Genomic DNA, 57,671 nt, shown 5'->3' with positions numbered 1-57,671 from the left:
CTCATCCGCACAACACTCCTCGCTGAGAAACCCCATGACCTCATTGAAGGTGGCGAACTGGGGAATGCAATACAGTGTCCTGCCATCCCGCTTCTGCTTAACCAGCCCCACAGAGACCAGGGCTGAAATATGATGGGAAAGGGTTGAACCGGGAATGTCCAGCTCTTTTTGCAGGGCCCCCACCGGCACACCCTGATGGCCAGACCTGACCAGACGTTTGTAGATTCCAAGTCGTGAAGGGTGACCCAACTCTTTCAGAGCCTTGGCGCAGGTATCTAGATCCATGGTAGAAAACTTATGCGGCAAATAGTTCGATGATAGTGGAAATATGTTGAGTTTGTACAGGAACTGCTTCCGGTTTATTGATTGTTTTCAGGAAGCAGTCAGTAAGTGTTTACCAGGAGCCTGTCGGACTTAAGACTGTCCTACTGCGGTTGCGATAAATTGGTCTAAAAATTTCTCGCAATCCTCGCTACGGACGCTTAGGTCCGACAGGCTCCTAAGCTGAATAGTGAGCAATACCATCCATAAACATCTGCACCGAGAGCATCACCAGGATCATCCCCATCAGCCGCTCAATGGCAAATATGCCCCGACTACCCAGTAGTTTCATAATTTTACCCGACATCATCAGAATGGCGGCGCTCAATGCCCAGGAGATAAAAACGGCCATGGCCAGTGGCCACTGATTTCCCGGATGCTGACTGGAGACCAGCATCAGCGTTGCCAGAATGGATGGGCCAGCAATCAGGGGAATCGCCAGGGGAACAATAAATGGTTCACCGTCTGGCGTACTGCCCATGATGCCGCCACCCCGGCTGGATGGGAAAATCATGCGAATGGCAATGATAAACAGGATAATCGCACCGGCAATACTCACCGATTCCTGCTTCAAATGCAGTGATAGCAGCAGGTATTTTCCAGCAAAAAGGAAGATCAGAAGAATAACCAGGGCAATCAGCAGCTCTCTGATAAGCACCTTGCTACGCCTTTGTTCAGGAACTCCTTTCAGAACTGAGATAAAGACAGGCATATTGCCCAAAGGATCCATGATCAGGAAAAGCAGTATAACGGTTGAATAAATGTCCATGTTTAAAAAGCCAGCTGTGTTTATCAGGGCGCGCTTATAACATATTCACCAGAGGCATAGAAAGGCCTCCGGTGGGATATTCAGTGCATCAAATCAGCCTAAGACTCTTTGGCGGGCAAGGATAGACAGCAAGCGGGAATCGTTGCTCCTGCCATCACCATTGCCGTCAAGGTCAATGGTATCTTTCAATTGGAGCATGGTGTGGTACTCCAGGGCTGCTTCCCTGGATTTTTCTATATCAGCTCTGTCTTTGGCCGCATCGGCTAACTCGGCTTGTCTATAGATAGGGTTGTTTTCCTGATTCACATTGTAAAGTTGACTCATATTAAATTCCTTGTCTCAATGCTTGAAAACAGTCATAGCTTGTATTGATAAATTCAGATTAGTTATGACCAGTCTGAGCGTCATTACTACTTTAGTCATAAGGAAGAGAAAATAGCGGAGTGGCAATCTGGCTGACGTTTTTCTTTGTAGAGGGGGGCTGGACGGCGACGCTGCTGAACCAGGTAATGGTCTCGGAGTAGCTTCACTCTTCCCCGGGACACCTCTGATTCACCCTGCCTGAGTTATTTTACGCAGCGCGGTGCCATCAGTTCATTGCAAGATAGTCTCATTCATTGATTCTTCATAGGGAGGGGGCAGGTTTTTGATCGAGCGGCAATAATGCCTGTCGCCCCACTCCCCAAAATTTATTACGGCCCTGTCGCGGTCGTCGTTTTCCAGCCCCTCCGGATCAGCGCCTTGATACAGCAACAAATTAACTAACTCTAATTTGTTGTTTTCATTTGCAAGCCTGACAGGAGCTATGCAGCCATAACCATCCACCAGCTCTCCTTTTGCAATAAGGAGTTTGATCATTTCCATTGCCAAATATGTGTCCATCTTATTAGATGTAACTGCTGTTGCAATGAGACCATCACAACCATAATAAACCTTATTTTTGTAAAAAGTGTTATCCTCGTCCAAGCCATGATCGGTCAGGTAATCGACAATCTCCAGGTGTCCGGAGTTAACAGCCTCCCAAATGGGTGCATGGTAAGAATCTTTATAAACCTTTGCGTCCAGATGTTCGACCAGATACTGAATGATATCGATAAAACCGTGTCTGGCAGCCAAACGCATGTATCCATAACAATCTTCAGGGTTCAGTGGTAAAGCTTCGGATCTGGAAATGGCGTTACTTAACGTTCTCAACTGAGTAAGTTCCTCAGCTAACTCCTGGCGTTCGCGATCTTCCGGAGACTGCTCTGTTATGGTTGATAACATCGATACGGTTGGACGTTGAACATCAATGTTCCGCTCATTAACGGTTTGTCCAGTCCTGCAAGGTTTTATATTTCTTAGTATACGTGCCAGAAAACCTGGCTTTTGTTCCGTTTCATCTGAGTCAGACACTGCGTTGCCCGGTTGATCAGCTTGATATTGGCGTGATGGCCCGGGCTGAGGTTGCGAAGAAGAAGGTATCATCGAATCACTCTAAAGCTATTTGTTAAAGCAAGAGAAAAATACAGTACGTTTTGTCTTTGTGACTACTTTTTCTCGTTGCTCTGGTGAAGTCAGGGCTACTTGTCGTTAATGATTGGCAGTGATTTCAATACATTAAACCTATTTTCTACAGCTTTGATATTTAAAATCAGTAACATTAACCAAGAAATAGCCGGATAATAGAGTAGAAAAACAGGTGTAAAGTTCCATATTCATGGTTTATTTGCTTTTATCTGACGCTAAATAAAGGTTTTTCAGTTTTACATAATTACCTGCCGTATATTTAAAGAAACTACGCTCTTGTTCCGAAATTTCCCGTGTTTTTGTGGCTGGGTTTCCCTTGTAGACAAAGCCACTCTCAAGACGCTTGCCAGGCGGTACCAGACAACCGGCTGCGACAATGACTTCCTCTTCCACCACGGCACCATCCAGAATAATGGCACCAATACCAATCAGACACCGGTTATTGATGGTACAACCATGCAAAACCGCTTTATGCCCTACCGTTACATCATCACCAATGGTCAATGGATGGCCATCCGGGTTGTAATCACTGGCATGGGTAATGTGCAGAACGGAACCGTCCTGTATGCTGGTTCTGTCGCCAATACGGATTGAATGCATATCGCCACGAATCACCGCCGTTGGCCATACAGAGCTGTCATTCCCGATCGTGACATCGCCAAGCACAACTGAACTCTCGTCGATATAGACCCTTTCGCCAAGAACTGGCATTTTATGATTGAAGCTTCGGATGGCTTGACTCATTGAGCAGGGCTCCTCTGGTGTTTCTGCCTCAGTGGATGCAAGTAATGGGTAGTGCATTGACCGGATTCTGCTTGAATTCACCGGGTGACGCACCCATCTATTACCAATAATTACCATGAAAAAGTATAGAGAGCTGTCTTATGACTAACCCGCTACTGGAATCCAGTGAACTTCCCCCATTTTCCAAAATTCTGCCTGAACATGTAAAACCCGCCATTGAATCCATTATTGCTGATAATGAAAAGGCACTTGCCGCGCTACTGGCTTCCGGTGCCGGTACTGGATGGCACTCTTTGCAGGAGCCTCTGGATCAGTTAGATGACCGGTTGGGGCAGGCATGGTCACCGGTTGGCCATATGAACGCGGTGGTCAACAGTGAAGCACTGCGGGACGCTTACAATGGCTGTTTGCCATTGCTATCTGAATACTCTACCCGTCTTGGTCAGAATCGTCAGTTGTTTGAGGCTTACCAGTCCCTGGCTGATTCTGAAGAGTTTAACCAGCTGGACAGCGCACAGCAGAAAGTGATTAACGATAACCTCAGGGATTTTCGTTTAGCCGGTGTTGCCCTGGAAGATGAGCAGAAAGCCCGTTACGGCGAGATCAAAAAGCAGCTGTCGGAACTGACCAGCAAATTCTCTGACAATGTTCTGGACGCCACCATGGCCTGGAGCAAGCTGATTACTGATGAATCGGAGCTGGCCGGATTACCCGAGTCTGCCCTGGCCGGGGCAAAGCAGCTGGCCGAGTCAAAAGAGAAAGCAGGCTGGTTGTTAAATCTGGATTTTCCAAGCTACTTTCCGGTGATGACCTATTGCGATAACCGGGAACTCAGGAAAGAGGTTTACACCGCCTTCTCTACCCGCGCCTCTGACCAGGGGCCCAATGCCGGGGAGTTTGATAACACGGACAACATCAGGCAGATCCTGAAACTACGCCATGAACTGGCCCTGTTACTGGGCTTTGAGAACTACGCTGAATACTCCCTGGCCACCAAGATGGCGGAGTCTCCGGATAAAGTCATTGAGTTTCTGCAAGACCTGGCGGCAAAAAGCAAGCCTCAGGCGGAGCAGGAGCTGGCGGAACTGAAAGCGTTTGCCAAAGCAGAGTACGGCGTTGAAGACCTTGAAGCCTGGGATGTTGGCTATTATGGCGAGAAACTCCGGCAGCAGCGCTACGCCATTTCCCAGGAAGAACTGCGTCCATGGTTCCCGGCGGAAAAAGCCATTGCCGGAATGTTTGACGTGGTCAATCGACTCTATGGCGTTGAATTTGCCACTTTGGATAATGTGGATACCTGGCATAAAGATGTTCGCTTTTTCAACATCACCAGAAAAGGCGAGGTGATCGGTCGCTTTTACCTGGACCTTTATGCCAGGGAGCATAAGCGTGGCGGTGCCTGGATGGATGTCTGCCGTTCCCGCTGGAAACAGGATGGCAAGTTACAACTGCCGGTGGCCTACCTGACCTGTAACTTCACACCGCCGGTGGGCGATAAACCAGCACTGTTAACCCACGACGAAGTGGTGACCCTGTTCCATGAGTTTGGTCATGGTTTGCACCACATGCTGACCAAAGTGGATTATGCGGCGATTTCCGGCATCAGTGGCGTTGCCTGGGATGCTGTCGAACTGCCCAGTCAGTTTATGGAGAACTGGTGCTGGGAGAAGGAAGGGCTGGCCATTATCTCCGGTCATTTTGAAACCGGCGAGTCGCTGCCGGAAGCGATGCTGAATAAATTGCTGGCGGCAAAAAACTTCCAGTCTGCCATGATGATGGTCAGACAGCTGGAGTTTTCACTCTTTGACTTCAAACTGCACAAGGAATATCGGGATAACATCGATGTTCAGTCCGTGCTGGATCAGGTGCGCAAGCAGGTCGCAGTGGTGATGCCGCCATCTTTCAACCGTTTTCAGAACAGCTTCAGCCATATCTTTGCCGGTGGTTATGCTGCGGGCTATTACAGCTATAAATGGGCCGAGGTATTATCCGCTGACGCGTTTTCACGCTTTGAGGAAGAAGGAATTTTTAACCGGGAAACCGGTGAGTCCTTCCTCCATGAGGTGCTTGAAAAAGGCGGTTCTGCTGAACCTATGGAGCTGTTTGTCAACTTCCGCGGCCGAGCGCCAGAGATTGATGCGCTGCTGCGACACAGTGGTATTCAAACAGCTTAATGGCTTGGGCTTTGCAGTTATTTTGCCCCAACCATGATAAGTTTTGCCGTTAACTGACGGCTATTTGAAATAAATACGCAGCAGAGAGCTTGAGGTGCTTTCTGTTGCGTATAACTGTCACATCAGTCAGGGATTAAGAGCCATGAAAACCAAGCGCTTTATTGCAGGAGCGGTATGCCCTTCCTGCGGCACAATGGATTCAGTTCGAATGTTCCGCAGTGAGACTGAGCGGGATTACCGGGAATGCGTGGAATGCGGCTTCAGTGATGAGATGGAAGTGAACCCGAGGCTGGAGGGGAATTTGCCAGAGGCCCGTATTGCCCGGGAAGAGAGCATTCTGGAAGATCATACCGACATCATTCGATTTGTTGATGATCCACTTGTAAAAAAGCAGTGAGGGTTCATTGATGATGGTCTACCTTACTGCGAGATAATTGGATTTTGACAACCAATCAGAGCTGCGCGGCAACAACCGGGAGTAAGTTCAGTTTATATGTTACCACCAGCACCGGTATCCGTGAGTCCTGAAGAAGTGCTGTGTTTACAGGCCTCCCGGCAGTGTTTCAATCTTGAGAAGAAATGCTGCACGTTTCGTGGGCTTCAGGTCACAAGGTTAGACGTTTTCAGAAGCCTGATGCTGGTAGTAGAACATACCTCAGTGGGTGCAGCTGTTGGGGCCGTTGCAGGCTGTGTTTCTGGTGGTATTGCCGGGGCTATAGCTGGTGGTATGGCAGGAGCCGTAGTAGGCGGTATGGCTGGTGGTGCAACAAGTTCAGTGGTTGTTCATTCGGGTAATGGAAATACAGCATTAATGCGTGGCATTAACGGTGTTCTGGGAGGAGGCATTGGAGGTGGAGTGGGTTTTTTCCTGGAAGGTGACCTGGGAATAGAAGTAGCTGCAAAAGGTGCGATAGATGGTGCTATTTTTGGAGGCCTTGTTGGTTCAACCTTAGGCTTACTTACAGGCATCAAAATTGTAAAAAACAATTTCTTTATCAGGAACAGAGTTGTAGAAAGATCAGACCCCGTGGTTCGGCTATCCGGTACTGACGAGCTTGATCAAATACAGGTACCTTCCGGAGTTACAACTCCCATTCCCAGTGAATCAGTCCGATCGACAATGATTGATATTGCAAACGAAGAACTCAGTTGTTGTCAGGATACCAGGACCGTAGAGTGATTATCAGTATTGAAGAAACAGATCTTACTGTTTTTGCCTTCAATTTCCATGTGGTTATAAATCTGATTGTCGCTACCACACTGCCCACTGGTCAGATGGCAGGTAAAATTGCCAAGCAATGGGGTAACTGTATAAGCAAAGGCAAAAACAGAAGCATTAAAGATTGTATTGGCCGCGAGGTTCACACAATCACTGGCAGTCAATTGATTTTGCTGGAATTTCCGATAGCTGCTGCAAACATCAAAAAGAGCTTTACCTACTGATAACGCCATCAGGGTATGCCCGGCAAAAGAGGCAGTGTTTGCACTGCGTTGACACATGAGCATCCAGGGATAATGACAAACCGGAGAGACTGTATTCACTGTTTAAAACTCCTGCCTATAAATTTTCTGATTAATACTTCTTTGACAGTGAAATAAAATTAAAGTTCATCAGGCTGACGGATTCAGGCCGAAGCAGTAAATTTAAGCTCAATACCCAGGTTATTGGAAAGGCAGTTCCAGCGTGACCAGATCCTGATCCACTCCTCAGCACTGCGATCATGGATAAACTCCCTGAATTTCTCTTCATGATAAATCGCTTCCGAGCGCATCATCTGATCCACCGTTTTATCCACAATCACATCCAGCGCATTGGCAAACTTTTCCCCCAATATTGAATGAACAATCAGGTTCGCCCAGGTCATATTCATGGGGATGAGCGTTGATCCGGTTTTTACAAGGTATTGGTCGTTTACTTCTTCAATAAGCCGGTGGGCAAAATAGGCTTTATCAAGCAATAAATCGAGCCCGGAAACGGGTTGATCCCGGGTTATGGCCGCCATAAAGTTTTCTTCAGCAATATCCAGAAATGGTGAGATAAACCGATGAATACCCACTTGCCGTGAGGCTTCATTAAGCGCTTCCAGAAAGTCCGGCACATGGTCAATATAATCCATCGTAAAGATCAGCAATGTCTCACAGGCATTATCATCAGGCAGCTCAATCGTGCGATGTAATTGTTCAATCCGATCACTGATAAGCATTTGCAGATGTCTGTTTTGCGCTTCCAGCTCTTTGACCTGAATGATTAATTGTCGGATTGCCTGTACATCCATATTGACCCCCTGTGTTCATCCATTAGTGCCAGCTGGAATAACTGGCAATGGCTGTCTGGTAGATGTTTAAAAAACCATAGTACCAATCATAAAACAAGAGATGTTAAATATTCCTTTTTCATATATTTCAATATTTTTATAAATAAAAAATTACATAAAAAACACTGCAAAATAAGGGTTTTTCTAAATTTTGGAATCTGTTGTGCAGTCAAAAAAATGGCACACAATATATGCCATGCCAGCTTTTCCCAGAGGCATCTCAGGGGTGTCTGGAATCTAATAATTGGGTGCTTTACTACGGAAATTCTCAAAAGATCGGCTGGGTGTAAAAGCTTCACACCAGCCTCGCAGATAAGCGGGGCTGCGCAGTTGCTTTTGTGGTAAGGAGCGTTAGTGCAGAGCTTGCAGTATTTCCTGAAGGCTCAGGATGATCAATAGAAAAATGCTTCAACAAGCGGGAACTATCTGTTGTTAAATTAATCCAATGATCGCGAAACGATAAGCGAGGGAGTTCGTCAATTTTGTCTGACTGTAATCTATGGCCTCAAATTAACTAAAGGGTCTGTAGAGCTATGCCTCCGTTAGCAAATTCCAATGCTCAGCCAATACCTTTACCACCGTCTGAACCAGAGGTCAGTGAAGTTGCTATCGCAACTGCATTCAATAGCAACGTTCAGATAACAGCCTCCTGTTCACGGCAACTGCCTGATTCCGGGGAGCGTCCAGAGCACTCGCTGGATGAACAACAAATTACTGCTGTTAAGCCTGGTGTCGTAAAAACAGAGCTTGGCAAATCACCGACGAAGTTTCAGGAAAATGATATATTGCTGATTTACCCGCAAGATTTTTCTAACCACTCCAGCGTGGATTTGCACGTAAATCCCGGAAAACTGAAAGATTCACTCAGACGGCATATCCATGACATATTGGATTATCGTTGGGTATGTGATCAGATCGAAGATGAACCCACCCGGGAAAAAGAACAGTCATTGGCGGATTCAATATTAACAAGGTTGCCTGCAGCGTTAAATGAGTTCCTGGACAAAGACTGGTCTGGTAGAGACTGGTTTGTCCCCGAGGAGTATCAAGCTCTGGCGAAGTTCCACTTTGCATTTATTTTTTTCAATGAAGACGATCTTATGGAATACGAGATATGTGAAGAACAAGGTTGGGAATACCCAAGTTACGGGTACGACGAGTGCAGTGAATTTAAAAAATTTTTGATAAAGGAGTGCTTACCTCTGCTCAAAGGCTGGAGCGAAGGCGAAGTGCATTATATTAAGGAGTGGCTGAACAGGGAATTGACAGATTATCAGAAATATCCTGACCGAGATCGCCTGAAGCGCTACGTCCATTATTGTCATTATGGCCCATTAAAAGCTGATTGTGTGTCAATCTGCGACCGTAGTTACCGCATGCATGAAAACCAGGCTGCATATAATCGTATTAAAAACCTTGAGAGCCTGGTGGAAAAATTGGGAGCTGCCACGGGTTTGCCGAAACTGGTGTCCTTGAGCCAAACTAAAGGAAAAGAGTAATTATGTAGTGTCTGTCAGAAAACCCATGAATAATCCGACTCAATAGGCACTGACAAAATTTTTTTGAAAACAAAACAGGCAGCTCATGCCAGTCACCTCCTTTTTTGATCAAAACTTAATCATTTCCCCGTTTTTCGGGTGTCCGTAATCTTTGGTCAATATAATCCATCGTGAAGATCAGCAATGTCTCACAGGCATTACCATCAGGCAGTTCAATCGTGCGATGTAATTGTTCAATCCGATCACTGATAAGCGTTTGCAGATGTCTGCTTTGCGCTTCCAGCTCTTTGACCTGAATGATTAACTGTCGGATTGCCTGTACATCCATATTGACCCCCTGTGTTCATCCATTCGTGCCAACTGGAATGACTGGCAATGGGTGTCTGGTAGATGTTTAAAAACCATAGTACCAATCATAAAACAAGAGATGATAAATATTCCTTTTTCATATATTTCAATATTTTTATAAATAAAAAATTATATAAAAAACACTGCAAAATAAGGGTTTTTCTAAATTTTGGAATCTGTTGTGCAGTCAAAAAAATGGCACACAATATATGCCATGCCAGCTTTTCCCAAAGGCATCTCAGGGGTGCCTGGAATGATAGAAATTTTTTTCAACAGACCGGAACTATCTGTTGTTCGATTGGATCCAATGACCGCGAAATGATAAGCGATGGAAGTCGTCAATTTTGTCTGACTGAAATCTATGGCCTCAAATTAACTAAAGGGTCTATAGAGCTATGCCTCCGTTAGCAAGTTCCAATGCTAAGCCAATACCTTTACCACCGTCTGAACCAGAAGTCAGTGAAGTTGCTAACGCAACTGCATTCAATAGCAACGTTCAGATAACACCCTCCTGCTCACGCCAGCTGCCTGATTCCGGGGAGCATCCAGAGCACTCGCTGGATGAACAACAAATTACTGCTGTTAAGCCTGGTGGCGTAAAAACAGAGCTTGGCATATCACCGACGAAGTTTCAGGAAAATGATATATTGCTGGTTTACCCGAAAGGTTTTTCTAACTACCCAAGCTTGGATTTTCACGTAAATCCCGGAAAACTGAAAGATGCTCTTAGACGGCATATCCATGACATATTGGATTATCGTTGGGTCTGTGATCAGATCGAAGATGAACCCACCCGGGAAGAAGAACAGTCATTAGCGGATTCAATATTAACAAGGTTGCCTGCAGCGTTATATGAGTTCCTGAACAAAGACTGGTCTGGTAGAGACTGGTTTGTCCCCGAGGAGTTTCAAGCTCTGGCAAAGTTCCACTTTGCATTTATTTTTTTCGATGAAGACGATCTTATGGATTACGAGGTATGTGAAGAACAAGGTTGGGAATACCCAAGTTACGGGTACGAAAAATGCAGTGAATTTAAAAAATTTTTGATAAAGGAGTGCTTGCCTCTGCGCAAAGGCTGGAGCGAAGACGAAGTGCAGTATATTGAGGAGTGGCTGAAACGCGAATTGGGAAGTTTTCAGAAGTATCCTGACCGAGATCGCGAGAAGCGCTACTATTGTCATTATGGCCAATTAAAAGCTGGTTGTGTGCCAATCTGCGACAATAGTTACTGCATGCATGAAAAACAGGCTGCATATAATCGCATTAAAAACCTTGAGAGCCAGTTGGAAAAATTGTCATAGACTGCCACTGGTTTGCCGAAAAAGTGGTGTCTTTGAGCCAAACTAGAGGAAATAAGTACTTATGTATTCATCAGTAAATTTTCCTGTTCGGCCACATTTACCTCTGGTCAAATCAGACAGCCCTCAAGCTATTGCATCTGCTGAGTCGAATGGTAATGTTCAGGAGATTCCTGCCTCTTTACACCATCTTCCTGATTCCACAGAGTGCCCAGAGCGCCCACTGGATAAACGTCAAATAACTACTCAAACGTCTTGTGTCGTGAAAGCAGGGCCTGAACAACCACCGACAAAGTTTCAGGAAAATGATTTATTACTCGTTTATCCTTGTAATTCTGTGAGGAGAGTCACAACACCCACTCTTGATTTGAAGATCAATCCAGAAGAACTTAAAAACAGGCTTGATTATCACATAACTGGATTTTTGAGAGAACGTTGGATAAGTGGAAAGAGAAAAGGCCTTGCTACTCAGGAGGAAAAAAAATCACTGGCTGATTCAATATTAGCAAGGTTGCCTGCAGAACTAACTGAGTTCCTGAACAAAGACTGGTCCGATAAAGAGTGGTTTGCTCCCGATGAGTATCAAGCCTTGGCGAGGTTCCACAGCGCAATTATTTTGCTTGAAGATGAAGATTTGGAATACCGGAGTGAAAAAGAGGAAGATGAATTTAACGAATTTTTTAGAAAGGAGTGCTTACCCTTGCGTACTGGCTGGAGCGAGGACGAAGAAGACGAAATAGAACTAGAACTCACTCAGCATTGGTTGAATGAGGAACTGAAGCGGTGTCAGGATTATCCTGAAGCTGAACGGATGAACGAATACATTAAAACGTGCCATTATGGTATATTCAAAGCCGACTGTGTGACAGTCTGCGATGAATGCATTTACCGTATTACTGAAAACTGGAAATCATATGAACGCTTTAAAATGCTGATGAGTCAGGGTGAGGGATTGCTGTGACACAGTAAATATTTCTGGTGGTTTATCGATTGAATTTTTCATAAGACTCCTTGTCTTATCAAGTAAAGAATTGTCCGAGGGCAAAAAGGCCGTCGGTCCTTGTCTCTGGCAATGGTCGGCGATTGCTGGAACTGATGATTAAAGATGGCAAGTCTCTGCTTACTGTTGGATCGACAGAAATAAATTAATTCACCCGTTCGGATAAATCGATAGAATCCGATTATCAAATTAAAGGATATGAATTGCTATGCATCCGTTAGCAAGTTCCACTGTTCAGACCCCTGTACTTATGCTCGAATCAGACAATTGTTCAATTATTGCCACTGGAGGATCCAATGGGTCAGTTTATGAGGCTCCTGTCTGTGCACGCTATATTCCCAGTCAACAGGTCTGCGCGGGGAGTCCAGAGCAGCCGGTGGATGAACATCTGATCACTGCTCTAACGTCTTGTGCCGTAAAAATAAAGCCAGAACAACCTAAGGTAAAGTTTCAGGAAAATGATTTATTACTCGTTTATCCCTGTAACTCTCATCACGGACGCGATCCCGGTCTCGATTTGAAGATCAATCCGGAAAAACTTAAAAACAGTCTTGAATTTAACATATCTGAATTTTTGAGGAAACGATGGATAGACGGAAAGAGAGAAGATAGCCCTACTGAGGATGAAACAAAGTCACTGGCTGATTCAATATTAGCAAAGTTGCCTGCAGAGCTGACTGAGTTCCTGAACAAAGACTGGTCTGGTAAAGAGTTGTTCGCTCCCGAAGAGTATCAGGCACTGGCCCGGTTCCACAGTGCAATGATCCTGGCTAAACATGAGCGTATTAATTATTTGTGGGCATTCGTGAATGACGAAGAGTGTGAAGACGTTAACGACTTTATTGTTAAAAATAATATTCCCCTGAGCATTCTCTGGAGCAAAGACGACGAAGAATTTCACGAATTTTTTAACAAGGAGTGCATGCCCCTGCGTGATGGCTGGAGCCTGGATGAAATAAAAATTATAAGGTATTGGCTGAAAAGGGAGCTGAGTAAACCCGTTAAAACGTGCCACTATGGCATATTAAAAGCCGGTTGTGTAACGGTCTGCGACAACTGTCAATACAGTGTTATTGAAAACTGGGAAATGTATGAGCGCTTCAAAATGTTTATGAGGCAGAAGGAGAAAATGTCGTAACACAGTCATTTTTGCAGGTGGCTTAACGTTTGATTCCATAAGATCCCAAAGAGGCAACGTCGAACCCTGTTTATAAAGGGTGATAGAGCCTGGTTAGACTTACTGCTTCTCTGATTTTTGCAGAGGGGATTGCCTTTAGTTACAACAGAATGTCTTGGTCATAAATTTTTGTACCATAGAACCTTAATAAAATATTGTTTAATTACAGCCCTTTACAGGCGTGATATAGGAAGTGTCAGGAATCTATTAAACGACATTTACAGTATTTTAAAATTGGCGATTTCATTTTCTTTCAGCATGTTGTTTAATGGTTTTTTAGAACTATACTCTATAACGATTATTGTCAGACTTAGAGTGTTCTGCTTTGGATGATTTGCCATAGCATTTTTATGGCGTGAGGTGTTGGATTTGCAGTTATGTGTATGTTAAGCAGTTTGTTTTGGTCTCAATACTGATTGCATATCTGCTCTTGAATAGATGTAGTGGGGTTTTTCAGATCAGATAATTATAAGTAATCTCGCTTCCTCTCAATAAACCATCTGTGGGTTACCTGCGTAAATGACACAAATGGGCCTTATCATGGGGTGGAGACGATGAACGTTGGTAACAACACAAGACCATTGGAAAGGTCAGTATCGTGACACAGGCAACCGGACGAAAAACTGCTCCGTTGGCAGTCGCACCTCTGAGAAGTAAAGCAGCGCAACAAATCTGCACAATAATAATAAGAAGTTTCCGCTGCGATCAGCGGATAGTCAGGGGATGTAAGGGAATAATGATGCAGCAGGCGAAATCTCTCTTTCTTCTTCTTGCGGGACTGGCTGTAACGGGTAGTAGCCGTGCTGCATGGGAAGTCAATATGACCGAAGGTGTGACGGCGGTCAGCCGGAATATCTACGGACTCCACATGACCATATTGATGATCTGTGTCGTGATCGGCCTGATTGTCTTTGGCGTCATGTTTTATTCCATTTTCAAGCACCGTAAATCCAAGGGCGCAGTAGCTCACCAGTTTCATGAAAGCACACTGGTTGAGATTGTATGGACATCCATTCCTTTTCTGATACTGGTGCTGATGGCCATTCCGGCGACCAAAACGCTGGTGGAAATTTACAATACTGACGAGGCTGATATTGATATCAAAATTACCGGCTATCAATGGAAGTGGCAGTATGAATATGTCGGAGAAGATGTCTCTTTTTTCAGTAACCTCAGTACACCCCGGGAACAGATCCGGAATGTTCGGGACAAAAACCCCAACTATCTTCTGGAAGTGGATGAGCCGCTGGTGATTCCTGTGGATAAAAAGGTTCGCTTTCTGGTGACCGCTGCTGACGTTATTCACTCCTGGTGGGTGCCTGCCCTGGCAGTCAAGCGTGACGCCATTCCCGGATTTATCAACGAAGCCTGGACCAATATTGAAGTACCCGGTACTTACCGTGGGCAGTGTGCCGAATTGTGTGGTAAGGATCATGGCTATATGCCCATTGTGGTTGAGGCCAAGTCTCAGGAAGACTATGACGCCTGGCTGCAGGCGAAAAAAACCGCAGCGGGCAAAGAGCGTGAGTTGACCGATAAAACATGGACCATGGCGGAATTGATGGACAGAGGTGAGCAAGCCTACACCAGGGCTTGCGCTGTATGTCACCAGCCCAACGGTGCCGGCATGCCGCCGATCTTCCCGGCGCTGAAAGGCAGCCCGATGGCCACTGAAGCGGATCAGATCGGAGCACATGTCGATATCGTTATGAATGGTAAAAAGGGGTCGGCAATGCAGGCCTTTGCCGGCCAGTTAAGTGAGGTGGACCTTGCTGCCGTGATCACCTATGAGCGGAATGCCTGGGGCAATGACACCGGTGAAATGGTGACCCCTCAAGAGATTGTGGAGTACAAGAAAACTGGCGAATACGTAGAAGATCCGGCCAAGCAGACCATGCCAGATAACCAGCAGGCGAGCCTGTAAGGAGAGTAGATATGACTTCGGTAACAGATACTGCTTCTTCCCTGGATCAGGAACACCATCACGGGCCTGCCAAAGGGTTGATGCGTTGGGTTCTGACCACCAACCACAAAGACATTGGCTCCATGTACCTGTGGTTCAGCTTCATTATGTTTCTGACCGGTGGGGCCATGGCCATGATCATCCGGGCTGAACTGTTCCAGCCCGGACTGCAGATTGTCGAACCGGCTTTTTTCAACCAGATGACCACGATGCACGGTTTGATCATGGTATTCGGTGCCGTTATGCCGGCTTTTGTCGGGTTGGCTAACTGGATGATTCCCATGATGATCGGAGCACCGGATATGGCCATGCCCCGGATGAACAACTGGAGCTTCTGGATTCTGCCCTTTGCTGCCGTGATGCTGGTGAGCACCTTGTTTATGGAAGGTGGTGGCCCCAACTTCGGCTGGACCTTCTATGCGCCACTATCAACAGACTATGCACCGCCTTCAACAACATTTTTCATCTTTGCCATCCACATGCTCGGGATCTCTTCCATCATGGGTGCGATTAATATCATCGCGACCATCCTGAACCTCAGGGCTCCGGGGATGACCATGATGAAAATGCCCATGTTTGTCTGGACCTGGCTGATCACGGCTTATCTGCTGATTGCGGTAATGCCGGTGCTGGCGGGTGCAGTAACCATGATGTTAATGGATATTCATTTCGGTACCAGTTTCTTCAATGCCGGTGGTGGTGGTGATCCGGTACTGTTCCAGCATATTTTCTGGTTCTTCGGGCATCCGGAAGTTTACATCATGATTCTCCCCTCCTTCGGGATTGTCTCCGCCATTATTCCTGCATTTGCCCGCAAGCCCCTGTTTGGCTATACCTCCATGGTGTACGCCACCGCCAGTATTGCCTTTCTGTCGTTTATTGTCTGGGCGCACCACATGTTTACGGTGGGCATCCCGCTGATTGGCGAGCTGTTTTTTATGTACGCCACCATGCTGATTGCGGTACCCACCGGGGTGAAGATATTCAACTGGGTGACCACCATGTTCCGTGGTTCCATGACCTTTGAAACCCCGATGCTCTTCTCCACGGCGTTTGTGGTGCTCTTTACCATTGGTGGTTTCTCTGGACTGATGCTGTCAATTGCCCCTGCTGATTTCCAATATCACGACACCTATTTCGTGGTGGCTCATTTCCACTATGTACTGGTGCCGGGAGCAATTTTTGCCATCTATGCTGCCTGCTACTACTGGCTGCCAAAATGGACTGGCTATATGTATGACGAGACGCTGGCCAAAGTGCATTTCTGGATGTCCTTTATCGGGATGAACCTGACATTCTTCCCAATGCACTTTGTCGGGCTGGCTGGCATGCCACGCAGGATTCCGGACTACGCACTGCAGTTTGCCAACTTCAATGAAATGGCCAGTATTGGTGGTTTTATGTTTGGAACCACGCAGCTCCTGTTCCTGTTTATCGTGATTAAATGCATCAGGGGGGGAGCAAAAGCTGAGGCCAAGCCCTGGGAAGGTTCTGAAGGGTTAGAGTGGAGTGTGCCATCACCAGCGCCCTATCACACCTTCACCACACCACCGGATGTCAAGTAAACGACAGGAGTCTGTATGAGTGAACAGGATAGAGAGCAGCCTGAGGCCATTGAGCATTCAACTCGCCGTACTGTCATTCGCTCCATACTCGTAGCTTGTGGCATGTTCGGTTTTGGTTTTGCCATGGTGCCACTGTACAACGTGTTCTGTCAGGTGACTGGCCTGAACGGCAAGACGGATCCTGACCCATATATGTACAAGGCGGCAGAAGCCAAAGTGGATACCAGCCGCGATATCAAGGTGCAGTTTGTGGCCACGAAGAATGCGGGCATGAGCTGGGACTTTTACCCCAGCACTCCCCAGGTCACTGTGCATCCCGGCGAACCAGGCCTGCTCAACTTTGTTGCGAAAAACCCCACGGGTAAAACCATAGTGGGCCAGGCCATTCCCAGTGTGACGCCGTTTGAAGCCACCAACTTTCTGCATAAGGTCGAGTGTTTTTGTTTTACCACACAGACGTTGCAGCCATGGGAAGAAAAGGTGATGCCACTGCGAATTATCGTCGATCAGGATCTGCCGAAGCATATAAAAAAGCTAACCTTGTCTTATACGCTGTTTGATGTAACCCATTTGAACTGAATGTTTTGAGCTTTATTTTCTAAAGAAGATTGTTCGGGAGAAAAGGCGTACTCCCTGTCAGATCAGGAGAGGTGAAAGAAAGTATTATGGCTACCGAAGGTACCTACTACGTTCCGGCCCAGAGTAAATGGCCAATCATTGCGTCTATTGGACTTTTTCTGACCCTTCTGGGGGCCGGCATGATGATGAATGACATGAGCGCCGGTGTTAAGGACTCCAGTGCACACTATGTGTTTTATGCCGGTGGCCTGATAATGGCCTGGATGCTGTTTGGCTGGTTCGGCAATGTCATTCAGGAGTCCCGGGCCGGGCTTTACAGTGCGCAGATGGATCGGACATTCCGCTGGGGAATGTTCTGGTTTATTTTTTCCGAAGTGATGTTCTTCGCCGCACTGTTCGGAGCCCTGTTCTATGTTCGTGTTCTGGCCGTTCCCTGGCTCGCCGGTGAGGGTGAAGGGGCGATGACCCACGAAATGCTCTGGCCAGACTTCACTGCGAGCTGGCCGCTGATGGTGAATCCGGACAACGACCTTTTTGTTGGCGCTGCCGATGTTGTGGATCCCTTTCACCTGCCGCTGTTGAACACGCTTCTGCTGGTTGCTTCCAGTATCACACTGACACTGGCCCACCACGCACTGCGCGCTAATGACCGCTACAAGATAAAACTGTGGTTGATCCTGACACTGATACTCGGTGCCGCATTCCTTTTTTTCCAGGTTGAAGAGTACATAGAAGCCTATAACGAACTGGGGTTGACCCTTAGTGCTGGTATTTATGGCTCAACCTTCTTCCTGTTGACCGGTTTTCACGGTGCTCATGTAACCCTGGGAGCCATTATGCTGGCGGTGATGCTGGTGCGGGTTTTTCAGGGGCATTTTGAGGCGGATAACCATTTTGCCTTTGAGGCCGCCAGCTGGTACTGGCACTTTGTAGATGTGGTATGGGTTGGACTGTTTATTTTCGTTTATCTGATTTAACTATTATCGATACAACCAGGGTGCCTGGCTGTGGATATCCCCATGAAGCCAGGCGGCGACAATAATCACCATAATCAAAACAGTGAGACCGATACGAACTTTCAGGGAGTTCAGCAGCTTGGGCGAACTCTTTTTCTCAGTCAGCAAAAAATAAAAGCCGGTACCCAGACTGATAACCACGGCAATAAAAAGAACAATAACGACGAGTTTTATCCACATATTCCTGGCTCAAGAAAGTTATCCACAAGGCAAACTCCTGAGATGAACTCAGTATTTTCCGCACTTTCTGGGACACAATAGCATAGAAAGACCGTTCACTTGATGTTTGGATTCAGATTGAAGTTGACCCTGTTAGTGATTGCCACCCTGCCGGTACTGGTGAGTCTGGGCTTCTGGCAGCTATCACGTTACGAGCAAAAGTTGATGCTGGAGCAGGCTTATGAGTCTCGCCATACTCTTGAGCCGCTGCCACTTTCCCAGGTTCAACGCCACGAAGATCCTTTGTTTCTCCCTTTTACGGTGAGCGGCCGGTTTGACCCGGATCGCTACTTTCTTTTGGATAATCAGGTTTTCCAGGGCGAGGCCGGGTATGAGCTGTTTATGCCGTTTCTGACCGATGACGGAGCATGGTTGCTGATTGACCGGGGGTGGATTGTCGCAGGTGATCGGGAACGGCTGCCGGAGGTGATGACAGATCCGGAGCATCTGATACTGACCGGCTTTGCGTATAAGCCCCTGGGTAAACCTTTTATGCTGGCGGAAGACATCTGGGAAGATGGTTGGCCGAAACGCATCCAGGCGTTTGACTCACTAAAAATATCCGAAGCCATAGAGAGCACGATGCCGGATTTCTACATGGTGCTCAGAGCCGGTCAGCCGGGTGCTGAACAGATGCGCCCAACGGTGATTAATCTGAAATCAGAGAAGCACCTGGGCTACGCCTTTCAATGGTTTGCCATGGCACTGGTCCTGCTCTTGTTGTATGGGTTCCAGATGATTCGCTCAGGTAAGAACCATAAGTAGTTAACCAAATGAAATCATATTTTCTGACTAAGTGGACAGTCACTCTGCGGCGTTACAACTACGGTCACATAGCTACGGCTATGCTCCCTACGTTGTGCCTTGCATAGTAACTGCCCACTTAGCCAGAAAATATGATTCCATTCGGCTAACTACTTAAGAACAAGCATGACGTGTGAGGTGATCATGACCAAGACAACCACGAATAAGAACCGGCTGCAGCTTGCCCTTGTCATTCTGATCCCATCCATGGCCATGGGGTTGGCCTGGATGATGTACTTTACCGGGGCATGGATACCAGAAGGAAGAACCAATAAAGGCGAGCTTTTATTACCACCGGCCCAGTTTGCCGCGCTGCATCTTCAGGACGGTGAAAAGAGTGTAGATGCCTCAGCAACAGAGGGCCTCTGGCGCGTGGTGGTGTTTGGCAGTGCCCGTTGTGAAGAGTCTGATTGTGTCGCAAGCCTGTACAAAACCCGTCAGGTGCATATTGCCCTGGGAAAAGAGTCTGAACGAGTGACCCGGTTTTATATTGCTCCGGAAAAACCGGTGCCCTCCTCAGAACTTGAAACGGAACATCCGGGAATTTACTGGCTGAACGCGGACAAAAACCATGTGCAAACCGCACTTGGCCTGAAGCACTGGCCAGAGAACCGTATTTTTATCATTGATCCACTGGGTAATCTGATTATGGGATATCGGGTTGATCAGCCTGGTGGTGATGTGCTGAAAGATCTGCAAAAGCTGCTGAAAGCATCCAATATCGGTTAATGGGTACTAAATGATTATTTAGTCATTGGTTTTTGTTTAATGTGGTATTTTTTGGTTAAAAAAAGGGTTGGTAATGGGTAGTCAACTCACTGGGGTGGCAATGAAGAAAAAAGGATTTTATCTGGCGCTGATCGCAACGCTGCTGGCAAGCATTGTCGTTGGTGTGGGGGCCTATACCAGGCTGGTACATGCCGGGCTTGGCTGTCCTGACTGGCCCGGCTGTTATGGTTTTCTGACCGTGCCGGATACTCAGCAGGAGATTGCCCATGCCGAGTCACTCTTTCCGGAGGCTCCGGTTGAAGTTGATAAGGGTTGGGCAGAGATGATCCACCGTTATGTGGCTGGCACCCTGATGCTCCTGGTGCTGATGATTGTTATTCAGGCATTCAGAAACCGGCGTGAGCCGGGTCAGCCGTTCAAGCTGCCCATTCTGATCCTTGCACTGATTACTCTGCAGGCCGCTTTTGGTATGTGGACCGTCACGTTAAAACTATGGCCCCAGGTTGTGACTGCTCATTTGCTGGGCGGTTTTGCCACCTTCAGTTTGTTGTTTCTCTTGACGTTGAGGTTGTCCGGCGCGCATCGAGAAAAGGTGCCGGAAAAGCCGTTCCTGTTCCTGAGGTGGCTGGCGGTATTCAGTCTGGTACTGGTGGTTGGTCAGGTCAGTCTGGGTGGTTGGACCAGCTCCAACTATGCAGCCCTTGCCTGCCCTGACCTGCCAATGTGTCAGGGGCAATGGCTGCCACCCATGAATTTTGCAGAAGGGTTCGATGTCGGGCAGGACATCGGTCCGAATTATCTGGGTGGGCAGTTGCATGCTGAGGCCAGAACCGCCATACATTTTGCCCACAGAGCGGGGGCGATACTTATAGTGATATTTCTGACGTTGCAAATGCTTATTGCGCTCAAGGTATCTTTCAGGGTTGGTGGTTCTATAGGTTCAACGGTTCGAAAACTGATGCTGCTGGTTATGGTCATGTTGACGGTCCAGGTGGGTCTTGGCCTGAGCAATATCATCTGGAGCCTGCCGTTGAGTATTGCCGTAGCCCATAATCTCGGTGGTGCCTTGTTGTTATTATCACTGGTGGCCTATAACTACTTCTTATTCGGTGGTGCTCTTAAGAAAAGTGGTTTGAACAACAGTTTGCAGGATTTGCAGGAAATAGAGGGCTGAGCATGAGTCAAAGTAATGTATTACCGGCAGGGAGTGCCCACTGGAAGGATTATCTTGAGCTGACCAAGCCGAAGGTGGTCGCGCTGATGATCTTAACGTCGGTTATTGGTATGTACCTGGCAACACCTGGCTGGGTACCTCTGGATATTCTGTTTTTTGGCAACCTGGGGATTGCTCTCTGTGCCGGTGCCGCAGCGGTGATCAATCATGTGGTTGACCGACAGATCGATACGGTGATGGCGAGAACCCATAATCGTCCGGTGGCCACCGGTCGGGTTGAACCGCTCCAGGCGGTCATTTTTGCCTTTATTATTGGTTCACTGGGAATGGCCATGCTGTTTGTGCTGGTTAACCCTCTGACCGCCTGGTTAACATTTGCATCCCTGATGGGCTATGCGGTGGTGTATACACTGATTCTGAAACGGGCAACGCCACAGAATATTGTTATTGGTGGTTTGGCTGGGGCGGCTCCTCCCCTGCTCGGCTGGACTGCCGTGGCCGGACAGTTTGAAGGCCATGGCCTTTTGCTGGTACTGATTATTTTTGCCTGGACGCCGCCTCACTTCTGGGCCCTGGCGATCCATCGCAAGGAGGAGTATGCCAAAGCGGATGTTCCCATGTTGCCAGTTACCCATGGTGAGGCTTACACCAAACTTCATATTCTGCTCTATACCATCATCATGTTTATGGTCACCTTGCTACCATTCCTGACGGGTATGAGTGGGGTGATCTATCTGGTGGGTGCAACCATTCTGGGAGCACGCTTTTTATACTGGTCCATTGTTCTGCTGCGTGACAGCAGACCTCATGCTGCCATCAAGACCTTCAGGTTTTCAATTACCTATTTGATGCTGCTGTTTGTGGTGTTACTGGTGGACCACTATTCATTTTATCTCTGGGTGTAAGGAGTCCCTGTGGACACAGAAAGGAGTAAAGGGGTGAAAAAGACGGTCACTATTTTACTGGCAGCCGTTGCTGTCGTGCTCGGGGTGACGGCGAATAAATTCATCAACAAGCCAGCGTTATCCAAAGAGCAGCTGCAACAGATGGGGGCGGTGGTATTTGAAACACCCAGGGCTTTCACCATGGATGGGCTGGTTGACCATAACGGCCAGCCATTTGTCGCAGAAAATCTTAAGGGGCGCTGGAGCCTGGTCTATTTTGGCTTCACCTTCTGCCCTGATATCTGCCCGGCAACGCTCAGTCAGTTAAATAAGCTGGACGCACTGCTCAAGGAGAAGTCGCCGGTTCTTGCGAAAGAGATGCAGTACCTGATGGTGACGGTGGACCCACGAAGAGACACCCCTGACAAGCTGAAAGGCTATGTGCCCTACTTTAATAAGGACTTCACAGGAATCACAGGAGAAGTTGCCAGTATTTATAACCTGGCGGTTCAGATGAATGTCCCGTTCACCCCGGTGGTTGACCCTGAGGATGAGTTTTATCTGGTGGATCATGGTGCCAACCTGGCCTTGATTAATCCGCAAGGACACTATCACGGGTTTATACGGCCACCATTGGAACCCGGTAAGCTTAGGGCAGCGTTGTTAAGTATTGACAAGAGTCATTGAGTCTTGATTTTTTACTATCTTTTTGATGTTAAAGCCAGCGGATGCTGGCTTTGCAAATTAATAGAGAGTTCCAGCCAAAAGTTTTTTCAGGGCAGCGGTCAAATCGAAAGTACGATGGGTCAAGAATCGGTCCGAATCACTTCAAGCTCAATAAATCTGCTTATTTCATAAACCAGGTCAATAGATAAATTCGCCAATTTTGTGAAATTTTCAGCTTCCTCAGGCGTTCGTATTTTATGTTTGAAATTATTTCTTTTATTCATATTCATTAAAGGTGTCTTGAAGAAGGCGTGAATATCAAGAAAGGTTTCAATACCGTGTGGCTTTAACAATTCCTCATCAAGCTGAACCAGGTCGAGAACAGAATTGCTGGTTGTTCTTTGATAATAATCAATCGCTTCCTGGATATCTTCCTCTGGTGTGTGCGCTTCAATAAAACGCAGATGATAATGCTCCATAAGCAAATTTATTAATGGTTGTTTGATTTTTTCTATATAATTGATAATTGCTCTTTTTTGTTGATTGGTTTTACTGTTTGCTTCATCCTTCAAAGGTTTATAATCAGGAATTTTAGTGGTTAAAGCTACCAACTGCTCCATGTAGGCTACTAATGGGTGGTTTGGCAACCATCGGGATAGTTCCTTTTTGTATGCAACAGCGTCATGATATTTTGTGATGATGACGTCGATAGCAGTGTCCGCTAATGTTCGCTTAAGAGGAGTATTCAAAGTAATTATTTTATCTGTTGTCGTACTGCTCTTTAAAATTGTTACCTCAGAATACCGATTATAAGGTTGATCAGTAATCACTTCAGCAGCCATTGCAAGTGATCCATCCGATGTTTCTGTCAGCACTTTTGTATTTTTAGCAAATGGTGGTAATTCTTTTTCATCACTGATCATTCCTGAATATATTGCCAATTCCCCTACTGTAGGTTTAAGTTGAAATGGTTCTTCGATGACCAAAATTTTTCTTGTTAAAAGTTTCCCTGCCATTCCTTTAATAAACCATGGAGGTAACTTCTCATTTTCTGCTGGTGAAGGTGTTTTTACAGGACTTTGTTCCCCGGAAACGCTGGGCTGCTGCGAGGGTAACTGCTCAAAAACTGTTGGCTGATTCTTCTGAAACTGCTCTACAGCCTGGTATTTCCGTTGAGAGTTCGAATGAGGTTGTGCCGACAGTTTCAGAGCAGTCCTGCTCAAATCAAAAAGCTGATAATCCAACTGACACTGGGGATCTTCCAGAAGTTTTTGAGCAGTTGACTGTAAGGCTGGTTCTGCTTTTTCCAGTACTTTTTGAGAAGCTATCCATGGAGTACTGGTATCAAGATCTCTTTTTAGTAATATTTGGGTATCCGCAGGCAGTATGCCAATTTTTCTAATGCCGTGCTCAACGCAGACCAGATAATGTTCTCCTTCATCAATATCAACTGATTTAACTGGATCGTGTTCAGTTGAGACAAGATTTTTGGGTGAAATATGTAACCCGGCAAACAATTCATCATATTTGCTGTTCTCAGAAATATTCGGAAAATTTATTTTCATAACTTCTCTCGTTACCTCCTGGCTGAGAGTTTGGTCAGGTCGGAATTCTCATAAAGCTTTAAGCCAATTTACCAGTGCGTAATGTAATTGACCTGGGGCTTTCACGGTCTTTATTTCTCCAATACAACATAGAGTTTTCAACAGTCTGGATGGCAATGGAACCTGTGCCAAATTTACCAATGCAGAAACCGGAGCCTATGTAGGTCATGGAATGGATCCATTCTTGTGTGCATGTATCCGACAAATTCAGATAGCTAAATGGCTCAACTATTTTTATATCAGTGACTACAGTTGAGGGATAATAGTTCATAGGGATTTTGATATTGTATTTTTCTGATCCACAGTGTAAAAAACGTTCAAACTGATGACATGTTGGAATCAAATACTCGCTATCTTCAGAAGTCGTACAGTAACGAGCCCCTTGTGAAATCCACTTTACAAATCTTTTTCCCCAGGTGACTGGAGGCTGATATTCACACTCTGTTTCATCCTGACCTTTGACAACAAAAGAAATCTTGTCGTCTTTATCTTGAAAAAGTGTCATTAAGTATTCATCAGCGCCGTCACCACAAATTGAGACATCAGTTTTATCCCCAATTTGAAAGATTTGGAGTGTTATTTTGTTGGAAATTGCCGGATTTATTAATGACTGACGTGTCAGAGTAAACGGTTCCTTTATATAAACCTTGACCGTCTTTGCATGACTTGTTTCCCTGCCTGCAAATGAGCCGCTGCTGTTTTTCTCCATACTGTTGTTCGCTGTTCGTGCGGGGAGAGACATAGTGTTAGCTGTAGAGGATATATTCATCAGTTTTTCCTGACTTTGCCGTGAATTTACACGAAAAGCCTTAAGCAGCAGGCTTTTCGAGCAGATTTCTGTATTGTGAACTCGCGGACTCAGGTTTTATTTATTACTTTCTTTTTATCAACCGGGTGATTAAAAAAAGTAAAAAGCTGGCCACAACCACTGAAGGGGCCGCAGGCGTGTCCAGATACCATGAAGCCGCCAAGCCTCCGGAAACACCAAGGATGCCAAGCAGTGCTGAAACAATCACCATCTGCTCTGGTGTGCGCGCCAGCCGCTGGGCGGTCGCTGCCGGAATAATCATCAGGGAGGTAATCAGCAGGACACCGACTATCTTCATGGCTACGGCGATCACCAGGGCCATCAGCAGGGTTAGCGTCATTCTGAGCTTCCTGACCGGAATGCCCTCCACCTGGGCCAGCTCGGCATGAACTGACATGGATAACAACGGTTTCCAGAGCCATGCCAGTGTTGCCAGAACCAGGGCTCCTCCTCCGTAAATCCAGTAAAGATCAGAGGGACCGGTTGCCAGCAGGTCACCGAACAGATAGGACATCATATCTACCCGAACATTATCCGCAAAGCTGACGGTGACCAGACCAATGGACAAAGAGCTGTGGGCAAGGATTCCCAGAAGGGTGTCGGAAGCCATTCGTTGTTTTTCCTGGAAGCTGACCAGGATGGCGGCAATCATCAGTGAACTGGCGATAACGGCCAGGTTGATATTGATATCCAGCATCAGCCCCAGTGACACCCCCAGTAGAGCAGAGTGAGAGAGGGTATCGCCGAAATAAGCCATACGCCGCCAGACCACAAAGCAGCCCAGGGGGGCTGCCAGCAGAGCCACGCCATAGCCTGCCAGTAAGGCAGATAAGAGAATATCCGGCATCATTGTTTTCCTTCAGATACAGGGCTTTGTGGCTCAAGAATATGCCCGTCAACGCCATGATGGTGGTCGTGATGGTGAGTATATACCGCCAGTTCGTCCGACTCTCCACCAAACAGGCGAAGATACGCCGGGTGTTGCTTAACCTGGTGAGGGTGGCCGGAGCAGCAGACGTGTTGATTGATGCAAATGACCTTGTCGGTGGATGCCATCACCAGATGGAGGTCGTGGGACACCATCAGAACGGCACAGTGCTCCCGGTCCCTGGACGCGTTACGAATCTCCGTGATCAGCTGGTAAAGCTCCTTCTGTCCGGTGACATCAACCCCCTGCACCGGTTCATCCAGCACCAGAAGGTGTGGTTTATGCAGCAGTGCCCGGGCCAGCAGAACCCTTTGCAGCTCACCACCAGACAGGGATTGCAGCGGTGACTGGAGTACATGGCTAACGCCGGTTCGCCCAAGGGCGTCGTGAACGGCTGTTAAACGACAGCCGGTCAGTCTCAGGAACCGGTTGACCGTCAGTGGCATGGAGTCATCAATATGAAGTTTTTGCGGCATGTAGCCAATGCGCAGCCCCTTTCTGACGGAGCGTTGGCCGGATGTGGGTTCCTGCAATCCAAGGGCTACCCGTACAAGGGTGGTTTTTCCTGCACCGTTCGGGCCTATCAGGGTAACGATTTCACCGGGATTCACCTGCAGATTGATCCCGGTCAGTACCTCTCTGTTCTGGAACTTCATCCAGATATTGCTCAACTCTATTAATGGTTGATTCATAATATGTGATTATTCACTTCGTTTTGCAGTTGGTGCATAAACCAGCCAGCTCTATTGAGGTATCCGCAATGATAAAGCCGTGTTCACTGGCACAGTCTTCCAGGGAATGTTCAATGGCCGGGTGTTCAATTTCAATGGTGGTCCGGCATTGGGTACAGATCAGAAAACAGCTGTTATGTGGCGTGCTCGGATGGCAGCAGCCAATGTAGGCATTGATGGATGACAAGCGATGGACCAGCCCTTGCTCCCGAAGAAAATCCAATGCCCTGTAGACGGTAGGGGGTTGGGCGGGTTTGGACTCTCCCTGAGTCAATTCGGCCAGTATTTCATAGGCCCCGACCGGGCAATGGCTCTGCCAGACCAGCTCTAACACCCTTTCCCTGAGGGGCGTCAGGCGAATATTGCGGCTCCGGCAAAGCAAACGGGCTTTATTCAAAGCATCTTTGATACAGTGCTGATGGTTATGGTCTCTGTAGGGATTAAGGCAAGACATGGTCAGATCAAATAAACTTGTGGACGTTATAATATAACGCTTTTACAGGGTTTCATAGCTACAAAAGTAAATTAAAAAACCAAGTGGAACTTTTTCCTGAATTTACGGTCAATTAACAAGTCGATTAAGCCAACCAGTGAAAAATTACACTTCGTGAGATTGGCTAAAAATTAATACAAATATTGAGAGAAAAAATGGAAGCAAGCAATTATTCAATACATAATAATAGAGTTAAATTTCCGGAATCTTCTGAAAAAGAAAGAAATGAAGAAACTGAACAAAGTGGTATGTCTCTAAACCGGAAAATTACTGTTTGCCATGAGAATGGAGCCTTTATTGGTTCAGCTGGATTACCAAATTCCCCAGAGCCCGAACAGAAGAAATTTTTAACGACAACTCACATACAAGCTGCCATATCATCTAGCCAGTTCAGGGCGGAGCTTGAGGAAATAAAAGCATGGCTGGATGATGGCTGTTTGAATTCTGTTGAAGATTGCAAAGCACAACTCAAGTCAATTATTGAAGATGATGTGGGTGTTTACAGATATAAGAAAAATCAAAATATACTGTTCCACATAGAAGAAAATGAACGGGTAAAGGCTGTAAAAAATACATTTGATAATATTGTTTCACACATTAGTTATTTAGTTAGTATCAATTATTTTAATAATAGCTTAAAGCCAGAGCTGATCTTATTAGTGTGCAAGCACTATAAATGCGATAATATTGTATCTATTGTTGAAAAGCTGGTAAGTGATTTTGATAAGAATGACGAAGGCTTCTGCGACATATTGCTAAATTCCTTAGAAGAATATGAATGTTTTCTTGAAGAAAAATTGCCTGTTTACCTGGCATTTGATCTGTTGCTGGATGGACAATTTTCTATAGATTCCGGACTGAATTTTGTTCTCTTTGAAAAATTATTGAGAAATATTGGCGTGGATTTTCCTCCTTCCAAATTGAAAATGAATTTTGAATTTGATAATAATATGAATGTTCAGATGATTTGGGCGCTATTCTCAATTCTGAATTATTGGGATACATGTTATATAAGCTTTTTAAACAGTTTCACAGAAGCCGTTTATGATCAGCAAGGCATTGATTTGCATAAAGATGAGGATCTGATTAAATATATTGCCATGCGAATGGATACTACTGGTTATCAGAAACTTCGTAAACTTCTTGCCATGCCAGAAGACAGCTGTTCATTATTGAATGAAATTGAGATAACCGAATGTACAAAAGTGTGCGAACATATGATGTTTCCTGAAAAGCTGATCTTTATATTGAAAAGTCTCAGCAGGAGTGATTATTTTAAAGGTAAAGCTGATGGTTTATTTGACTATTTAAATAGAACTTTACCAACATGCCATAAAGTTTCTTCAGATTTTGTGATGTTGTTGCAAAAAAGTCCTGTAAGAGCATTATCAGAAGTTGAAGAGTGTATGGACAAAGTAGATAAAAAGTTGAAAAAGATGGCTGATGAGAGTTTTCTGGAGCTCAAAAAACAGAAATTGTCGGAAATACTGGAAATTATAGAAGAGCAACGTGGTAAAGAAGTCATATCCCTTACAAAGAGAAAAATGGACTTGATGGCCGATATTAATGCTTTAAAACTAGGCATAAAGAAAGATATTGCTAAATCCATTACTGACCCGAGAACTCTGAAAATAATAGAACATGCTGTTATCACTCCTTATGGACACACTTTTGACCAGGCATCAATTACCCGGTGGCTTGAGGAAAATAACAGCTGTCCGATCACAGCAAAACCCCTGGAGTTGAAACAGTTATCCCCTGATTTTAGTTTGCAAAAGGTTATTGATGATCTATCCCCCAAACTAAAAGAACTTAAAGTGGATACTGATTCAACAGATACCAACCAATCAGCTTAATTCTGCCAACGCAAGCTTTGTTCGTTTTCTCAGCATATCCCTGAATTTATTCGGATCAAGAAAATGGCGCAGGAGGTTTTCCTCCTGCTCATTGTCTGCCTGAGTTTCCGGGTGTACAAAAGTAATCAGCCGGGAAATCCAGAATCTGAAAGCGGCCAGCCGCAACATGATTGGCCAGGCTTTTTGCTCATTCTCAGTAAAAGGCCGGACCTGCGCATAAGACTCCGTCAGTGCTTTTAAGCGTTGGCTATCCAGTTCAAGCGTATCAGTAAGACACCAGTCGTTTACAGTAACCGCCAGATCATAGATCAGCCAGTCATTACAGGCCTGATAAAAGTCGATCACGGCTGAGATTCTGCCCTGATCAAACAGTACATTATTATGAAACAGGTCGCCATGAATCAGCCCGGTTGGCAGATTGTCAAACGCTTGCAAAGCGTCAGAGATGTTTTGCCATTGCTCAGCCATAAAGTGGGCATCATCCTGGCCAAGTAATGGAATGAGTCTTTTCTGCTGGGCATCAAGCCAGGCAAGTCCCCGCTGGTTCTCCTGATAAAGGGAGGAACCTTGTCCTGCCTTATGGATTTTTGCCAGCATCGCACCAATCTGCTGGCACTGGTCCAGAGAGAGGTTTTCGGCGTCAGGGTGCTGCCCGGCAAAGCATTGCACAATCAGCGCAGGTTTGCCTTTCACCGACTGGAGAGCAGCACCACTCATATCCCGAATCGGGTTGGGCACAGGCAGGCCGAACGCTTTAAGCTCATCCGTATACTGGATAAAAAATGGCAGTGTGTCGGCGGGCAGATACTCAAAGAGGGTTAATACATAGCGCTGGTGACTGCCCTTGTTATCAATATCCAGAAAGTAGTTGGTATTCTCAACGCCACTTTCAATGCCCTGGAAGGACGTTAAGTTACCCAGGTCATAACGAATCAGAAGTTGCTCGATATCCTGTTGTGTCAAATGGGTATAAACAGACATGAAGTCCCTGTTCCTGGATGGTTATATTTATGGTTTTGCTGTACTCAGTGCCACTCAAAAATGGTCCATGAAGGCACTAGCAGGGTACGTTTTGTTGGATCAATGGGGTTGCCTTCATTATCTGAGGCAATCAGGTAGTAGGGCTTACCTACCTTGGGAATCACCTGAATCGCATAAAGCTGGCCACCGACCCGGTACTCTTTATAAGTTCTGGAATCACCGGCTCGAATCACTACCGATGTGTCGTCCCTGTTCTCCAGCGCTTCAGGGCGCAGGTGTCTGGGAATCTTTTTAATGGCTTCATCAGTAAACACAACCGCTCTCTGGCCCCTATGGGCTGTTGGCTGCTCCGGCTTTGAACCTTCCGGACTTTGTGTCGCACAGCCACAAAGAAACAAGGGTAAGAAAACCAGACCCAACTGCGCTCTTTTTATCAAGGGTTTCATCAGGAGCCTCATGATAATTGCGGTGGAAACCATTAAACTGCTAGGAGGCTGACCGAGAATAGACTGCCCTACTGCGGTGGCAGAAAATTGGTCTAAAAATTCCGTTTTGTTCGGCAAATAGCCCCGCTATTCACCTCACAAAACGGAATTTTTATCCTCAATTTTCTGCCATCCTCGCTACGGGCGCTATTCTCGGTCAGCCTCCTAGAAGCATTCTATACCCAGTTACCCAGAATCGTAAGTGAGTCCGTAATCCATGTCAGAACAAGCCAGTACGCCGCCACTCATACTCGTCGACGGCTCATCTTACCTTTATCGTGCCTTTCATGCTTCTGAGCGGGCCAATCTGCGCACGGCTGATGGTCGACCAACGGGCGCTATCCGGGTCATGACAAACATGTTGCGCAGTCTGATGCGCCAGTATCAGGATAGCCATGTTGCAGTCATTTTTGACGCCAGGGGAAAAAACTTCCGCCATGACCTGTACAGCGAGTACAAAGCCACCCGGAAACCAATGCCGGACGACTTGCGCTCACAAATAGAACCCATACATCACATTGTTCGTGCGCTTGGCTTGCCTCTATTAATGATTGAAGGTGTTGAGGCGGATGATGTGATTGGTACGCTGGCCAGACAGGCAACCGAGAAAAAGATCAACACCATCATTTCTACGGGTGATAAGGATATTGCCCAGCTGGTGACTGAGCATGTGTCGCTGATTGATACCATGAATGATGCATATACCGATCAACAGGGTGTTGAAAGTAAGTTTGGTATTCCTGCCAGCCTGATTATTGACTATCTGGCATTGATGGGCGACAGCAGCGATAACATCCCGGGTATGCCGGGTGTTGGTCAGAAAACAGCATTGGCTCTGCTCAATGGCATCGGCAGTATCGATGAGATTGCCGGGCGGCTGGATGAAGTGGCTGCGCTTGGTTTTCGGGGGAGCAAAAACTTCGCTGAGAAGTTTACCGAGCACAAGGACATTGTATTGTTATCCCGGCAGCTGGCCACCATCAAGACCGATGTAGAACTGCCGGTTTCCATTGAAAGTCTGGAAATGCAGCCCCTTGATAAAGAGCAACTGTTAGCGCTGTTTAAAGAGTACGAATTCAGGACGTTGATTGCCGAGTTGGAGAAAGAGGGCGCTTTTACTGATAGCAATGAAGCTGACGAAAAAGCATCAGGCGCTACCGGTGAGTATTCTGTAGTTACTGAAGAGACCGAGTTTCTTGACTGGATAGCACAGCTGGAATCTGCAGAGCTGTTTGCGTTCGATACCGAAACCACCAGCCTGGATTACATGGTGGCTGAACTGGTGGGTGTTTCATTTGCCATTGAGCCCGGCAAGGCCGCTTATGTGCCCGTTGCCCATGATTATCTGGGAGCACCAGCCCAGCTGGAGAGAAACTGGGTACTGGAAAAACTCAAGCCTTTGCTGGAAGACCCGGCAAAACAGAAAGTAGGCCAGAACTTTAAGTACGACCAGAGCGTGCTGGCCCGATATGACATTCAAATCATGGGGGCCGCTTTTGATACCATGCTTGAGTCCTACTGTTTGAACTCCATCGCCACCCGTCACAATATGGATGCCCTGGCTGAGCATTACCTGAATCATAAAACCATCAAATATGAGGATATTGCCGGCAAAGGTGCTAAACAACTGACGTTTAACCAGATTGAGCTTGAGAAAGCGGGCCCCTATGCGGCAGAAGATGCGGATATTACGTTACGTCTCCATCTTGCCATCTGGGAGCAGTTGCAGGCTGAGCCTTCGTTGACGGCGGTGTTCCGGGAAGTAGAAATGCCACTGGTGGATATTCTTTCACGTATTGAGCGGCATGGTGCCCTGGTGGATGGTGTCCTGCTTAAACAACAGAGCCTGGAGATTGGCCAGCGTCTCAAGGAACTGGAGCAAGCGGCCCACGATGTGGCAGGACAGGCATTTAACTTATCATCACCCAAACAGTTGCAGGAGCTTCTGTTTGATAAGCTGCAACTGCCGGTTATCAAGAAAACGCCCAAGGGGCAGCCATCAACCGCCGAAGAGGTCTTGCAGGAGCTTGCCCTGGACTATGAATTGCCCAAGCTGATTCTTGAGCATCGTAGCTTAAGCAAGCTCAAGTCCACTTATACCGAGAAACTTCCGCAGATGATTAATGGGGCGACGGGTCGTATCCATACCTCTTATCATCAGGCAGTAACTGCCACTGGACGACTATCCTCCTCGGATCCTAACCTGCAGAATATTCCCATTCGAACACCGGAAGGCCGTCGGGTGCGACAGGCATTTATTGCAACGGAAGGTTACCAGCTGGTGGCGGCAGATTACTCCCAGATTGAGCTGAGAATCATGGCACACCTCTCTGGTGATAAAGGTCTGCTGGATGCTTTTGCCCATGGGCTGGATATCCATAAGGCAACGGCGGCTGAAGTATTTGGCGTAGCACTTGATGATGTAACGGGTGACCAGCGACGAAGTGCCAAAGCCATTAACTTTGGTTTGATCTACGGCATGTCTTCGTTCGGACTCGCTAAACAGCTGGGGGTATCCAGGAAATCAGCACAGGAATATATCGACCTTTACTTTGCACGTTATCCGGGTGTTTTAAGGTACATGGAAACAACCAAAAACTTCGCACGGGAAAAGGGGTATGTGGAGACAATATTGGGTCGTCGTCTGTATCTGCCGGAAATCAATGCCAGAAATGGTATGCGCCGTCAGGGTGCTGAACGAACAGCGATCAATGCACCTATGCAGGGCACTGCCGCAGATATTATCAAGAAGGCGATGATCAGGGTTGATGAGTGGCTGAAAGCGTCAGGGCTTGATGCCCGTGTCATTATGCAGGTCCACGATGAACTGGTGCTTGAAGTTGCCAATGAGAGTGTTGAGGCCGTTGTTGAAGGGATAAAAGTGCAGATGTCCAGTGCCGCCCAGCTCAGTGTTCCACTATTGGTTGAAGCCGGTATTGGGGATAACTGGGATGAAGCCCATTAGTACACGGTTTCAATGTATTTGATGGGTTCCTTCATTGACCTCCAAACTCCGTTCGTCCTGAGCGGAGATTGTACACATCAAACTCATTGAAACCATGCACTAGCTGCTTTATGTGTTATAACAGCGTAGTCACCATTTGTAAGTTTTTTGTAAACGATGGAACTTTATTACCATATTGCTTGTCTCATATAGTGAGTCTCAAATGAGTTGCTCCTTGTGTGTTAAGTGTTGTTAATGTTGAAGCGGTATATGTTTCCCCGCATCTATCGTGTAAAGCCAGTGTCCTTTTCAGGATGCTGGCTTTTTTTTAAATTTTTTTTATTTTTCAGGGAACTTTTTGGAATTTTGCTTGTCTGAGTATATGAGGATGAGAAAAAGTCAGTAGTTTGATTCTGGTTTCTTGTTGCTCACTGTGTGTTTTGTGTTGACAGTAACTTGAGTGGTAGGCTGCTCCCCTGTAGCCGAAGCTATATAGCCAGCATCCTTCCCCCGGATGCTGGCTTTTTTTTGCCGAATTTTTATCCAACCGAGCCTAAAGAATGGGGTTTGTTGACCGTTAAAACCTATAGTGGCAGGGTTGATTCTTTTCATGACAACAGACTTCTGAGTCACCAGGATCGCCAATCTACTTGCTGTGTACTTTGGATGTTGTTGCAACAATAGAGACATGATGAAACGGTCATTTTCCCCTGATGACCGTTTTTTTTTGAGGCGGTATTTTTCGGATTAATTTCTTTATCTCTGTCTCAGGATTCTGACCGCTGTTTAGACGTTTACACCACCCCAACGTACATAAAGAAACACTAAAAACTGAACTAACGTAATATTTATCTATTTTCAGGCTGCAACGATCAGGTTTTCAAACTGTATTGGTGCTTTCCCTGCTCTGACATTGAGATATCAGCCAATATTGATATTCAGGAACTCACTCCTGAACCTATTGTCGAATAAAATGCTAACGGATAGACAACCGATTAAACCGTTGATCAAGATTCTCAATAGCATCGGGAATGTCCCACATGATAACCAACGCTAACCAGGAAGCTTTGCCCAATACTCACCAGACAAGTATACCGACCTCTCCCGCCAGCTCACCATCGGGCAGTATTGAAGTACCAGCATATGGGGCTCGTTTTGCCCATTGGCTGGTTAGCAATTACAAAAAAAGCCTGGTTGTGCTGCTTTGTGCGACCAGTGGCTATCAATACCTGAAATGTAATTCAAGAACATCCCTTGCAGATCACAGGATAACCTCCGTTCTATTGGATACGCTACAGGCCCGTTTATCGTTCCTACAGGCTATTGAATCCACTGACACCAATAACCCGACAGTGAGCCGGACCAGTATAGAGTGTTTATTTGATCCACAATCTTTCCAACGTTTTATGGATACCCACTTCAAAAGCCTTGATTATCCGCACTGGTACCAGACTTTTCTTAAACAGGACGATACTTGTTCAGCAGGAGAGGGTGAATGCCAGGCAGTCAGTGATGATAAGGGCAGGCAAGGAGAGGCCTATGATAAGCCATGCCAACAAAGGGCTGGTTTTCGATTTCATTCGGAACTGGGTACCGGTGGATTTTACCCTGTATACCGAATGACAACTGAGGACGGCCAGCCCTTCACCATGAAAGTGATCAATGACCCAGTGGATTATGCACAGGAAAATTTAATAAACCGTAGCCTTCTCTCTTTTACTGGCAAGGGTTCTGAATATCTTGCCAGGCTTATTGGTACATCTTCTCCAGAAAGCCCCTTGAATTACTTGATAACGGAGGCATTCGACTCAACCCTCCGGGACTTTCTATCTGGTTTGGATGGAGCCCCGGACAAACACCGTACCCAGTCTATTTTCAGACAAATGCTAAAGGGTGTACAAGCCATTCACGATGCACGCTTGACTCATAATGACCTGAAGCCTGACAACATATTCATCAGTGCAAATGGTGACATTAAAATTGCCAACTTTGCATCGGCAGGAACCATAGGCTGGATCCATGACATGGGAACAGCAGAGTATAGGGCTCCAGAAAAACTTTTACACTTTATTAATGCCCGGACTGTTAGTTGCTACGATCTCTCTTTGCACAATGACCCAAACCCCAGGAAAGTTCCCTGTGGAAGGGCTGAGACATCAAATGAAAAAACTGATAACTGGTCTCTAGGCGTAATCCTTGCCCAACTCGTCTTGGGCGACCCCTTTTTGCTAATGATTGAGCCTGACACTCTGAGAAAGTGTAAGTATAGTTTTCACAATCCTGGAGGCTGTGTATTGAACCAACTCAGCAAACAGCAGGCATTAATTACCAGGAGGTTGCGTGACCATGATTTGGATGCAGCGGACCTGTTCAGCAGGCTGATCGAATCAAGCCCTACAGAACGCATCACTCTTGAGGAGGCACTGAAACACCCCTTTATGCAGGAAGATAATTTGTGACCAGAGTACTGGTTTTTTGCTATGCAGGGTAATCTATGCGGCCTATTACCTCCAAACAGATGACAGCAGATGTACATGGAAGATGTCAGCTTATGGTGTGAAGATGTATGGATATTAAAGCACTAGCTTGAAGCAATAAGCGACAGTTCCTGTACCGCTACTGACAGCATGGCAAGGTTTTGCTCTCTGGCGGATTGTATTTCCCGGATTGTTGCTTTCCAGCGATCAATCAGCTCAGTATTTTTTTCCAGCCACCGTTTAAGGCGCTCTTCCGGCTTTCCCTGTGAATGGGTCAGAACATGGACACAATTATCGTTGAGGGTTCGATCCAGCTGATCTTTCAGAGATGATTGTGCCTTGCGTTGCCAGAGGTCGTTAACCGGCAGTTGACGAATACGTTCTCTTAACCACGGCAGGCACAGGTAATCCTCAAGGGCAAAAAAGACAGAGGCCACATCAGTAACGGTAAATTGATATTCATTAGCCACACTGACCATAAACAGTACGTAATACAGATACCGAAGGCCCGCACAGGTTTCCGCCAGCGTTTGCGGCAGCTGTGCTTCCTGTAGCCGGGTAACCCTGCCACCCAGCCAGGCGCAATCTTCCTCTCCCAGCAGTTCCGCCAGTTGTCCACTGACGGCACAGACACCCGGTTTATAGTTACTGATAAGCGACTCTATATCCATAGGGCTGCCATGATTCTTCAGCAACCAGATGCAGGCTTTTTCGATATGCTGCTGTACCCGAAACAGTTCTATTCTCTGGATATCATCTTTGACATCAAAACCCAGGCTTTCAAACTGATCCCAGATGGCTGGAATGGAAAAGATCTCTTTTATCGCCATAAATGCCCGGACACAATTAAGCTCCGACTGTCGGGTTTCCTGATGGATATACTCGATAAACGTCGCTCCCATCCGGTTGCCAACCTCGTTGCTGAGATGGGTCGCCAGTATTTCAGTTTTTAATGGGTGATGTCTGATCTGATCAGGGAACTGGTTACGAAGCTGTGATGGAAAATAGTCCAGCAGTTTTGTTGCCAGTGTCGGATCGTCAGCCACATTGGCTGAGACCAGGGATTCAAACAGCTCCAGCTTGGTGTGGGACAAAAGAATGGCTATTTCCGGCCGGGTAAGCCCTTCACCGGCTTTCACCCTGGCTTTAATTTCTGTATCCGATGGCAGGCCGTCCTGAGCCCGGTTAAGACGCCCTTTCTGTTCGAGCCTTCTGATCAGGAAGCGATGGTCATTAAATAACAGGATATTCTGTTGCAGGCTCAGGCTTAGCCTCAGGCTCTGTAAAAAGTTATGCCTGAGAACCAGTCTGGCAATCTCATCCGTCATACTGGCCAGTAAACTATTACGCTGTTTTATGGTTATATCACCATCATCAACCATCTGATTGAGCAGAATCTTGATGTTTACTTCATGGTCTGAGCTGTCGACCCCCCCTGAGTTGTCTATAGCGTCGGTATTGATCAGGCCGCCTCTGCTGGAGAACTCAATTCTTGCCAGCTGAGTCAGGCCCAGATTTCCGCCCTCCCCTACCGCGCTGGTATTCAGTTCGCTGGCGCTGATCCTGACATTATCATTGGACCGGTCCCCGGCATCGGCATTGTTTTCACTGCTGGCTTTTATGTAAGTACCAATGCCGCCATTCCACAATAGATCCGCTGGCGCTTTCAGAATCGTTTGAATAAGTTCCGCGGGTGAGAGGATGGTTTTATCTGTTGCCAGTGCGGTTCTGGCCTGCTTGCTCAAAAGAATGCTTTTCAGCTGGCGACTGAATACACCGCCACCTTCTGATAGTTTGCTGCGGTCATAATCGTCCCAGGATGACCGGGGTAAATTGAACAGGCGCTGACGCTCACTGAAGCTGACTGAAATATCCGGATCAGGATCAATAAAGATATGCTGGTGGTTAAAGGCGGCGATCAGACGAATATGGCTGGAAAGTAGCATGCCATTGCCAAATACATCACCGGACATATCACCAATACCGATGACCGTAAAATCCCGGGTCTGGGTATCGATTTCACGCTCTTTGAAGATCCTTTTTACCGACTCCCAGGCACCCCGGGCAGTGATCCCCATTTTTTTATGGTCATAGCCCTGGCTGCCACCAGAGGCAAAAGCATCCCGCAGCCAGAACCCATAGGATTCTGATACATCGTTGGCAATATCGGAAAAGCTGGCGGTGCCTTTATCCGCTGCCACCACAAGATAAGGGTCGTCATCATCGTAGCGAATGACGTTTTCAGGAGGGATGATGTGTCCGCCCTGCAGGTTATCGGTCAGATCCAGAAGTCCGGAGATAAATGCTCGATAGCATGCAATCCCTTCCGCCTGTATTTCTTCCCTGGAGCCGTTGGCCGGGAGATTTTTGGTGACAAAGCCCCCTTTGGCCCCGTGGGGAACAATAATGGCATTTTTGATCATCTGGGCTTTGACCAGCCCCAGAATCTCGGTGCGGAAATCCTCCATCCGGTCTGACCACCGTAATCCTCCCCTGGCAATCTTCCCGCTGCGCATATGGATGCCTTCAAAGCGAGGCGAGTAGACAAATATTTCAAACATGGGTCTTGGCTGAGGTGAGGTTGGAATCTTTTCCGGTTGCAGTTTGAACGACAGATAACCTTTTGGCTCCCCCTGTTTCTGATAGGCGCTGGTTCTCAACATGGCCTCGATGACGCTGAGAAAGTGACGCAGGATCCGGTCTTCATCAAGGTTGGCGACACTGTCCAGCAATTGGTAAATCCTGTCAGAGCAGGCATTGGCCATGTCATGGCGATCACCACGGAAATCCGGATAAAAACGGATGCTGAACAGGTCTACGATTTCACGCACCACCGATGGGTTACTGTTCAGCACTTTCTGCATATAGCTCTGGCTGAAGGGCACTGGCAGTTGCATCAGGTATTTGGACAGAGCCCGGATGAGCACAACCTGCTCCCAGTTCAAACCGGCTGAAACCAACAGCCCGTTGAACCCGTCATTCTCCATTTCTCCCTTCCAGGTGCGAATAAACACCTCATGGAACTGCTCCCGCAGATGGGTATCTTCAAGGTTGGAGTGGCTTGATGGGTCAACTTCCGGTGTGTTTATATTGACTGTCAGAGCGTTATCATGGCCGTCAGGCTCAATACTGAAATCAAGCACCCAGGCATTTTCCTGACGGCAGGGGTTGATGGCGTAAGGTCTTGCGCTGCTTACCCTGACACCCATCTTCTCAAGAATGGGAAGTACATCTGAGAGTGCCAGGAGTGGGCCTTTACCCAGCACCCGAAAGTGCCACCGATAATGGTCGGTAACCGGACGGTAGAGACTGGTTCTTATCTGATGACTGTCTTTTATCGATTCCAGACGTTGAATGTCTGCTACTGCCTGGCGGGGGGTAACATCCTCCCGGTACGCGGCGGGAAATGCCTGCAGATAACATTGTGCCAGCCGGTTACCCGAAGCCTCACCAAATGCCTCTTTTAACGCATGTTGCAGGTGATCAGTCCAGTTCAGCATCGCTTCATGAATCATGGCTTCCAGCCGTTCAACTTCGATATCCTGCTGGCTGGCATGACGACAATGCACCGTAAATTGCAATTGCGCCATTGGGTTTTCCGACAGCTGAACATTGAAATCAATACTGTTGCCACTCAACTCACTGAGCAGGATCTGTTGCATCTGTAAGCGAAGTTCTGTGTTGAAATTATCTCTGGATACGTAAATAAGCACCGTAATAAAGCGGTCATAGGGGTCGGGACGAAGGAATACTTTCAACTGCCGCAATTCATGGCAGTCAAGAATCCCGTTGATGACGGCCTTAAGTTGTTCAAAACTTGCCTGCAGGAGCTCGTCCCTTGGATAGTTATGAATAATGTGGCGCAGGGCATTACCCCGGTGGCTGTTTATCGGGCAGCTGTTGCTTTTTAAAAGCCTGGCTACTTTCTTTCGTATCAGCGGGATATCATCCAGCGGAACGTTGTAGGCGGTTGACGAAAACAGTCCGAAAAAACGCCATTCCCCGGTGACTACACCGGCATCGTTAAATTGTTTTATCCCGATATAGTCCAGGTGTGCGGGTCGATGAACCGTTGAGCGGCTGGTGGATTTGGTGATAACCAGTAACTCAGGTGCCTGAATTTGTGAGGCAATATAGGGGGACAGCTCTTGCTCTACCGGATGCTGATGGGGGGCCTCCCGAAACGTCCCCAGACCGGTTTTGCTGTTGGTACGCAGTCTTAGTGTGTTTGACCCATGGATGATCTCGTAATAGCGAAAGCCGATGAACAGAAAATTGTCTTTTTTCAGCCACTTCATAAAAGCAAGCGCTTCTTTCTGCTCAATATCCGGTAATGGCACAGGGTGGCTTTGACACCATTGAATGGCATCATCCAGCCTGGTTTGCATTGCCTCCCAGTCAGAAACTACTTTATGAACATCCGCAACGATATCCCGGATACCGGCCGCGACCTTCTCTAAATCCAGTTGTTCCGGTTGGCGGTCTATTTCAACCCGAATAACGGCTTCGGTCATTTCTGCCTGTGGCGTGCTGATGGCTAGCAGCTGACCTGTGCTGTCCCTCTCTAACCGAAGGGTGGGGTGATTCAGGCTGTAAACTTTGATTTTCTGACGATCAAGCTCCATCAACACCGAAGACACCAGAAAGGGCATATCATCCGTGATAATTTCAACAATGCTGTGTGTGGAGTGCCAGTGGTGGGTTTCCGGTTCCGGGTTGTAGACGCGGATCTTGATTTGTTCCGGCTGCCGGGTCTGTAAAAACTGCCACAGGCAGAGGAGTGCGCCATAGCAGTCATCGGTATTGATCCGGGTCAGGTCTTTACTGGCAACTCCCCGGTAATAGGCATCAGCAAGCGCCTGTATTTGCTCATATTCTTTGGTTGACATGCGCTTTGCCAGAAGCGATTGAACCTGATTAACGATGATGGCTCGAAAATCGGTAAAGCGGTCCATGAGATTCCTCTGTCACTGGAATTGAGTAGGGCAAACTGTCTCACCTGATTTGCCGGGTTATGCCATAACTGTCAATGCTTATGGGCCAGAATAAATTGATCACTGTGCCGTCGTATCAGTGGTTATTACGCAGTGACAACTTTTGGGTGACATCGATCAATACCGCTGTATAAAATTGCGTTTGCACTATTGGCAATGAGCCGATTAAACAGTGTCTGGTTGCGTTAACAATGTCAGCCTGGCTTTGCTGACAACCTTCTCGTTGAGCTTTTCTGTCAAGCTTTTCGTCAAGCATCTCGTCAAGATAGTCGAGAAATAGCTAAAATGCCTTGGGATTGCTGATTTTGCGGGGGCTAAGCATAATCCGTAGCCCTGATGGAATTTGCAAGCGGCGTCCAATTCTGGTATAAAGCCCGATCTTTGTATGAGGGTAGCTGCTGATGAGTCTTGAAGGTCTCTTGACTCTGTAACCATGGGCAGATCTGCCCGAAGCAGACACTGGAATTCAGTTAAGTTTTCCGGCCTCATGGCTGGTGATTTTGGTTTAAGAGACGGTTTGAGAGGCCATCCACATGTCCAAGGTTTGTCAGGTTACCGGCAAGCGCCCGGTTACCGGGAATAATGTTTCCCACGCTCAGAACAAAACCCGTCGTCGCTTCGTGCCTAACCTGCACCACAAGCGCTTCTGGGTTGAAAGTGAAAAGCGCTTTGTGCGCCTGCGTGTTTCTGCAAAAGGCATGCGTATTATCGACAAGAAAGGCATTGATGCCGTTCTGGCTGATCTGCGCGCCAGCGGTCAATCTTTTTAAGTCGAGACAGCTAACTTAGCAGGAGCATAAATCATGGCTAAAGGTATTCGTGAGAAAATCAAGCTGGTTTCCAGCGCAGGCACTGGTCACTACTACACCACCACCAAGAACAAGCGTAATACGCCTGACAAGCTGGTGTTCAAGAAGTATGACCCGGTTGTTCGCAAGCACGTTGAGTACAAGGAATACAAGATCAAGTAAATCTTGTTTGCTTTGCTCTGGTTCGTATCAGGCAAACTGATACGGACCGCCACTCACTTCTGTTGCGCTATCCCCCCCTCTGTTAATATTCCTCTCAGGATCAAAACCTGCCATCCCCTGCTTTGCACTTAGGAACTGTGTGCTCTCACTACTGTTGCATTGTGGTTGCACTGTTATAATGCGCGCCATTCAAGAACATCAGCTGTAGGTCATGATGAAACCGGAACTCCTTTCGCCAGCGGGAACACTGAAGAATATGCACTTTGCTTTTGCCTATGGTGCAGATGCTGTTTATGCTGGCCAGCCCCGCTATAGTCTGAGAGTCCGCAATAACGACTTTAAACTGGACAATCTGAAAAAAGGCATTGATGAGGCTCACTCCCTGGGCAAAAAGCTGTATCTGGCCAGCAATATCGCGGCCCATAACAGTAAGGTGAAAACCTATCTCCGGGATATGGAGCCGGTTATTGCCATGGGGCCTGATGCACTGATCATGTCCGATCCGGGTTTGATTATGATGGTGCGTGAAACCTGGCCGGATATGCCAGTCCACCTCTCGGTTCAGGCGAACGCGGTGAACTTTGCCACGGTAAAATTCTGGGCCAGGCAGGGGGTTGAGCGGATTATTCTGTCCCGTGAGTTATCCCTGGAGGAGATTCAGGAGATCCGGGAAGAGTGCCCTGATACCGAGATTGAGGTCTTTGTTCATGGTTCACTCTGTATTGCATACTCGGGCCGCTGTCTGCTCTCCGGTTATATCAACAAAAGGGACCCGAACCAGGGAACCTGCACCAATGCCTGTCGCTGGCAGTATCAGGCCCATGAGGCAAAAGAGACTGAGAGCGGTGATGTGATTCCGGTCAGTAGTAGCCCTGCGATGGTTACTCCAACCCTGGGGACTGGCGTAACATCTGACTCTATTTTCCTGCTGCAGGAAAAGGGGCGTCCGGACCAATATATGCCTGCTTTTGAAGATGAGCATGGCACTTATATCATGAACTCCAGGGACCTCAGGGCTGTCCAGCATGTTCGTCGCTTAACGGAGATGGGCATTCACTCCCTCAAGATCGAAGGGCGGACCAAATCTTTTTATTATGTTGCCAGAACCGCCCAGGTATACCGTCAAGCCATTGATGATGCCGCAGCGGGTAATCCTTTTGATATGGGCATGATGGACACTCTGGAAAATCTGGCCAACAGAGGATATACCGAAGGCTTTTATCGTCGCCATGTGCACGACGAGTATCAGAATTATGAAACTGGTAACTCCCGGGAAAGCAAGCAGCAGTTTGTCGGTGAAATTGTTGATTTTGACGATCAGCAGCTAACGGTGGATGTGAAAAACCGCTTTGAGTTGGGAGATACCCTGGAGCTGATGACCCCCAAAGGCAACTATGTGTTCAATCTGGAGCGTTTGGAAAATCGTCGTGGTGAGCGTATTGATGTAGCTCCCGGATCGGGCCACCTGGTAAAAATACCAAAGCCTGACGGTGTTTTGCCAAATGCCCACTCACTGCTGGTGCGTAATCTGCCCTAATCCGGTGATATTCTGAGTCGATAAGATCGTTATGGATCTTACGACCTTTACCAGTATTTTTTCCGGCTCTGCCTATAAGCCGTTAAGCCAGCATCGACAGGTGATCCTGGATGCCCTGGTGTTACTGAACAGGCAGTTGCAGAGCCGGTTAACTGCCGATGACCAGTGGCATGAGCGGGCGAAATGGCTTGTTGATTTTCTGCCAGCTGTGGAAAAACTGGAGCAGGAAATTCTGGCCAGGCTCAACCAGCCAACATTGACCGCGCAGCCCAAGGGGCTGGTGCTCTCCCTCTTACAGACTCAGAATAACCTGGCGCACCTGATCTGCCGACTGGCTGAGCGATTAACGTATCGACCTCCCAGGCTTACCGAAGATTTGCAGCGTTCTGTTGAACGGTTGAATCAACACTTTGCCAGCGTTGTCTATAGCTTGAAGTCGGGTGTTGCAAAACAGGACCGCCTGGGCATCGCAGGATTTAGAAAACAACAATCCCGAGCTTTGCTGGAGGTTAATCAGGAAGTAAAGATGGCGGTGGATGAACTGCGGAATAGGATTTCAGCCTGCAAAGGTGAAGTCTTCCAACATGAAGGCGAGTTGGACCCGCTTGATATGGCTCTTTTACTACTGTCTCTTGAAGATATGGATGACCTGACACTCTGGATTCGTTCAATGGTCATCCACATGCAACAGCTGTAACTGATCAATGCCGGGGAAATGGGAAGCGGTATTTTCACAGAATCCTGACTTTACTTAATAATGCACTCTGCCCGCTTTTTCTGAGTTTTTTCCAGGTACTCCTGAAAGTCTTTTGGTAGTCTTCCAGTGGTTGAGCCCTCCCAGTACACAGTTTGTCCGGCTGGATTTTCATATTGAAAGGTATGCTTTGTGACAGTTCGTCGACGTTTTCCCGTTTTTCCCGGGTCGTTAATGTTGTCCAGATCTGAGAGCGTAATACCAAGTTCCGCCATTTCTTTGTGTATAGCGACAATGTCTTTCATTTTTTTCTGTCGTTTTGCATCCTCTTTAACCCTGGATTGCAATTTTTCCTTATGTACCCCTTTCAGGCGGTCCAGAATCTTTTCCAGCTCCTGAACACTGACATCTTTGAATAGTGAGCGAATCCGGGATTTACTACCTAGCCGATGATGTAACTCATCCAGTAATTTCATTGTATACCCTCAATCTACTGGAGCCTTTGACCGTATGAGGCGGTAAATAATGCATCAACACGGACATTAAGAAAGTCGACAAATATCTATAACCTAAGACTGGAACGGTTACCTGTCAGTTACGCAGGTATAGGGTAATTCACAGAGTGGTTCTGCTTATTACTCGTTCAATATGAATAAAAGTAATGTATTTTGTTTGATTGGCAAGAAAATGGTGAGTTTGACCCTTATAAAATACTGCTCTTCATTTTACTGGTTACTCCTGTTAGCAGTCGGTTACTGTCCTCTATTTATCAAGTTATAAGGCACATGTTTTATTCAAATACTTTGCTGGATTGTATCGAGTAAGTCAGGGCCGTAGCCTTGGCTCAATGAGGCTTTTTGTTGTCATCCATGTTGCAATATTTGACCAAACCCTTTCTTTCGCCCCGTCGTTTTTCAGCCAGGGCTGAACCTTTTTCCCGATGGTGATTAATTGAAGATCAGATACATTGGAGGGATCCTGTTTACCCGTCGATAACAGACGCTATAGCCCCATATTTTCTGCATTGGGAATGGGTCTTACTGGTTATCCTGGATAAGTGACTAAATATGCTCGGACGCGTTGTTCTTCCAACAGCACTGCTGCTGTTGACTTACGGCTTTTGGGTTAGCTCAGAGCTTCAGGTGATCACGGCAGGTGTGGTTATTTTTCTGCTGGGCATGGTTTATCTGGAAAAGGGGTTTAAGGTCTTTACGGGGGGGATGCTTGAGGCGTTCCTTCAGAAAACCACTGACAGTCTCTGGAAAAGTCTGGCCTTCGGTATCACCACAACCGCTGTCCTGCAGTCCAGTTCGCTGGTTTCCGTTATTGTTATTTCATTTCTCAGTGCCGGCCTGATTGGGCTGACTGCGGGCGTTGGCATCATTTTTGGCGCAAATCTGGGCAGCACTGTCGGTGCATGGTTAGTTGCCTTGTATGGTATGAAGTTAAAGCTGATTTCCTATGCCATGCCCTTACTCGTTTTCGGTTTGATTTTGAGGAGTCAGCGGGAGAAAACATTCAGTGGCTTCGGCTGCATCTTGCTGGGTATTGGCTTTCTCTTTCTTGGTATTCATTACATGAAAGAGGGTTTTGAAGCATTCCAGACTGTGATTGATTTCAGCAGCTTCTCCATGGAAGGAATGCAGGGCATTTTGGTCTTCACACTCTTTGGTGTTCTGGCCACTATCATTATGCAGTCCACCAATGCGGTACTGGTGCTCACCTTTTCTGCCCTGGCAGCGGGTCAGCTGACTTACGATAATGCGTTAGCACTGGCTATCGGTTCAAATATCGGTACAACCATAACAGCAGTGCTGGGAGCGATGGGGGCAAATGCAGCAGGGAAACGATTGGCTGTGGCACATATTACGTTTAATGTGGCCACCGCTGTTCTGGCTATTCTTTTGTTGCCCCAGTTAAAGGTGCTTGTGGATTTTACTGCCGGATTTTTTCCGATCGGGGCAGATGACTACACTCTGAAGCTTGCGCTGTTCCACAGTCTCTTTAATGTCATGGGAATAGTCGTTCAACTTCCTTTTTTCCAGCTGCTTATCCGTTGGCTGGAGTCGCTTTTTGTCGATCCTGACAGGCAGTCTCATCTGAATCTTGCCACTGAGGATAATCCTGCCATTCACCGGGCGCGCTACTTAACCCCGGCAACACTGAATTATCCGGATACGGCGCTAAGAGCACTGACCCGGGAGTGTGACCACTTATACAGAAATACACTCGAACTGATCTGTTATGGGATATATCTTACCGGCGACAAGCTGAGGGAGTCGGACAGTCTGACGGATCTGGTGAACAGCTGGATGCGCGATGATCAGCCCTGGACCATAAAAGAGCTGTATATCCGGCACATCAAAGGTATCTATGCGGACATTATTCACTACTCAGGAGCCATAGAAGGGAATCTTCCCAGAGCGCAGGTGCAGGAGTTATTTGCGCTTAAAGTTGCCTGTCGTGACTTTGTCCAGGCCATCAAACATGTCAAGCATATCTATAAAAATATGGGGCATTACCTGCATTCGGATAATGAGCAGATACGCCACCAATACAACCAGCTCAGACTGTGCCTTGCCTCAGTCCTGAAGCTTATTGATGTATTGGGAGTACGACGTAATTATGATCATATTCGTCAGCATGCGGAACAGTTAAAGCAGGAGCTGAGCGAGCAGGATGAGCAGATGCACAGAAAACTGAATGAACTCATTCGCTCCAACCAGGTTGACTCATTTATGGCCAGCTCTTTGATGAATGACAGTGCCCATGTACATGATGCCTGCACCAGTCTTATTGATGGAGCCGTGATTATGTTGACCAGGGATCGAGAAGAATATCGAGAGATCGATCTTAATTTTGAGTCTCGATCTAATAGTTAACCAAATGAAATCGTATATTTCTGACCGACCTCGTTCAGGTTTCCAGACTCGGGAGAAGCGACAACTATTATGGCAGTGACTCCAAGGGGATTTTCACACCCATAAGCTCGTCAGCGAAGCGGATAACTTCTAACTCTGCTGCCCTGATGTCGTCATTAGCAAGTTGTTTTTTTTTGGCAGCCCCGGCGAAATTCAACACGAGATTTGCGTCGGCAAAATGGCCCAGATCTGTTGGACAAATACCAACTTCTTCTATCAATCTCTCAAGTTCATTCTCAATTTCATCCGTCAATATCTTAGCATTCGGATGATCCTTACTGGCTGTCAGTGATAACATCAAGGCCGCTTCATTGCTCAGGGTGGCCGGGTTGTCGCTGTCCTCCGTCAGCAGTGCTATCAGGAGCCAATTCTGGTTGTCTTCCAGCAGTAAGCACAAACTTGACTTCGGATTGAACAACGCCTCCTGAATCCCCATGTATATCTGAGCCAGCACTTTGGCACATTCAGGCTGCCTCGGGTAGCTCAGACAGGCAGCGAGGTGGGCGACGGTTTCCCGGTTAAAGTCACTATAGGGTAATGGCTTATCCAGACATCCGAAGCCCCAATTGCCGGTAATCTGCCTGCCTGCCAGGGTTAATGCATCTTTCAGCAGCGTCTGCTGTTGCACAGTATATTCTGGCTCCGGGAATGCACAGACAATAAAGTGCTCCAATAATGGTTGTCGATAGTGGTTGAATGTCGTTGGTTGACCCTGGTGTCCCTCGTGATGGGTAATTTCCAGCAGATTGTCTTCCGCCGCTGTGTCTTTTAACCTCACGCCGGGCTCGGTGTCTGGAATGTCATGGAATTTCTCAGCAAAAAACTGAATTGATTCCGGATCCGTGCAGTTGTTAGCGGCCAGCAGGATTTTTATGGCGTTCAACTGGCTGGTTTCTGTAACCAGGATTGAATGCAGATTAAAGGCAGTGGTGAAGTTATCGCACATGTATGCGAGTACATAAGCAGGAAAAGTTTTCAGATTTTCACCCAATTGATTAAGCCGGTTGGCCAGGACCTCCGCCCCCGGCTGATTACCAAAACTTTCAGTCGTGTAATGGCTTGTTGGCTGTTCCGCCAGAAGCTGTTGGACAGGATGAGCCAAAGTGGTCTGGGTTGTGCTGGTAGCTGGAATAGTCATAGAAACACCTGTTAGTTAATAGGGACAACCAGTTTCCATAAGCTATACGCAAGCTGGAAAAGCCAGTGATATCCTGAATTTATATCAAGCAGGCTGAGTGAACAGCACTGATCGTATATCGACCTGTCAGGTCAAAGACCCGAAAAGTTCGTCCGTACTGTTTTGACACTGTGCGGTCAGATTAGTTCCTCACCACGTTGTTATGTACGTTGCTATGCCACCAGTAACTTGAAGCCTATTTTTGCCAGATAGCTTCGCTCTGAGTCAAAGTACGCTTCGGTCAGAGGGTGTTGTTCTAACCAGTCTTCCGGGAAAAACAGGGATATGGTAGAGCCGGATAAGCTTATGGAATATTCCGGTAAGGTATCGTCGCGACCATGACTCAGCACATTGGCAATGCGCAGCAGGATAATCAGCCGCATCAGCTTGCGTGATACCGCCTTAGGCCAGGTGGAAAGGAGTGATTTGGATATGGAACGTCTGTGGCCCCTGACGAGCAGCGCAAGTTGCTGCTGTTCTCTTTTGCTGAATCCCATCAGGTCAGAGTTATCGATCAGGTAAGCACCATGTCGATGGTACTGCGTATGGGAGATATCAAGCCCTATCTGGCACACGCGCGCAGCCCAGGACAGCAGCTCAAGATCACAGTCGCCCAGTTCCCAGATATCAGCCGTCATGGCAAAGCAGTTCCGGGCATGATTCATGACCCTGAAGGCCTGTTGCTCATCAACATGATAGCGACTCATCAAGGCATTTATGGTTCGCTCGCGAACGTCTTCATGGCGGTCTCGCCCGAGCATGTCGTGCAGAACACCCTCCCGAAGTGCACCGTCAGAGTAATGCATACGTTCGATGCCAAGGGCATCGAAGCCTGCCATGAGAATGGCCAGGCCTGCTGGAAAAATCGCCTGACGATCAGGCTTCAGCCCGGGAAAACGAACACGGCCGATCTGGTTAAACTTCAGGACTTTGAGCTTGAGCATCTCCAGATTTTCCCGGGTGATGGTATCACTCTCCCCCATGGCCTGAAGAATGCTGCTGACCGCACGGATTGAACCTGATGACCCTACGGCATCAACCCAGCCCAAACGGGTAAATGATTGTTCAATATTGAGTAATTCCAGTCGTGCGGCGTAATAAGCGGACTGGAATCGTTGTGGTGTGAGTTCTCCGGTGCCAAAAAAGCGGTCGGTAAAGACCACACAGCCCATGTGCAGGCTTTCCATCAACTTTGGCTCAAAACGTTCGCCAATAACGAACTCGGTACTCCCGCCACCGATGTCCATCACCAGACGGCGCTCATTATCATCGGACTGGGTTTGGGCAACACCAAGGTAAATGAGACGAGCTTCTTCCCTGCCCGCGATAATTTCAACCGGGTAGCCCAGGATAGACTGGGCCTGGTCAACAAAAGCATCGCTGTTCCGGGCCTTACGCAGGGCATTGGTACCCACGACTCTGACCGCTTGAAAGGTATTGCCAGCGAGGTACTGGGCAAACTGTTCCAGACAACTGAAGCCCCGCTTCATTGCTTCAGCCGTTAGCTCGTCGTGCTGGTTAAGCCCCGCAGCTAACTGAACCTTTTTGCCCAGCCTTTCTACTGGTCGGATTTCACCCTGATCCACTCTGGCAACGATCATGTGAAAGCTGTTTGAGCCAAGGTCTATGGCGGCTACCAGAGGTAGGCTGCCGGACTGTTCACGCCCTTGTTTTGTCATGATATTTCATAGCTAATATATTGAAAATGTTATGTTTTTCAGTGCTTTCAACGCTCGTTTCAACAACCTGACAATACTGGGTTGCAGACCGGAGCATAACCGATGTCAAAAGGTTAACTTTAATCGAGTTATGCACACAAATCCTACTGGCTGCAGTGCCCGGGGCAAAGCTACACTGATGACTGAAAAACAGGCCTGTGTCATATGGCAATCTTATAAGCCTCCATGCTCAATGGCATTTTTATAGAAAAAAAAGCCACAAAATTCCATGAATCAGGCATAATAGGTCAGTTCTGGGCCGGTGATATCTTTTGGCAGCCTGTTTGGCTTGCCCTCGGTCAAGGCTCCTGAGTTTACTTTAAACACTTTTAAGTACTAATTAAGTACCCTGGTTAGGAGATCCATTCCATGAGCGAAATTGTCAAAGTGACAGATGACTCCTTCGAAGAAGTGGTTCTGAAGGCGGAAGGTCCGGTGCTGGTTGACTATTGGGCTGAATGGTGTGGTCCTTGTAAAATGATTGCCCCCGTTCTTGATGAAATTGCCCAGGACTACGACGGTAAGCTGACCGTCTGCAAGCTGAATATTGATGAGAATGAGGCAACCCCGCCAAAATACGGTGTGCGTGGTATTCCTACGCTGATGTTGTTTAAGGGCGGCAACGTAGAAGCTACGAAAGTGGGTGCCCTGTCCAAATCACAGCTGACCGCATTTTTGGATAGCAATCTGTAATTGCTGGTCATTGGTGGTTGTGACAGACCGTTACAGCCACTTGGCTGGCCTCAATTTTTATAGCCATTTGATTAAATTTTTAAATCAATTCAGTTGACGAAATCTTAATTCTTGATTATTTTCCAGAAATGGATATAGACTGTAATTACACAGGGCTGTCAGGAATCTTCTGACCTCAGGGATATGGCCCAGACAGGGCAGCCGTTATAAACACTCGCAGGCATCAATCAATACTTAGCTGTCCCTTATCATAATAAGTCAAATACTTTCTGATCTTCCTGCAAAGACAACGGCCACTTACCTTTCAATTTAACATTCGCACACTACTGGTTATGCATCTTACCGAACTGAAGAAAAAGTCTGTTCCTGAACTTCTGGCGATAGCGAATGAAATGGGTCTCGAAAACCTTGCCCGTTCCAGGAAGCAGGATGTAATTTTCACCATACTCAAACGCCATGCACGCAGTGGTGAAGACATCTATGGTGACGGTGTTCTGGAAATTCTCCAGGATGGTTTTGGTTTTCTCCGTTCCGCTGATAGTTCCTATCTGGCGGGGCCGGACGATATTTATGTTTCCCCAAGTCAGATTCGCCGATTTAATCTGAGAACGGGCGATACGATCTCCGGGAAAATTCGTCCACCCAAGGAGGGAGAAAGATATTTTGCCCTCCTCAAGGTGAATGAAATCAATTTTGACCAACCAGAAAATGCCCGCAATAAAATCCTGTTTGAAAACCTTACGCCATTGTTTCCCCAGGACCGTCTCACTATGGAGATGGGAAATGGTGCAACAGAGGATTTAACCGCTCGAATTATCGACCTGGTAGCTCCCATTGGCAAAGGTCAGCGTGGCCTGATTGTCTCTCCTCCTAAAGCGGGTAAAACACTGATGCTGCAAAATATTGCGGCAAACATTACCCGTAATAATCCGGAGTGCTACCTGATTGTTCTGCTGATTGATGAGCGTCCGGAAGAAGTTACCGAAATGTCCCGTTCCGTGCGCGGTGAAGTGGTCGCCTCCACCTTCGATGAGCCTCCTTCACGTCATGTGCAGGTTGCTGAGATGGTGCTGGAAAAAGCCAAGCGTCTGGTAGAGCACAAGAAAGACGTGGTTATTCTGCTGGATTCCATTACCCGTCTGGCCCGTGCTTACAACACTGTGATTCCCTCTTCCGGCAAGGTGCTTACGGGTGGTGTGGATGCTCATGCCCTTGAGCGTCCGAAGCGTTTCTTTGGTGCTGCCCGTAACATTGAAGAGGGTGGCAGTCTGACTATTCTGGCAACCGCACTGGTTGATACCGGCTCCAAGATGGATGAGGTTATCTTTGAGGAATTCAAGGGTACCGGTAACATGGAACTCCACCTTGACCGTCGGGCGGCTGAAAAGCGGGTCTTCCCTGCTATTGGTATCAACAAGTCAGGCACTCGCCGTGAAGATCTGCTGACCACGGAAGAAGAGCTTCAGCGTATGTGGATTCTGCGTAAAATCCTGCACCCAATGGATGAAATTCAGGCCATTGAATTCCTGCTGGACCGTATGAAGCACACCAAGACGAATGAAGAATTCTTCCAGTCCATGAAACGGAAGTAATTTTTATTCCCCCAGGAAGGGCTGTGATAAGGATATCGATCACTATCACAGTCTCTGCGGGGTATAAGGCAAAAGCTCCCTGCAAGCCTATGAACCATTGCACAATTACCTGGTCAGACTTTGATCTTACAGTCTGTTCATTTTGCGGTGTGGAAAGACCGTGAAAGGCAAGCTTCTGTTATTCGATCCTCAATCAGACAGCAATAACCTCTTTATCATCTGTTTCAACTGACGTAGTTTTCCCTATTCAGGAGAAAACTGCCAAAGCCTGAAAAAGTCAGAGCCAAAGAAGAAATATTCATGAAATACAAGGATCTCCGGGATTTCATTGATCAGCTGGAAAAACAGGGGGAACTCAGGCGAATCACGTTTGAAGTTGACCCAGTTCTGGAAATGACTGAAATCTGTGATCGAACCCTGAAAAAAGGGGGCCCCGCCCTATTGTTTGAAAACCCCAAAGGCTTCGATATGCCCGTGTTGGCGAACCTGTTTGGTACGCAGAAGCGGGTTGCCCTGGGGATGGGGCAGAAGGATATCGGTGCACTGAGAGAAGTGGGTGAGCTGTTGGCCTACCTGAAAGAGCCGGATCCTCCAAAAGGCTTGAGAGATGCCATCGAAAAGCTGCCGCTGTTCAGGCAGGTGCTGAACATGGGACCAAAGGTGGTTAAATCGGCACCTTGTCAGGAGGTGGTACTGCAAGGTGATGATATTGATTTAACCCGGCTGCCAATTCAGACTTGCTGGCCTGGGGATGCCGCACCATTGATTACCTGGCCCCTGGTCATTACCCGTGGCCCGGAAAAAGAACGCCAGAACCTGGGCATTTATCGTCAGCAGCTGCTTGGCAAGAATAAATTAATCATGCGCTGGTTATCCCATCGGGGTGGGGCGCTTGATTTCAGGGATTGGCAGAAAAAATACCCGGATACCCCTTTTCCGGTATCGGTGGCTTTAGGCGCTGACCCCGCGACCATTCTTGGTGCTGTGACACCGGTCCCTGACTCATTATCAGAATATGCGTTTGCCGGTCTGTTGAGGGGCAGAAAAACCGAGTTAACCAAAAGTCGCACGAATGATTTGCAGGTTCCTGCCAGTGCCGAGATTGTCCTTGAAGGTTTTATCTATCCCGGGGAGATGGCGGATGAGGGCCCATACGGCGATCATACTGGCTATTACAACGAGGTTGAGTCATTCCCGGTGTTTACGGTTGAATGTGTGACACACCGGCGTAACCCCATTTATCACAGCACCTATACAGGGCGCCCGCCGGATGAACCGGCAATACTGGGATTGGCTTTTAACGAAATATTCGTCCCTATTCTCAAGAAGCAGTTTCCTGAAATTGTTGATTTTTATTTACCGCCAGAGGGTTGCTCTTATCGGCTGGCAGTCGTTACCATGCGTAAGGAGTATCCGGGGCATGCCAAGCGGGTTATGCTGGGTGTCTGGTCATTCCTGCGACAGTTTATGTATACCAAGTTTGTGATTGTGACCGATGATGATGTCAATGCCAGGGACTGGAATGATGTGATATGGGCAATGACTACCCGCATGGACCCGAAAAGAGACTCAGTCTTCATTGACAACACGCCCATTGATTACCTGGATTTTGCTTCTCCCGTTGCCGGGCTGGGATCAAAGGTCGGCTTTGATGCCACCAACAAGTGGGAAGGTGAAACCAGTCGGGAGTGGGGAACAGCCATTTCGATGACAGATACCATTAAACATCGGGTTGATGCTATTTGGGATCAGCTTGGCATTGATAAGTAACACTTAATTTGGCATATAGCTTCAGGAAGCCCGGGGTTCCTGAAGTTTTAAGCGTAAGAGGTAGCGGTATTCGTGCAGATCAACCAAGTTTCCACCCAGTCTTGCCAGGTTGCAAATCTTCAATTGCTATCGGAAGGTATTTACCGTGTCATCCTCAAGCCTCATCAGGGCTATTTCCCGGACTATCGGGCAGGGCAGTACCTTGAGATTCTCCTGGCAGGTGGTGAAGCCTGCGCGTTCTCAATAGCCAGTCCTCCGGTTCCCGGCCAAAAGGAGCTGGAATTACATATTCAAAAGTTATCTTCCAGCGCTAATTCCATTGAGCTATTCAATGAGCTTGAGCAGGGGAGCATTTCAATCCGAATGCCAAAAGGCCAGTGTTTTCTTGAAAGTGTTCCGGATAAACCACTGGTGTTTATCGCTGCGGGTACCGGGTTTGCCCAGATGAAAAGCATGATTGAGTTCTCACTGAGCAAGCCCGGAAATCAAGATATCTACCTGTACTGGGGGGCTCGTTCGCCAGAAGGGTTTTATATGCCTAATCTTCCCATTCACTGGGCTTCTTCCCAATTTCACTACCACCCGGTGGTCAGTGATGCGCTTGAAGAAGCGGGCTGGCAGGGGCGTCATGGGCTTTTGTTTGAGGCGGTCATAGACGACAAAAACCTTATCCTTGGCAGTGAAGTCTTTATCAGCGGATCTCCGCAGATGGTTTATGCAACGTTTGATGCACTGGTAGCAAAAAATTTCCAGGCGGAAAATATTCACTCTGATGTCTTTGCATATGCGCCGAGATCTTGATAAGGCTTAATCACATCGACAGTAGAAAATTCATATAGTTTAATAAAAACGACAGTATTTTTTATTTGAAAACTGTCGTTTTTTATTAAGCCGTGGAAAAAGCCCGTCCCTTGTCTATATTCAAATCGAGTATAATCAATGCAAGGTACGGTATTCAGTATGCAACCATCACCCTCAAAAACAGATCAGGCAGGATTAAAAAATAGTCGGGTCCGGCAGAAAAACATTCAAATTATTCTTCAAGCCGCAGAAGATGAGTTTGTCGCCAGCGGATTTAAGGGAGCGTCTATTCGCGATATTGCCCATCGGGCTGGCTTGCCAAAAGCGAATGTGCACTACTATTTCAATAGTAAGGTTGAGCTGTACGGTGCGGTGCTCAATCACATCATGGAGCTATGGCAGTCTGTTTTCAGTGGCCTCAACCCGGATGATGATCCTGAAACGTCATTAAGACAATTTATCAGGGCCAAAATGAAATATGTTCTGGCTCATTCAAATGCATCCCGCATATTCAGTAGTGAAATACTGCATGGAGGGCAGCATATTAAAGAGCATTTACAGCCTTTTAATGACTGGATTCAGGAAAAATCCGAGGTTATTAATGGTTGGATTGCCCAGGGTAAGATGAGACCGGTTGACCCTGTTCATCTGTTATTTACCATCTGGGCAACGACTCAATACTACGTCGACTATGGTCCCCAGGTTGCTTCTGTTCTGGGTAAAGAGGACCTGGATGCCGAGGATGTGGAAGCCTATACCGAAAGTGTCTGCCAGATGATACTGGGCGGCTGTGGAATCAATAACTAAAATAAACTTTTATAATGCTCTTTCAGTCATCACATTTTTCCATGGGGGAAGGTCACCGGAATAAGCCTTGAAAGGCTTATCCGAAAAGACGCTGAATAATTCTGCAGGTTACCCTGCAGACATCACTTCAACCTTATCCACTTTCTGAAAACCCCTGGGAAGCTTGTTGCCACGTCTTCCCCGCTCGCCACGATAATGCTCAAGGTCTGTGGTTTTCAGAGTCACATGGCGTTTGCCCGCAAAGAGTGTCAGCGTATCACCGTCATTGATGATGGCAAGCTGAGTCATCAGCTCACTTCTCTCGGCTGCACGGGCAGAGGCAATATTAATAATTTTATTGCCTTTCCCCCTGCCAAGCTTGGGAAGGTCCTGCAATGGGAATACCAACATTCGCCCTTCATTGGTGATGGCGGCCAGCATCGGGTTGTTGCCGCTTACGGGTATTGGTGTCAGTACATGGGCATTTTTGGGCAGTGTCAGCAGGGTTTTTCCAGCCTTGTTTTTACTGACCATATCGGAAAATTGCACAATGAAACCATAACCCGCATCACTGGCCAGCAGATAACAATCACTGGCGTCACCAACACACAAACCTTCAAAGGTTGCGCCGGAGGGAGGGTTGACTCGTCCGGTTAATGGTTCACCCTGCCCTCTTGCCGAAGGCAGCGTATGGGTCAGAACGGAGTAGGCTCGCCCGGTAGAATCGAGAAATACTGAAGTCTGGTTGCTCCGCCCTTTTGCAGATAAACGATAGCCGTCGCCAGATTTATAATTAAGCGTCAATGGATCGACATCATGACCTTTGGCGCAGCGTACCCAGCCTTTATTTGACAGTACGATGGTGACAGATTCAGAAATCATCAGATCTGATTGTGATAATGCCTGGGCTTCAGATCTTACGACGATGGGAGAACGACGATCGTCGCCAAAGCTTTCAGCATCCGCTTTGAGCTCTTTTTTTATAAGCGTCTTAAGACGTCTTTCTGATCCCAGGGTCAATTCAAGTGAATTGCGCTCCCGCTCCAGGTCGTCCTGCTCTGCGCGAATCTTTACTTCTTCAAGTTTGGCCAGATGTCGCAATTTGAGGTCAAGGATGGCTTCGGCCTGAATGTCAGAAAGTCCAAAGCGCTCCATCAGAATAACTTTGGGTTTATCTTCAGTACGGATGATTTCGATAATTTCATCAATATTCAAAAAGGCGATCATCAAACCTTCAAGAATATGAAGTCTGCTGAGTACTTTATCCAGCCGGTGTTGTAAACGGCGACGTACCGTTTCACTCCGCCAGGTAAGCCACTCGCCCAGCATTTTGTCGAGCGCCTTAACCTGAGGGCGTCCATCAACACCGATCATGTTCATATTAACCCGGTAGGTTTTTTCCAGGTCAGTGGTGGCAAACAGGTGGTTCATCAGGCTGTCGGTATCTACCCGGTTGGACTTGGGAACGATCACCAGACGAGTCGGATTCTCATGGTCGGATTCATCCCGCAGGTCAGCGACCATTGGCAGCTTTTTGGCCTGCATCTGCGCTGCGATTTGCTCCAGAACCTTCGCTCCGGATGCCTGGTGTGGCAGGGCCGTCACCACAATATCACCACTTTCCTGCTGGTAGACCGCGCGCATTCGTAAAGAGCCCCTGCCCGACTCATACATTTTGATCAGGTCTGACCGAGGGGTAATCAGCTCAGCTTCCGTTGGAAAATCAGGCCCCTGAATATGTTCACAAAGCTCGGCAACACCGGCCCTTGGGTTCTCCAAAAGGTGAATACAGGCGTTGGCCACTTCACGCAGATTGTGCGGTGGAATGTCGGTTGCCATCCCGACAGCAATACCGGTGGTACCATTCAGCAGCAGGTTTGGTAAGCGGGCTGGCAGTATGGATGGCTCTTCCAGTGTTCCGTCAAAGTTTGGTACCCAGTCCACTGTTCCCTGGCCG

The 57,671-nt window shown here is 47.3% G+C and carries 51 protein-coding genes (2 of these 51 cut by a window edge); 30 read left to right on the top strand and 21 right to left on the bottom strand.

Going from position 1 to position 57,671, the window contains the following annotated elements:
• The 5 genes from J7438_RS06260 to J7438_RS06240 all read right to left on the bottom strand — a co-directional run.
• Positions 1 to 285, bottom strand: the 5' portion of a protein-coding gene (locus tag J7438_RS06260) for an ArsR/SmtB family transcription factor (RefSeq protein ID WP_209275852.1). 9 nt of this gene lie to the left of the window's left edge; 285 of the gene's 294 nt are visible here — the first part of the coding sequence; it begins with the start codon at positions 283 to 285; its stop codon lies off the left edge, out of view.
• 214 nt (positions 286 to 499) lie between these two features.
• The gene (locus tag J7438_RS06255) at positions 500 to 1,090 is read right to left on the bottom strand and encodes a YhgN family NAAT transporter (protein WP_101745362.1); all 591 of its coding nucleotides are present in this window, start codon (positions 1,088 to 1,090) and stop codon (positions 500 to 502) included.
• A gap of 93 nt (positions 1,091 to 1,183) precedes the next feature.
• Positions 1,184 to 1,414, bottom strand: a complete 231-nt coding sequence (locus J7438_RS06250; protein WP_209275851.1) for a hypothetical protein — start codon at positions 1,412 to 1,414, stop codon at positions 1,184 to 1,186.
• Between the two features lie 270 nt (positions 1,415 to 1,684).
• A complete protein-coding gene (locus J7438_RS06245) occupies positions 1,685 to 2,485 on the bottom strand; it encodes an ankyrin repeat domain-containing protein (RefSeq protein WP_209275850.1) in 801 nt (266 codons plus the stop codon).
• Positions 2,486 to 2,794: 309 nt separating this feature from the next.
• Complete coding sequence (locus J7438_RS06240; protein WP_209275904.1) at positions 2,795 to 3,343, bottom strand: gamma carbonic anhydrase family protein; 549 nt, start codon at positions 3,341 to 3,343, stop codon at positions 2,795 to 2,797.
• Positions 3,344 to 3,483: 140 nt separating this feature from the next.
• Here J7438_RS06240 and prlC point away from each other — a divergent pair, with 140 nt between their 5' ends.
• The 4 genes from prlC to J7438_RS06220 all read left to right on the top strand — a co-directional run bounded on the left by prlC (position 3,484) and on the right by J7438_RS06220 (position 6,960).
• Positions 3,484 to 5,517, top strand: coding sequence for an oligopeptidase A (gene prlC / locus J7438_RS06235; RefSeq protein ID WP_209275849.1), 2,034 nt, complete (start codon positions 3,484 to 3,486; stop codon positions 5,515 to 5,517).
• 142 nt (positions 5,518 to 5,659) lie between these two features.
• Positions 5,660 to 5,914, top strand: a complete 255-nt coding sequence (locus J7438_RS06230; protein ID WP_209275848.1) for a YheV family putative zinc ribbon protein — start codon at positions 5,660 to 5,662, stop codon at positions 5,912 to 5,914.
• Positions 5,915 to 6,034: 120 nt separating this feature from the next.
• Entirely contained in the window at positions 6,035 to 6,697 is a 663-nt protein-coding gene (locus tag J7438_RS06225) for a hypothetical protein (protein WP_209275847.1), read from the top strand.
• Positions 6,694 to 6,960 carry a hypothetical protein gene (locus J7438_RS06220; protein ID WP_209275846.1) on the top strand — a complete coding sequence of 89 codons (267 nt, stop codon included), beginning with the start codon at positions 6,694 to 6,696 and terminating at the stop codon, positions 6,958 to 6,960. Before J7438_RS06225 ends, J7438_RS06220 begins: the two co-directional genes overlap by 4 nt.
• Before the next feature lie 182 nt (positions 6,961 to 7,142).
• Here J7438_RS06220 and J7438_RS06215 read toward each other — a convergent pair whose 3' ends face one another.
• Positions 7,143 to 7,793 (bottom strand): hypothetical protein, encoded by a 651-nt coding sequence (locus tag J7438_RS06215; protein WP_209275845.1) that lies wholly within the window; start codon positions 7,791 to 7,793, stop codon positions 7,143 to 7,145.
• 824 nt (positions 7,794 to 8,617) lie between these two features.
• On the opposite strand from J7438_RS06215, the gene J7438_RS06210 reads away from it, so the two are divergent.
• Positions 8,618 to 9,331, top strand: coding sequence for a hypothetical protein (locus J7438_RS06210; protein ID WP_209275844.1), 714 nt, complete (start codon positions 8,618 to 8,620; stop codon positions 9,329 to 9,331).
• Between the two features lie 115 nt (positions 9,332 to 9,446).
• Here the strand turns inward: J7438_RS06210 and J7438_RS06205 are convergent, their stop codons facing one another.
• The gene (locus tag J7438_RS06205) at positions 9,447 to 9,659 is read right to left on the bottom strand and encodes a hypothetical protein (RefSeq protein ID WP_209275843.1); all 213 of its coding nucleotides are present in this window, start codon (positions 9,657 to 9,659) and stop codon (positions 9,447 to 9,449) included.
• A 415-nt stretch (positions 9,660 to 10,074) separates the two neighbouring features.
• On the opposite strand from J7438_RS06205, the gene J7438_RS06200 reads away from it, so the two are divergent.
• The 7 genes from J7438_RS06200 (at position 10,075) to J7438_RS06170 (ending at position 18,238) form a co-directional block, all read left to right on the top strand.
• Positions 10,075 to 10,980 (top strand): hypothetical protein, encoded by a 906-nt coding sequence (locus J7438_RS06200; protein WP_209275842.1) that lies wholly within the window; start codon positions 10,075 to 10,077, stop codon positions 10,978 to 10,980.
• Positions 10,981 to 11,041: 61 nt separating this feature from the next.
• Entirely contained in the window at positions 11,042 to 11,938 is an 897-nt protein-coding gene (locus J7438_RS06195) for a hypothetical protein (RefSeq protein WP_209275841.1), read from the top strand.
• A 289-nt stretch (positions 11,939 to 12,227) separates the two neighbouring features.
• The gene (locus tag J7438_RS06190; RefSeq protein WP_209275840.1) at positions 12,228 to 13,115 is read left to right on the top strand and encodes a hypothetical protein; all 888 of its coding nucleotides are present in this window, start codon (positions 12,228 to 12,230) and stop codon (positions 13,113 to 13,115) included.
• Positions 13,116 to 13,890: 775 nt separating this feature from the next.
• A complete protein-coding gene (gene coxB / locus J7438_RS06185) occupies positions 13,891 to 15,078 on the top strand; it encodes a cytochrome c oxidase subunit II (RefSeq protein ID WP_209275839.1) in 1,188 nt (395 codons plus the stop codon).
• An 11-nt stretch (positions 15,079 to 15,089) separates the two neighbouring features.
• Positions 15,090 to 16,682, top strand: a complete 1,593-nt coding sequence (ctaD, locus tag J7438_RS06180; RefSeq protein ID WP_101745353.1) for a cytochrome c oxidase subunit I — start codon at positions 15,090 to 15,092, stop codon at positions 16,680 to 16,682.
• A gap of 15 nt (positions 16,683 to 16,697) precedes the next feature.
• Positions 16,698 to 17,261 carry a cytochrome c oxidase assembly protein gene (locus tag J7438_RS06175; protein WP_101745352.1) on the top strand — a complete coding sequence of 188 codons (564 nt, stop codon included), beginning with the start codon at positions 16,698 to 16,700 and terminating at the stop codon, positions 17,259 to 17,261.
• Positions 17,262 to 17,347: 86 nt separating this feature from the next.
• The gene (locus J7438_RS06170; RefSeq protein ID WP_209275903.1) at positions 17,348 to 18,238 is read left to right on the top strand and encodes a cytochrome c oxidase subunit 3; all 891 of its coding nucleotides are present in this window, start codon (positions 17,348 to 17,350) and stop codon (positions 18,236 to 18,238) included.
• Positions 18,239 to 18,241: 3 nt separating this feature from the next.
• Here the strand turns inward: J7438_RS06170 and J7438_RS06165 are convergent, their stop codons facing one another.
• Positions 18,242 to 18,457, bottom strand: coding sequence for a DUF2909 domain-containing protein (locus tag J7438_RS06165; protein WP_209200335.1), 216 nt, complete (start codon positions 18,455 to 18,457; stop codon positions 18,242 to 18,244).
• Between the two features lie 102 nt (positions 18,458 to 18,559).
• On the opposite strand from J7438_RS06165, the gene J7438_RS06160 reads away from it, so the two are divergent.
• The 5 genes from J7438_RS06160 (at position 18,560) to J7438_RS06140 (ending at position 22,774) form a co-directional block, all read left to right on the top strand.
• The gene (locus J7438_RS06160; protein ID WP_209200337.1) at positions 18,560 to 19,261 is read left to right on the top strand and encodes an SURF1 family protein; all 702 of its coding nucleotides are present in this window, start codon (positions 18,560 to 18,562) and stop codon (positions 19,259 to 19,261) included.
• Positions 19,262 to 19,444: 183 nt separating this feature from the next.
• Entirely contained in the window at positions 19,445 to 20,029 is a 585-nt protein-coding gene (locus J7438_RS06155; protein WP_209200339.1) for a redox-active disulfide-containing membrane protein, read from the top strand.
• A 73-nt stretch (positions 20,030 to 20,102) separates the two neighbouring features.
• Positions 20,103 to 21,203 (top strand): COX15/CtaA family protein, encoded by a 1,101-nt coding sequence (locus J7438_RS06150; RefSeq protein ID WP_209200341.1) that lies wholly within the window; start codon positions 20,103 to 20,105, stop codon positions 21,201 to 21,203.
• Between the two features lie 2 nt (positions 21,204 to 21,205).
• Positions 21,206 to 22,108 (top strand): heme o synthase, encoded by a 903-nt coding sequence (cyoE, locus tag J7438_RS06145; RefSeq protein ID WP_209275838.1) that lies wholly within the window; start codon positions 21,206 to 21,208, stop codon positions 22,106 to 22,108.
• 9 nt (positions 22,109 to 22,117) lie between these two features.
• Positions 22,118 to 22,774 (top strand): SCO family protein, encoded by a 657-nt coding sequence (locus J7438_RS06140; RefSeq protein WP_209200349.1) that lies wholly within the window; start codon positions 22,118 to 22,120, stop codon positions 22,772 to 22,774.
• Positions 22,775 to 22,893: 119 nt separating this feature from the next.
• Here the strand turns inward: J7438_RS06140 and J7438_RS06135 are convergent, their stop codons facing one another.
• From J7438_RS06135 to J7438_RS06115, 5 genes are all read right to left on the bottom strand, one after another.
• Complete coding sequence (locus J7438_RS06135) at positions 22,894 to 24,318, bottom strand: hypothetical protein (protein ID WP_209275837.1); 1,425 nt, start codon at positions 24,316 to 24,318, stop codon at positions 22,894 to 22,896.
• Between the two features lie 58 nt (positions 24,319 to 24,376).
• Positions 24,377 to 25,126, bottom strand: coding sequence for a hypothetical protein (locus tag J7438_RS06130; RefSeq protein ID WP_209275836.1), 750 nt, complete (start codon positions 25,124 to 25,126; stop codon positions 24,377 to 24,379).
• A 103-nt stretch (positions 25,127 to 25,229) separates the two neighbouring features.
• Entirely contained in the window at positions 25,230 to 26,015 is a 786-nt protein-coding gene (gene znuB / locus J7438_RS06125) for a zinc ABC transporter permease subunit ZnuB (RefSeq protein ID WP_286196435.1), read from the bottom strand.
• The gene (znuC, locus tag J7438_RS06120; protein WP_209200367.1) at positions 26,012 to 26,785 is read right to left on the bottom strand and encodes a zinc ABC transporter ATP-binding protein ZnuC; all 774 of its coding nucleotides are present in this window, start codon (positions 26,783 to 26,785) and stop codon (positions 26,012 to 26,014) included. The genes znuB and znuC overlap by 4 nt, the downstream gene beginning before the upstream one ends.
• A 13-nt stretch (positions 26,786 to 26,798) precedes the next feature.
• Positions 26,799 to 27,278 (bottom strand): Fur family transcriptional regulator, encoded by a 480-nt coding sequence (locus tag J7438_RS06115; RefSeq protein ID WP_209200369.1) that lies wholly within the window; start codon positions 27,276 to 27,278, stop codon positions 26,799 to 26,801.
• Positions 27,279 to 27,472: 194 nt separating this feature from the next.
• Here J7438_RS06115 and J7438_RS06110 point away from each other — a divergent pair, with 194 nt between their 5' ends.
• Positions 27,473 to 29,173, top strand: a complete 1,701-nt coding sequence (locus J7438_RS06110; protein ID WP_209275835.1) for a U-box domain-containing protein — start codon at positions 27,473 to 27,475, stop codon at positions 29,171 to 29,173.
• Here the strand turns inward: J7438_RS06110 and J7438_RS06105 are convergent.
• Complete coding sequence (locus J7438_RS06105) at positions 29,165 to 30,154, bottom strand: homoserine kinase (protein WP_209200372.1); 990 nt, start codon at positions 30,152 to 30,154, stop codon at positions 29,165 to 29,167. The genes J7438_RS06110 and J7438_RS06105 overlap by 9 nt on opposite strands.
• Before the next feature lie 44 nt (positions 30,155 to 30,198).
• Complete coding sequence (locus J7438_RS06100; protein ID WP_209275834.1) at positions 30,199 to 30,600, bottom strand: DUF2782 domain-containing protein; 402 nt, start codon at positions 30,598 to 30,600, stop codon at positions 30,199 to 30,201.
• 256 nt (positions 30,601 to 30,856) lie between these two features.
• Here J7438_RS06100 and polA point away from each other — a divergent pair, with 256 nt between their 5' ends.
• Positions 30,857 to 33,604, top strand: coding sequence for a DNA polymerase I (gene polA / locus J7438_RS06095; protein ID WP_209275833.1), 2,748 nt, complete (start codon positions 30,857 to 30,859; stop codon positions 33,602 to 33,604).
• A 378-nt stretch (positions 33,605 to 33,982) separates the two neighbouring features.
• Here the strand turns inward: polA and J7438_RS06090 are convergent, their stop codons facing one another.
• The gene (locus J7438_RS06090) at positions 33,983 to 34,273 is read right to left on the bottom strand and encodes a hypothetical protein (RefSeq protein ID WP_209275832.1); all 291 of its coding nucleotides are present in this window, start codon (positions 34,271 to 34,273) and stop codon (positions 33,983 to 33,985) included.
• 341 nt (positions 34,274 to 34,614) lie between these two features.
• On the opposite strand from J7438_RS06090, the gene J7438_RS06085 reads away from it, so the two are divergent.
• Entirely contained in the window at positions 34,615 to 36,042 is a 1,428-nt protein-coding gene (locus tag J7438_RS06085; protein ID WP_353620099.1) for a protein kinase domain-containing protein, read from the top strand.
• Between the two features lie 122 nt (positions 36,043 to 36,164).
• Here J7438_RS06085 and J7438_RS06080 read toward each other — a convergent pair whose 3' ends face one another.
• Positions 36,165 to 41,015 carry an NAD-glutamate dehydrogenase gene (locus J7438_RS06080; protein WP_209275830.1) on the bottom strand — a complete coding sequence of 1,617 codons (4,851 nt, stop codon included), beginning with the start codon at positions 41,013 to 41,015 and terminating at the stop codon, positions 36,165 to 36,167.
• Positions 41,016 to 41,587: 572 nt separating this feature from the next.
• Between J7438_RS06080 and rpmB the strand changes: the two genes are divergently transcribed.
• The 4 genes from rpmB (at position 41,588) to J7438_RS06060 (ending at position 44,259) form a co-directional block, all read left to right on the top strand.
• Positions 41,588 to 41,824, top strand: coding sequence for a 50S ribosomal protein L28 (gene rpmB / locus J7438_RS06075; protein ID WP_101745336.1), 237 nt, complete (start codon positions 41,588 to 41,590; stop codon positions 41,822 to 41,824).
• A gap of 45 nt (positions 41,825 to 41,869) precedes the next feature.
• Positions 41,870 to 42,025: a 50S ribosomal protein L33 gene (rpmG, locus tag J7438_RS06070; protein ID WP_353620102.1), complete on the top strand. Its 156-nt coding sequence runs from the start codon at positions 41,870 to 41,872 to the stop codon at positions 42,023 to 42,025.
• A gap of 211 nt (positions 42,026 to 42,236) precedes the next feature.
• Positions 42,237 to 43,562: a prephenate-dependent tRNA uridine(34) hydroxylase TrhP gene (gene trhP / locus J7438_RS06065; protein ID WP_209275829.1), complete on the top strand. Its 1,326-nt coding sequence runs from the start codon at positions 42,237 to 42,239 to the stop codon at positions 43,560 to 43,562.
• A 31-nt stretch (positions 43,563 to 43,593) separates the two neighbouring features.
• The gene (locus tag J7438_RS06060) at positions 43,594 to 44,259 is read left to right on the top strand and encodes a hypothetical protein (RefSeq protein ID WP_209275828.1); all 666 of its coding nucleotides are present in this window, start codon (positions 43,594 to 43,596) and stop codon (positions 44,257 to 44,259) included.
• Positions 44,260 to 44,309: 50 nt separating this feature from the next.
• Here J7438_RS06060 and J7438_RS06055 read toward each other — a convergent pair whose 3' ends face one another.
• Positions 44,310 to 44,732: an H-NS family histone-like protein gene (locus J7438_RS06055; RefSeq protein ID WP_209200405.1), complete on the bottom strand. Its 423-nt coding sequence runs from the start codon at positions 44,730 to 44,732 to the stop codon at positions 44,310 to 44,312.
• Positions 44,733 to 45,323: 591 nt separating this feature from the next.
• Here J7438_RS06055 and J7438_RS06050 point away from each other — a divergent pair.
• Entirely contained in the window at positions 45,324 to 47,138 is a 1,815-nt protein-coding gene (locus tag J7438_RS06050; RefSeq protein WP_209275827.1) for a Na/Pi cotransporter family protein, read from the top strand.
• A gap of 67 nt (positions 47,139 to 47,205) precedes the next feature.
• Here J7438_RS06050 and J7438_RS06045 read toward each other — a convergent pair whose 3' ends face one another.
• Positions 47,206 to 48,315, bottom strand: a complete 1,110-nt coding sequence (locus tag J7438_RS06045) for a hypothetical protein (protein ID WP_209275826.1) — start codon at positions 48,313 to 48,315, stop codon at positions 47,206 to 47,208.
• Positions 48,316 to 48,527: 212 nt separating this feature from the next.
• Positions 48,528 to 50,033 (bottom strand): Ppx/GppA phosphatase family protein, encoded by a 1,506-nt coding sequence (locus tag J7438_RS06040; protein ID WP_209275825.1) that lies wholly within the window; start codon positions 50,031 to 50,033, stop codon positions 48,528 to 48,530.
• Between the two features lie 408 nt (positions 50,034 to 50,441).
• On the opposite strand from J7438_RS06040, the gene trxA reads away from it, so the two are divergent.
• The 5 genes from trxA (at position 50,442) to J7438_RS06015 (ending at position 55,735) form a co-directional block, all read left to right on the top strand.
• On the top strand, positions 50,442 to 50,765 hold the full coding sequence (trxA, locus tag J7438_RS06035) for a thioredoxin TrxA (protein WP_101745329.1): 324 nt from the start codon (positions 50,442 to 50,444) through the stop codon (positions 50,763 to 50,765).
• 332 nt (positions 50,766 to 51,097) lie between these two features.
• Positions 51,098 to 52,357: a transcription termination factor Rho gene (gene rho / locus J7438_RS06030; RefSeq protein WP_101745328.1), complete on the top strand. Its 1,260-nt coding sequence runs from the start codon at positions 51,098 to 51,100 to the stop codon at positions 52,355 to 52,357.
• 300 nt (positions 52,358 to 52,657) lie between these two features.
• Positions 52,658 to 54,127 carry a 4-hydroxy-3-polyprenylbenzoate decarboxylase gene (gene ubiD, locus J7438_RS06025; RefSeq protein ID WP_209275824.1) on the top strand — a complete coding sequence of 490 codons (1,470 nt, stop codon included), beginning with the start codon at positions 52,658 to 52,660 and terminating at the stop codon, positions 54,125 to 54,127.
• A gap of 72 nt (positions 54,128 to 54,199) precedes the next feature.
• Positions 54,200 to 54,928: a hypothetical protein gene (locus tag J7438_RS28190; protein WP_209275823.1), complete on the top strand. Its 729-nt coding sequence runs from the start codon at positions 54,200 to 54,202 to the stop codon at positions 54,926 to 54,928.
• Positions 54,929 to 55,087: 159 nt separating this feature from the next.
• Positions 55,088 to 55,735: a TetR/AcrR family transcriptional regulator gene (locus tag J7438_RS06015; protein ID WP_101745326.1), complete on the top strand. Its 648-nt coding sequence runs from the start codon at positions 55,088 to 55,090 to the stop codon at positions 55,733 to 55,735.
• Positions 55,736 to 55,843: 108 nt separating this feature from the next.
• Here the strand turns inward: J7438_RS06015 and parC are convergent, their stop codons facing one another.
• Positions 55,844 to 57,671 carry the 3' portion of a DNA topoisomerase IV subunit A gene (parC, locus tag J7438_RS06010; protein ID WP_209275822.1) on the bottom strand. It continues 428 nt past the right edge of the window, so only the last 1,828 of its 2,256 coding nucleotides appear in the window; its start codon lies beyond the right edge, outside the window; it ends in the stop codon at positions 55,844 to 55,846.

It is taken from the genome of Thalassotalea sp. G20_0 (assembly GCF_017744175.1).
GTDB lineage: Bacteria > Pseudomonadota > Gammaproteobacteria > Pseudomonadales > Endozoicomonadaceae > Endozoicomonas.
The sequence above is the reverse complement of the archived record's forward strand: the minus strand, read 5'-3'. Positions and strand labels throughout refer to the sequence as shown.

Excerpts from the sequence above, each read along its gene's own strand:
- J7438_RS06255 (WP_101745362.1), bottom strand. The coding sequence starts at position 1,090 with ATGGACATTTATTCAACCGTTATACTGCTTTTCCTGATCATGGATCCT.
- J7438_RS06250 (WP_209275851.1), bottom strand. The coding sequence starts at position 1,414 with ATGAGTCAACTTTACAATGTGAATCAGGAAAACAACCCTATCTATAGA.
- J7438_RS06240 (WP_209275904.1), bottom strand. The coding sequence starts at position 3,343 with ATGAGTCAAGCCATCCGAAGCTTCAATCATAAAATGCCAGTTCTTGGC.
- prlC (WP_209275849.1), top strand. The coding sequence starts at position 3,484 with ATGACTAACCCGCTACTGGAATCCAGTGAACTTCCCCCATTTTCCAAA.
- J7438_RS06230 (WP_209275848.1), top strand. The coding sequence starts at position 5,660 with ATGAAAACCAAGCGCTTTATTGCAGGAGCGGTATGCCCTTCCTGCGGC.
- J7438_RS06215 (WP_209275845.1), bottom strand. The coding sequence starts at position 7,793 with ATGGATGTACAGGCAATCCGACAATTAATCATTCAGGTCAAAGAGCTG.
- J7438_RS06205 (WP_209275843.1), bottom strand. The coding sequence starts at position 9,659 with ATGGATGTACAGGCAATCCGACAGTTAATCATTCAGGTCAAAGAGCTG.
- J7438_RS06200 (WP_209275842.1), top strand. The coding sequence starts at position 10,075 with ATGCCTCCGTTAGCAAGTTCCAATGCTAAGCCAATACCTTTACCACCG.
- J7438_RS06195 (WP_209275841.1), top strand. The coding sequence starts at position 11,042 with ATGTATTCATCAGTAAATTTTCCTGTTCGGCCACATTTACCTCTGGTC.
- J7438_RS06190 (WP_209275840.1), top strand. The coding sequence starts at position 12,228 with ATGCTCGAATCAGACAATTGTTCAATTATTGCCACTGGAGGATCCAAT.
- coxB (WP_209275839.1), top strand. The coding sequence starts at position 13,891 with ATGATGCAGCAGGCGAAATCTCTCTTTCTTCTTCTTGCGGGACTGGCT.
- ctaD (WP_101745353.1), top strand. The coding sequence starts at position 15,090 with ATGACTTCGGTAACAGATACTGCTTCTTCCCTGGATCAGGAACACCAT.
- J7438_RS06175 (WP_101745352.1), top strand. The coding sequence starts at position 16,698 with ATGAGTGAACAGGATAGAGAGCAGCCTGAGGCCATTGAGCATTCAACT.
- J7438_RS06170 (WP_209275903.1), top strand. The coding sequence starts at position 17,348 with ATGGCTACCGAAGGTACCTACTACGTTCCGGCCCAGAGTAAATGGCCA.
- J7438_RS06165 (WP_209200335.1), bottom strand. The coding sequence starts at position 18,457 with ATGTGGATAAAACTCGTCGTTATTGTTCTTTTTATTGCCGTGGTTATC.
- J7438_RS06160 (WP_209200337.1), top strand. The coding sequence starts at position 18,560 with ATGTTTGGATTCAGATTGAAGTTGACCCTGTTAGTGATTGCCACCCTG.
- J7438_RS06155 (WP_209200339.1), top strand. The coding sequence starts at position 19,445 with ATGACCAAGACAACCACGAATAAGAACCGGCTGCAGCTTGCCCTTGTC.
- J7438_RS06150 (WP_209200341.1), top strand. The coding sequence starts at position 20,103 with ATGGGTAGTCAACTCACTGGGGTGGCAATGAAGAAAAAAGGATTTTAT.
- cyoE (WP_209275838.1), top strand. The coding sequence starts at position 21,206 with ATGAGTCAAAGTAATGTATTACCGGCAGGGAGTGCCCACTGGAAGGAT.
- J7438_RS06135 (WP_209275837.1), bottom strand. The coding sequence starts at position 24,318 with ATGAAAATAAATTTTCCGAATATTTCTGAGAACAGCAAATATGATGAA.
- J7438_RS06130 (WP_209275836.1), bottom strand. The coding sequence starts at position 25,126 with ATGAATATATCCTCTACAGCTAACACTATGTCTCTCCCCGCACGAACA.
- znuB (WP_286196435.1), bottom strand. The coding sequence starts at position 26,015 with ATGATGCCGGATATTCTCTTATCTGCCTTACTGGCAGGCTATGGCGTG.
- znuC (WP_209200367.1), bottom strand. The coding sequence starts at position 26,785 with ATGAATCAACCATTAATAGAGTTGAGCAATATCTGGATGAAGTTCCAG.
- J7438_RS06115 (WP_209200369.1), bottom strand. The coding sequence starts at position 27,278 with ATGTCTTGCCTTAATCCCTACAGAGACCATAACCATCAGCACTGTATC.
- J7438_RS06110 (WP_209275835.1), top strand. The coding sequence starts at position 27,473 with ATGGAAGCAAGCAATTATTCAATACATAATAATAGAGTTAAATTTCCG.
- J7438_RS06105 (WP_209200372.1), bottom strand. The coding sequence starts at position 30,154 with ATGTCTGTTTATACCCATTTGACACAACAGGATATCGAGCAACTTCTG.
- J7438_RS06100 (WP_209275834.1), bottom strand. The coding sequence starts at position 30,600 with ATGAAACCCTTGATAAAAAGAGCGCAGTTGGGTCTGGTTTTCTTACCC.
- polA (WP_209275833.1), top strand. The coding sequence starts at position 30,857 with ATGTCAGAACAAGCCAGTACGCCGCCACTCATACTCGTCGACGGCTCA.
- J7438_RS06090 (WP_209275832.1), bottom strand. The coding sequence starts at position 34,273 with ATGTCTCTATTGTTGCAACAACATCCAAAGTACACAGCAAGTAGATTG.
- J7438_RS06085 (WP_353620099.1), top strand. The coding sequence starts at position 34,615 with ATGTCCCACATGATAACCAACGCTAACCAGGAAGCTTTGCCCAATACT.
- J7438_RS06080 (WP_209275830.1), bottom strand. The coding sequence starts at position 41,015 with ATGGACCGCTTTACCGATTTTCGAGCCATCATCGTTAATCAGGTTCAA.
- rpmB (WP_101745336.1), top strand. The coding sequence starts at position 41,588 with ATGTCCAAGGTTTGTCAGGTTACCGGCAAGCGCCCGGTTACCGGGAAT.
- trhP (WP_209275829.1), top strand. The coding sequence starts at position 42,237 with ATGATGAAACCGGAACTCCTTTCGCCAGCGGGAACACTGAAGAATATG.
- J7438_RS06060 (WP_209275828.1), top strand. The coding sequence starts at position 43,594 with ATGGATCTTACGACCTTTACCAGTATTTTTTCCGGCTCTGCCTATAAG.
- J7438_RS06055 (WP_209200405.1), bottom strand. The coding sequence starts at position 44,732 with ATGAAATTACTGGATGAGTTACATCATCGGCTAGGTAGTAAATCCCGG.
- J7438_RS06050 (WP_209275827.1), top strand. The coding sequence starts at position 45,324 with ATGCTCGGACGCGTTGTTCTTCCAACAGCACTGCTGCTGTTGACTTAC.
- J7438_RS06045 (WP_209275826.1), bottom strand. The coding sequence starts at position 48,315 with ATGACTATTCCAGCTACCAGCACAACCCAGACCACTTTGGCTCATCCT.
- J7438_RS06040 (WP_209275825.1), bottom strand. The coding sequence starts at position 50,033 with ATGACAAAACAAGGGCGTGAACAGTCCGGCAGCCTACCTCTGGTAGCC.
- trxA (WP_101745329.1), top strand. The coding sequence starts at position 50,442 with ATGAGCGAAATTGTCAAAGTGACAGATGACTCCTTCGAAGAAGTGGTT.
- rho (WP_101745328.1), top strand. The coding sequence starts at position 51,098 with ATGCATCTTACCGAACTGAAGAAAAAGTCTGTTCCTGAACTTCTGGCG.
- ubiD (WP_209275824.1), top strand. The coding sequence starts at position 52,658 with ATGAAATACAAGGATCTCCGGGATTTCATTGATCAGCTGGAAAAACAG.
- J7438_RS06015 (WP_101745326.1), top strand. The coding sequence starts at position 55,088 with ATGCAACCATCACCCTCAAAAACAGATCAGGCAGGATTAAAAAATAGT.